The sequence below is a fragment of the Nocardioides sp. WG-D5 genome (assembly GCF_054031175.1).
In genome coordinates this window covers 1,218,093-1,272,529 of record NZ_CM132928.1, presented here as the reverse complement: position 1 = coordinate 1,272,529, position 54,437 = coordinate 1,218,093, and the positions used below count along the sequence as shown (strand labels likewise).

The window sequence follows — 54,437 nt, the reverse complement described above, 5'->3', positions numbered from 1 at the left end:
GGCCTGATCACCATCGAGGACATCCTCGAGGAGATCGTCGGCGAGATCACCGACGAGTACGACGTCGAGGACCGCGAGCCCCTCCACCTCGGCGACGGCTCCTGGCGGGTGCCCTCCCGCTTCCTGGTCAGCGACCTCGAGGAGCTGATCGGGTTCCCCGTCGAGGAGGACGACGTCGACTCCGTACGCGGCCTGATGGCCAAGCACCTCGGCCTGGTGCCGATCCCCGGCTCCGAGGTCGAGGCGCACGGACTCTGCTTCGTGGCCGAGGAGGCTGCGGGCCGGCGCAACCGGATCGGTACCGTACGCATCAGCGCCGTCGTCCCGGACGAGCCCGAGGCCGACGACGAGGACGAGCACAGCGAGAAGACGGACCGGACGAAGCCGGAGCGGTCCAAGGCGGACCGATCCAGGTCGGACCGGGTGAAGACGGACAGGACGAAAGAGGCCCATGCCTGAGCAGAGTGAGCTGTCGGCGGAGGACCGCAAGCTGGTGACCCTGGCCCGCGCGACGCGCGCCCGCACCGGTGCGGCCGAAGGAGCAGCCGTACGCGACCTCGACGGCCGCACCTACGCGGCCGCCACCGTGGACCTGCCATCGCTCCAGGTCTCCGCGGTCGGCGTCTGCGTGGCGATGGCGGTGGCCTCCGGCTCCAAGGGCCTCGAGGCCGTCGTCGTGCTCGGCGAGGCCGATGCGCCCGCGGCGAACGACCTGGCGGCCGTGAAGGAGTTCGCCGGTGAGGACGTCCCGGTCCTCCTCGGCGACCCGCGCGGCACGCTGGTCACCTCTGCGCGGTCATAGGCCCGAGCCGGTGCGGCGCGCGGTGAGGGCCGCGTGCAGCAGCGGCAGGTCCTCGGCGCGGGTCGCGTCCAGGCCGGTCAGCTCGGTCACCCGGCGGATCCGGTTGTCGACCGTGTTGGGATGGACGTGCAGCGTCGAGGCGGTCCGGCGGCGGTTGAGCCCGCTCGCGAGGAAGACCTGCAGGGTCTCGCCGAGATCGTCGTGGCCGTCGAGCGGGTCGAGCAACGTCGCGAGCAGGTCCCGGCCGGCGCCGGCCCGTGACAGCTGGTGCTCGAGCACCACGTCGACCAGCCGGTAGAGCCCGGGCGGCCTGCCCAGCCGCAGCGCGACCTCGAGGACCTCGCGGGAGAGCCGTGCCGCCTCCGGGACCTCGGACGGTGTCGCGACGGCGACACCGACGTGGATGTCGGCCCCGGCGGCCCGGCGTACGTCGCCCAGGATCCGTTCCAGGCGCACGATGTCCGCCGACGAGCTCTCCCCGGGGGCCGTCGCGATCGGGATCAGCGCCTGGCCGCCGTCGGTGGCCGGGATCCAGAGCACCGTCTCGCGGTAGTGCCTGCTCAGCTCCTCGTGGATGCGCCGCAGCTTCCAGCGCGCGGCCACGAGCGGGTCGATGCCCGGGTCCGACTCGTCGGGGTGGGCGCCGGCCGCCAGCGTGGCGACCAGGTAGGAGGCGGGCAGCGTCATCCCGGCACGGCCGGCCGCCTCGTGGATGTCGCCACCCTCCACCAGGGTGTTGACCAGGAGCGTTCGCGAGGCCGCCTGCTCGGCCAGCGCGGTCCTGGTGTGCTGGGCGTACCCGGCCGCCACCGCGACCGCGATGTGCTCGAGGAAGCCCATCGCGATGCGCAGGACGGCGTGCACCGTCTCCACGTCCTCGGGTCGCGCACCGGCGAGCGCCGTGTCCGCGCAGACCCGCACTCCGCGGTGGTAGGCGGCGACCACCATCTCGAACGGCACGCCCTCCTCGGCACGGCGTGCGGCCGACTCGGCCAGGTCCGCCAGCGCCGCGTCGTCCGGCCGTCCGTCGGTGTCGAGCGCCGTCACGAAGAGCCGGAGGGCGCGGACGACGACCCGGCGTACGTCTCCCTGGAGCAGCTCCGTCGGCAGGCGGGCGTAGACGGGCAGCTCCGCCCGGAGGACGCCGAGCACCTCGTCGGTGAGCTCCGGGATCCGGGTCGAGAGGATCTGGGTGACCTCGTGGCCGCCGATGAGCCAGCTGCTGGAACCTGTCACAAGGCCATCGTGGCAGATGCCGGGCGTCCCCACCCTGCGCTGTGATTCGTCACAGCCGACGCCGGGAAACTCTGGCTCCGCTCCCATCTCCGAGCACCGGCGTGGTGCCCCAGCATCGTGGGGACGGCTCTTCGGCCGCGACGACGATCTGGGAGGAAGAGATGAGACGGTACGTACGACGTGGTGCGGCCCTGCTGGGAGCGGGAGCGGCGGCGGTCGCCCTGGTCATCGGGCCGGGTGGAGCGGGGCCGGCCTCGGCGGCCGGCTCGGTGAAGATGGTCGCCCTCGGTGACTCCTCGGCAGCGGGTCCGCTCGTGGGCACCCAGAACAGCCTGGACTGCCTGCGCTCGACCACGAACTGGCCGGCCGTCGCCGCGCGGGCGATCGGTGCGCAGCTGACCGACGTGACCTGCTCGGGCGCGACCACCGCCGACCTGACCGGGCGCCGGTTCGGCTACATCGCCCCGCAGCTCGACGCGGTCACCGCCGACACCGACATCGTCACGTTGGCGATCGGCGCCAACGACATCAACATGGGCGGCACCGTGATCGGCTGCACCCAGCCGTTGCCCGAGCCCCTCGGAGTCTCGTGCAAGTCGTGGATGACGGCGGGCGGTGACACCACCGACGCCCAGCTCGCGGCCGTTCAGCCGAAGATCGTCGACGCAGTCAACCGGATCCACACGCGGGCGCCCGGTGCCACGGTCCACCTGGTCGGCTACCTGCGCTACTGGGACGCGACCGGCTGCTACCCGACCGACCCGATCTGGACCGTCGACGCCCAGTGGCTGCAGTCCGTCTTCGACCGGACCAACGCGATGATCAGGCGGGCCGCGACGGAGAGCGGAGCGACCTACATCGACATCGCCACGCCGAGCACGGGCCACGGCGTCTGCGCCCCCTACGCGAGCAAGTGGGTCGAGGGTCTCATCCCGACCAGCGCCGCCGCTCCGTACCACCCCAACCAGAGCGGCATGGACGCCGCCGGAGCCGTCGTCGCCTCGGCGATCGCCCCGTAGGTCCTAGCGAGCGGCTCGGTGCCCGCCCGCTCCGCCGGTCTCGGCGAGGAGCGGGAGGGTGCCGAGCTCGATCGTGACGTGGATCCCGTCCTCGTCGCGGTAGGCGGTCAGGCCGTTCATGGTGGCCATGTCGACGCCCTTCTCGCGCATGTGCACCACGATCTGGTCGATCGCCAGCGCGAGCCGTGCCTGGGACACGGACTTGTTGCGCCACTTGACCTGGTTCTCGGTGAAGTAGGGGGTTGCCTTCTCGGCGAGCGTTGCCACAGCGTCACGGTGGGCAGCACTGGACATGGGACCCTCCAGGGTGCGCGATATGGGGGGAGTCGACGGGAGCAGTCGGGGCTTGCGACTGTAAGCGAACTAACCAAAAAATCGAAACCGGAGATCGATCGCGAGCGTAAAGTGGATCGAGTGACGGGTGAGACTGGTTGGCAACGACACAACGAAGCCGTCGAGCGGCTGACGACCTCCTACGCGAAGATCCCCGACGGGGCTCCCGTCAGGCTCGCCAAGCGCACCACCAACCTCTTCCGGGCCCGGGCCGCGACCAGCGCCCCGGGTCTCGACGTCTCCGGACTGGGTGGTGTGATCGAGGTCGACGCCGAGGCGGGCACGGCCGACGTACAGGGCATGTGCACCTACGAGGACCTCGTCGACGCGACCCTGGCGCACGGGATGATCCCCTACGTGGTCCCGCAGCTGCGCACGATCACGCTGGGCGGCGCGGTGACGGGCATGGGCATCGAGGCCACGAGCTTCCGCAACGGGATGCCCCACGAGTCGGTGCTGGAGATGGACATCCTCACCGGCTCGGGCGAGATCGTCACGGCCCGGCCGAGCCCGGGAAACGAGCACAGCGACCTCTTCGACACCTTCCCCAACTCCTACGGCTCCCTCGGCTACGCCACCCGGCTCAAGATCAAGCTGGAGAAGGTGCCGGGGTACGTCGCCCTGAGGCACCTACGCTTCGACGACCTCGGCCTGCTGACGAAGACGATCGCGCAGATCACCGAGACCAGGACGTACGAGGGAGAGCGGGTCGACGGGCTCGACGGTGTCGCCTTCGAGCCGGGGGAGTACTACCTGACCCTCGCGACCTGGACCGAGCGGGCGACGCAGACCCCGAGCGACTACGGCGGCCAGCAGATCTACTACCGGTCGATCCAGCAGCGAGACACCGACCTCCTGACCACCTATGACTACCTGTGGCGCTGGGACACCGACTGGTTCTGGTGCTCGGGGGCCTTCGGCGCGCAGAACAAGTACCTGCGCCGGGTGTGGCCCCGCCGGCTGCGCCGCTCGGACGTCTACATGAAGCTGGTCGGCCTGGACCGGAAGTTCGGCATCGCCGACAAGCTCGACGCGCGCGCCGGGCGGCTGCTGCGGGAGCGGGTGATCCAGGACATCGAGGTGCCGGTCGAGAACCTGCCCGCCTTCCTGGAGTGGTTCGACGCCGAGATCGGGATGCGGCCGGTGTGGCTGTGCCCGTTGGTCTCCACGGGGACGAGCACGGGCGGGAAATGGCCGACCTACCCGCTCGAGGCGGGCCGGACGTACGTCAACGTCGGTTTCTGGGGCACGGTCCATGTCGGCCCCAGCGCCGTCAACGCCCCCAAGAACCGCGCGATCGAGACGCAGGTGCACGAGCTCGGCGGGCATAAATCGCTCTACTCCGAGGCGTTCTACGACAAGGATGTCTTCGACGCTCTCTACGACGGGGACAACCTCGCGGCCGTGAAGGCGAGGTACGACCCCGGCAACCGGTTGACCGATCTGTACAGCAAGGCGGTGAAGAGACTGTGAACCATATTGCAGAGACCATCAACGAACTCTTCGACGGTGGGCTGCCGATCAAGCTCACCGCGTACGACGGCAGCGTGGCCGGCGACAGGGACTCCGAGTTCGGCATGGAGATCCTCAACCCGCGCGGGCTCGCGTTCCTGCTGACCGCGCCGGGCGACCTCGGTCTGGCCCGCGCCTACGTCAGCGGCGACATGGCTCTCCACGGCATCCATCCGGGCGACCCCTACCCGCTCCTGGACCTGATCCTGGACAAGACCGACTTCAAGCGGCCGAGTGCTCGCGAGACGATCGAGCTCGTCCGCGCCCTCGGGGTCACGAACTTCGTCCCGCCGAAGCCACCGCCGCAGGAGCACCTGCCGGCGTGGCGGCAGCGGGCCGAGAACGTACGCCACCTCTCCGGTCGCGCGCTCAGCGCGCTGCCGTGGACGCGGCACTCGCCCGAGCGCGACGCCGACGCGATCCACCACCACTACGACGTCTCCAACACCTTCTACGAGTACGTCCTGGGTCCGTCGATGACCTACACCTGTGCTCTCTACCCGACCGACGACGCCACCCTCGAGGAGGCGCAGGCGGCCAAGTACGACCTGATCTGCCGCAAGCTCGGCCTCGAGCCCGGGATGCGGCTGCTCGACATCGGCTGCGGCTGGGGCGGGATGGTGCGCCACGCGGCCAAGCACTTCGGGGTGAAGGCGCTCGGCGTGACCCTGTCGCGCGAGCAGGCCAACTGGGCCCAGCAGGCGATCAAGGCCGATCGTCTCGACGACGTCGCCGAGGTGCGCTTCTCCGACTACCGCGACGTGGTCGAGGGGGACTTCGACGCGGTCAGCTCCATCGGGCTCACCGAGCACATCGGCGTGGCCAACTACCCGTCGTACTTCGGGGCCATCAAGGGCAAGCTGCGTGACGGGGGCCGGCTGCTCAACCACTGCATCACGCGACCCGACAACGCCTCGCGGGCGACCGGGGCCTTCATCGACCGCTACATCTTCCCCGACGGCGAGCTCATCGGCTCGGGGACGATCGTCTCCGCGATCGAGAACACCGGCCTCGAGGTGCAGCACCACGAGAACATCCGGGTCCACTACGCCAAGACGCTCACCGCGTGGAACGACAACCTCCGCGACAACTGGGACGCCTGCGTCGACGAGGTCGGCCTCGGCACCGCGAAGGTCTGGGGGATCTACATGGCCGGTTCCCGGATCGGCTTCGAGCGCAACAACATCCAGCTCCACCACGTGCTCGCCACCAAGACCGTCGACGGGGTCTCGGGCTACCCGCTGCGGCACACCTTCTGAGGAAGACACGCGTGGGTGAAGGTGGCGTGCCACCTTCACCCACGCGGTGATCTCCTCACCCGCCGGCGGGTCCGCCGCCGATGCCGATCTCGTTGCCGTCGGGGTCGCGGAAGACGGTCTTGCGCACCCCGTTCTCGTACGTCTCCTCCGACTCCGGCCGCAGCCCCCGGTCCGCGATCGCGGCAAGCCGGGCGTCGAGGTCGTCGACGAACAGGGTGACGAACCCGTGGCCGGCGATCTCCGGCTTCTGCTCGACGTAGACGTAGCGGTGCTCGGCCGCCTCGAAGACGGCCTCGACCTCGTTCGGGTGGAACGCGACCTCGCCGAGCAGCTTCTCGTACCAGGGCACGGCGGCGGCGAGGCTCGTCACCGGGAGGCCCGCGAAGAGGTCGACCATGTCAGAACCTCCACCGGGTCGCGCCGTACGGCTCGACGCACTGGACCGCGTGCGCCGAGGTGGCCTCGAGCCGGTGCACGTGCCACGGCGCGGGGCCGGCGCTCTGTGCGTTGAAGGGCGCGGTCAGCGCGTCCCCGGACTCGTCGACCTCGGCCGGCCAGCCCTCGTGGTCGTGGTAGCGCCTCGCCACGCGGGCGAGCTCCTCGCCCAGCACCCGGGTGGCACGGCCCTCGACCACCAGGTCGAACTCGCGCACCGAGAGCGAGATGGCGCAGCGGGGATCGCGCGCCAGGTTGCGGCCGCGGCGCGTCCGCGGGCCGGTGACGAGGTGGAAGGAACCGTCGAACCAGATCGCGCCGACCGCGTTCACGTGCGGGCCGCCGTCGGCGTTGATCGTGCTGGCCCAGGTCGTGTAGCGCCCGGGCTCGCCCTCCTGCGACCCGGGGCCCTGGTCGAACCCGGCCTCCAGCCGCGTCGTCACCTCCGCCCAGGACATCGGCGGGGCGTCGTACATCTCGGCGAGGTTGTAGGTCTCCATGAGCTGTCTCCTTCGACTGGACAGGACTATTCACCTGTTCCACGAACGAGTCACGCCCACATCGACAACGGGCCGATCGGGGCGATGATGCGGGCGGGGGAGCCCGGCGCGGATAACCTTGAGCTGATGAGTGTCAAGGCCCAGCAGTACGCCGCGGAGGTGCTGCGGCGCGAGCAGATCACGCCCCACCTCGTACGCCTGGTGCTCGGCGGTCCCGGGCTGGCCGGGTTCGAGTCGACCGGGATCCCGGACGAGTGGGTCGGGCTGATCGTGCCGGGACAGTTCCAGTCGCGCTACTACACCGTGCGGTCCTGGCGGGACGGCGAGCTGACCCTCGACGTCGTCGTCCACGACGTCGGCCTGGTGACCGAGTGGGCCACCCGTCTCGACCCGGTGGGACAGACGGTCACGATCACCGAGCCCAAGGGCTCCTACGCCGTGCCCGACGGGGCCGAGTGGCTGCTGCTGGTCGGCGACCTGACCGCGATGCCGGCGATGGCGCGGATCGCCGAGACCACCGACCTGCCGACGCGGATCTGGGCCGAGGTGCCCGACGACCTGCCCGGTTACCTCCCCGACTCGGCCGAGGTCACCTGGTCGGCGCCGCCCTCGGAGACCTCCTCCGACCTGGCCGCGGCCGTGGAGAAGATCGAGTGGCCCGCCGGCGACGGCTACTTCTGGATGGCCGGTGAGTCGAGCCAGATGCGGGCGATCCGCAAGCATCTGATGCGCGAGCGAAAGCTCGACTCCCACGCCTACGACGTGATGGGCTACTGGCGCGGAGGCGGCCAGAAGCGGCAACCACGCGCGGTCGATCCCGGACCGGTGTGGCGCGAGGGCAAGGCCCAGGGGCTCACCGACGAGCAGATCTGGCAGCGATACGACGAGCAACAGGAGCAACAGTGACCGAGCCGAGCCCGGCGCCGCCAGCACCAGAATTTCGGAGCGGCTTCGTGTCGTTCGTCGGACGTCCCAACGCGGGCAAGTCGACCCTGACCAACGCGCTGGTGGGCACGAAGGTGGCGATCACCTCCGACAAGCCGCAGACGACGCGCACCGTGGTCAAGGGCATCGTCCACCGCCCCGACGGCCAGCTGATCCTGGTCGACACCCCCGGCATCCACCGGCCGCGTACGCTGCTCGGCGAGCGGCTCAACGACCTGGTCGAGGCCACCTGGACCGAGGTCGACGTGGTCGCGATCTGCTTCCCGTGCAACGAGAAGATCGGCCCCGGTGACCGCCGGATCGCGGAGAACGCCAACAAGCTCAAGAAGGGCATCAAGCGGGTCGCGGTCGCCACCAAGACCGACCTCGCCACCCCCGAGCAGATCGGCGAGCACCTGATGTCGATCCAGGCGCTGGGGCAGGACCTGGGGATCGAGTGGGCCGAGATCGTCCCCGTCTCCAGCGTCGGCGGCGACCAGGTCGACCTCCTCGCCGAGCTGCTCATCAAGCTCCTCCCCGAGGGCCCGCCGCTCTACCCCGACGGCGAGCTCACCGACTCTCCCGAGGAGATCATCGTCGCCGAGCTCATCCGCGAGGCAGCCCTCGAGGGCGTACGCGACGAGCTCCCGCACTCCATCGCGGTCGTCGTCGAGGAGATGCGCCTGCGTGAGGACCGCCCGGAGAACAAGCCGCTGATGGACATCCACGCCTTCCTCTACGTCGAGCGCGACTCCCAGAAGGGCATCGTGATCGGCCACAAGGGCTCCCGGCTCAAGGACGTCGGCCAGCGCGCCCGCCTGCAGATCAAGGAGCTGCTCGGGATGCCGGTCTACCTCGACCTGCACGTCAAGATCGCCAAGGACTGGCAGCGGGACCCGCGGCAGCTGCGCAAGCTCGGCTTCTGAAGTGCTGCCGAGCAGGTCAGGATGAGCCGACTCGGCGTCGCCGGGCTGTCGCTTCGCGCTGGCTAGCGCGCCGGTTTCCGGGCGCACTTCGGCTTGCGTCGGGCTTGCGCCGACGCGGCGCAAAGGCACCTCCCCCGCTTCGCTCCTCCGATGCATTTGCGCCGAGTCGGCGCTTATCCGGCCTTCGGCCCGGGGCTCCGCCCCGGGACCTCAGGCCGGGGCCCAGCAGATCCCGTAGGTCTGCCCGCCCTGCCACTGCTCGGCGCTGGGGAACTCCCAGGACCACTCGTACTTGAGCGGGTCGTCGGCGACCTCGGCGGCAGCGGCCTTGCAGTCCTCGGCGCCGGCGCTGTTGACCTTCGACTCGCCGGGGTACTTGCCGGAGCCGAGGTCGATGACGGACAGCGCCCGCCAGGAGTGCTTGAGGGAGCACGGGACGCGCTTGAAGGAGTCGGACTTCGGCGAGGCCGTGCCGCACATCCGGAACGGCTCGGCGGTGTCGGAGTCACCCAGGACGCCCTTCATGTTGCCCTTGAGGGTCATCAGGGCCTTCGGGCCGGCGATGCCGATGACGTCGCAGCGGAACCAGTTGGCCCCCGCCTCGGACTCCTTGATCGTCGGCGTGAACCAGACCGGGCGCAGCATCGAGAGGCGCAGGTCGTCGGCGTCGCCACCGAGATACTTGGTGACCTTGTTGGGGCACGCCTCCGCGACCTGGGCCGCGACCTGCTCGGAGTCGACCGCGACCAGGTGGCCGTCGACGACGTTCCTCAGCCGGCCCACGGCGTAGGTCTGGGTGGTGTGCTTGCCCTTGCAGGAGACCGCGGTGCCACCGGCGGTCGGAGCCAGCGCCTCCTCGTAGGTGAGGTTGTAGCAGGCGCCCTCCTTGGGGGACGGCGCAGCCGAGGCCGAGGGGGACGGCGGGGCCGACGATGCCGATGGCGCGGCCTCCGGCTCGCCTCCGCCACATCCGGCCAGAGCCATGGCTCCGACGACGACGAGAGCCCCCCAAAGCTTGTGTCGCATGCTCACTCCTCGGTCACCGCCCAGCAGACCGCCCAGCGGTTGCCGGCGTTCCACTCCTTCTCTCCGAACCATGTGTACCCGTAGTCGAAGCTTTCCGGGTAACCCAACCAGGCCTGGACCGAGCCCTTGCAGTACTGCGCGGCCTTCTTCTTGGACCCCGCCACGCCGAGGAACTTGGTCTTGTCCTCGCCCAGCTTGATGGTCGTGACCGCACGCATCTGGTGAGGCTCGGAGCAGGGCACCTTCGCGGAGGTGACCGTCTTGCCCTGCGCGCACACCATCCAGCGGTCCTCGATGTCCTCGATGTTCTTGACCTTGAGGAGGTTGCGGGTGGTGGTCGGCAGGTCGACGTACTCGGCGCCCTGCTGGCCGCCGCCGACCACGTCGCAGCGGATCCAGCGCGCGCCCTCGTCCCAGGCCTTCTCCGAGGGGCCGAAGTAGACGTGGGAGAGCATCGAGCGCATCAGTACGCTCTGGTTGGTGCCGACGTACTTCTCCAGCAGCTTGCGGCACTGGCTGAAAGCCCACTCGTTGACCTTCTCGTCGCCGTACTCGGCGTCCTTGAACTCGTCCGGGAGCGGTCCGGCGCCGAAGGTCTCGGCGTTGTGCGGCTCGTCGCAGGCGACGTACTTGTCGAAGTTGTAGGCCTCGGCGACGTCCTCGTGGGAAAGGTTGCGGCACTTGCCGACCTCGGGCAGCGCGGTCGAGTCCACCTGCTTCGGATCCTCGCCCTTGGCGGCCGCCCGATCGCCGCCGCACCCGCTGAGCGCGAGGGCGGCGAGCACCACGATCACGAAGGACAAGGAGGTCGTACGTCCAGGGGTATGGCCGATCACGGGGATCGACTCTACTGGCGAATCCTGAGCGGGCCGAAAGGACAGATCAGTCCAGGACCGCAGCCAGCGTCGCGCCCAGCTCGTACGCCGCCTCGACATGCGCGTCCTCGACGTCTCCCAGGACGTCGAGGACGTCGAAGGCCTGGGCCCAGCCCAGCGCGCCGACGATGGACTGTACCGAGCGGATCGCGCCGGTGGTGTCGTAGCGGCCGTGGACGTAGAGGCCGTAGGGCCGTTTGGAGGTCGCACCGGCAGACTCGCCGGCTGCCCCGGAGGGGTCGAGGGCACCCCCGACGGCCAGGAAGGTCGAGTCGAAGAAGTGCTTGAGGGCGCCCGACATGTAGCCGAAGTTGGCGCTCGTGCCGAGCACGTAGCCGTCGGCGGCGAGGACGTCGTCGGCCGTGGCCTCCAGCGCGGGACGGACGAGGACCTCGACGCCCTCGATCTCGGGGTCGTTGGCGCCGGAGACGACCGCATCGGTCAGCCGCTGCAGCGACCGGGTGGGGGAGTGGTGGACGACGAGCAGGCGCGGCATCAACCGGCTGCCAGACGGCGGCCGGTGACCTCCTTGGGGTGCAGCCGCACCCACAACGGACGAGGTCCGGCCGGCCAGGTGTGGAGATCCTTGACGGCGTCGGGGATCTGCTCCTCGCGATAGAGGATCTCCGCGCGGCCCTTGAACTGCACCGACCAGCCCACGTGGGTGTCCGGGTCGAGCTCGTCGACCAGCAGCGCCACGGCACTCTCGTCGATCTGCTCGGCCATCGAGGAGTGGGCCGAGGTGCGGATCCAGACCGACTGCTCGTGCACGAGGTGGTTCACCGGCAGCACCACCGGTCCGCGCGGCCCGGTCCAGCCGATCCGGGAGATCGGGGTGTCCGCCGCGAGCCGCCACGACTCCTCGACGGTGAGCTCTTCCAGTTGGGCCACGCCCGTTCCTCCCATTCGCCAAGATGCCGGTTCAGCCGTTCGGTGTCAGTCTGCCAGTTCTGTTCTGTTATTGTTACCGAGTCATGATGCGCAGCCTCCTCCTTAGCTGCCGCAGCGGGGTCTGAGAAGCCGGACTCCCTCGCTGCGGAGGTTCGACGTGCGCCGGCACTCGCTCCCACCTGATGAGGAATCCGCATGACCAACCTGAGCAACTCCCGCAATCAGCAGAAGCCGTCGGGGATGCCGTTCGAGCGCTACCGAGCGTTCGTGCCCGTCGACGTACCCGACCGCACCTGGCCCGCCAAGAAGATCACCAAGGCTCCGCGGTGGCTCTCCACCGACCTGCGTGACGGCAACCAGGCCCTGATCGACCCGATGACGCCGGCCCGCAAGCTGCGGATGTTCGAGCTGCTCGTCGCGATGGGCTACAAGGAGATCGAGGTCGGCTTCCCGAGCGCGAGCCAGACCGACTTCGACTTCGTGCGCAAGCTGATCGAGGAGGACCGGATCCCCGATGACGTACAGATCTCGGTCCTGACCCAGGCGCGCGAGGACCTCATCTCGCGCACCGCCGAGTCGATCGCCGGCGCCCCGCGCGCCACCATCCACCTCTACAACGCCACCGCCGAGCTGTTCCGCCGGGTCGTGTTCAACGTGACCCCGGCCGAGTGCATCGGGATCGCGGTGCGCGGCACCGAGATGGTGATGAAGTACGCCGAGGAGCACGTCCCCGAGCTGATCGGCACCGAGGACTTCGGCTACCAGTACAGCCCCGAGATCTTCACCCAGACCGACACCGACTACGCGCTGGAGGTCTGTGAGCGGGTGAGCGACGTGTGGCAGCCGGAGGCCGGCCGCGAGATCATCCTCAACCTGCCCGCCACCGTGGAGATGTCCACGCCGAACACCTACGCCGACCAGATCGAGTACTTCGGCCGTGGCCTGACCCGCCGCGAGCACTCCGCCATCAGCCTCCACCCGCACAACGACCGCGGCACCGCGGTCGCGGCCACCGAGCTCGGCCTGATGGCCGGCGCCGACCGCGTCGAGGGCTGCCTGTTCGGTCACGGCGAGCGCACCGGCAACGTCGACCTGGTCACCCTGGGCATGAACCTCTTCTCCCAGGGCATCGACCCGCAGATCGACTTCCGGGTCGGCGGCGGCATCGACGAGATCCGCCGCACCGTCGAGTACGTCACCAACATCAACGTCCACCCGCGCCACCCCTACGCCGGCGACCTGGTCTACACCGCCTTCTCCGGCTCCCACCAGGACGCCATCAAGAAGGGCCTGGAGGACCTCGACCGGATCGCCGCCGAGTCCGGCAAGGACGTCAGCGAGATCCCGTGGGAGGCGCCCTACCTGCCCATCGACCCCAAGGACGTCGGCCGCACCTACGAGGCGGTCATCCGGGTCAACAGCCAGTCCGGCAAGGGCGGCGTCGCCTACCTGCTCAAGACCGAGCACTCCCTGGACCTGCCGCGTCGGGCGCAGATCGAGTTCTCGCGCGTGGTCCAGCAGCACACCGACTCCGAGGGCGGCGAGGTCAGCCCGGAGGAGATCTGGTCGATCTTCTCCGCGGAGTACCTCGAGCGCGAGGAGCCGTACGCCCTGGAGAGCTGGTCCTCGGTGACCGACGCCGAGGGTGGCGACGAGCAGGTCGTCGACCTCCGCGTCCGTGGCGAGGCGCGCACCTACAAGGGCGTCGGCAACGGTCCGGTGGCCGCGTTCGTCGACGCGCTCAAGGAGGCCGGCGCCGAGATCCGGGTCCTCGACTACGCCGAGCACGCGCTCTCGTCGGGCGGTGACGCCAAGGCCGCTGCGTACGTCGAGTGCGAGATCGCCGGCGAGATCGTGTGGGGCATCGGCATCCACGAGAACATCGTCACCGCCTCCCTGCGGGCCGTCGTCTGCGCGGCCAACCGGGCCCAGGCGGTCACGATCCCGCAGCGCTGACGCCGGGCGCCGCTGCGGGGTCACCCGCGGCGGCGCCGCCGCGCAGGCCGATCACCAGGCCCAGCGCGACGACGGCCGTGCCCAGCCAGACCATCGGGCCGGGCACGACCCCGTTGAGAGGTACGCCGAGGCCGGCCGCCGCGACCGGCACGACGCCGGTCAGCAGGCCGGCGCGGCCGGAGCCGAGGCGCCCGACCGCGGTGAACCAGAGCAGGAACGCGAGCGTGGTGACGACCACGGCCAGATGGAGCGCCGCGAGCAGATCGACGGTGTCGAGCGTGATGACGGCGGCCGGGCCCTCCGTCACGACCCCGATGACGGCCATGCCGGCGGCCGCCATCCACACCGAGTGGAACGAGACGCCGAAGGCGCCCAGGCGCCGCAGCACGGGCACCGCCAGGAGCGTGAAGCCCGCCTCGCAGACGAGGACGAGGAGCGCGTAGCCGATGCCCGCCGCATCGGTCCGTCCGAAGCCCTGGACCAGGATCGCTCCCGTCGTCACGACCGTGGCCCCGAGGATCACCGTGCGTGCCGGGAACGTGCGGGTCGCGATCGCCGGGACGACCGCGAGGAGCATCGGGACCGCTGCCACGGCCACCCCGATCACCGCCGGTTCGGCGTGGGCGACGCCGCGGACGACCCCGACGTTGAAGAGCACCAGTCCGACGGCCGCCACCCCGGCGAGCCAGAGCCATTCGGCGCCGCGCGGGCGCGGCACCTGCCAGCCGGTGACGCGGGCGACCGTGAGCAGGAGCAGGGCGGCGAGGGCGTAGCGGACGGACTGGAGCGTGAAGAGCGGGGCATCGGTGATCGCGGCCGAGACCGCGACGCTGCTGCCCACGCAGACCATCCCGGCGGCGGCGAACGCGATGCCGAGCAGGGTGCCGCCATGCGGCGACGCGCCGCCGCGGTCAGTGGTCGTGGTGTCGGGGCGGGGGAGCGCATCGGTGGTCATGACTACGAGGTTCGCGCCGACTTGGTCTGGCAGACAGATCCAAGATCGACATGGCAAAGTAGACCAAGTGACCGGAGCCGACTTCCTCCAGCTCGACCCGGCCGGGGTGCCGCCCGGTGGCCTGGCGGCGTGGCTCACCGGCGCCCTGCGCGACGCGGTCGCCGACGGCCGGCTCGCGGTCGGCGCGCGGGTGCCGGCCTCGCGCACCCTCGCCACCCAGCTCGGCGTCTCGCGCGGGGTGGTCGTCGAGGCGTACCAGCGGCTCACGGACGAGGGACTGCTCTCGGCCCGCAGCGGCGGCGGCACGCGGGTGAGTGCGGTCCCCGGAGCCGTACGCCGCCTCGGTGCCGCCACCCGCCTCCCGACGCCCGAGCTGGACCTCTCCCCAGGAGTTCCGGACCTGTCCGCCTTCCCGCGGGCGGCGTGGGCGAAGGCGTCTCGGGAGGTGCTCGCCGAGGTCGGCAGCGCCGAGCTCGGCTACGGCGATCCCCGCGGCGTACCGGCGCTCCGGGAGGCGCTCGCGGTCTGGCTGGGGCGTACGCGTGGCATCACGGTCTCGCCCGACGAGATCCTGGTGGTCAACGGCGTCGCCCAGGGCCTCGTGCTCCTGGCGCGCTGGCTGGAGGAGCGCGGCCGGACCACGATCGGCTTCGAGGAGCCGGGGTCCTACGGCGGCCGGGTGCACCTGCAACGGTGGGGGATGACGACGGTGCCGGTCCCGGTCGACGGCGACGGCCTGGACGTGGCGGCGCTCGACGCCGGCGGGGTCGACGCCGTCGTGGTCACGCCCGCGCACCAGTTCCCGACCGGGGTCGTGCTCTCGCCGCAGCGGCGACGGGAGCTGGTCGAGTGGGTCCGAGCGGTGCCGGACCGGCTGGTGATCGAGGACGACTACGACGCCGAGCACCGCTACGACCGGCCGCCGGTCTCCGCGGTGAAGGTGCTCGCCCCCGACCGGGTCGTCCACCTCGGCAGCGTGTCCAAGACCCTGGCGCCGGCGATGCGGATCGGCTGGCTGATCGCCCCACCGGGCATGCACGAGGAGCTGGTCGAGACCCGTTACTGGCTCGACCTGGCCAGCCCGGCGCTGCCCCAGATCACCTTGGCGCGGATGCTGACCTCGGGTGCCTTCGAGCGGCACCTGCGGCTGGTCCGGCAGCGACACAAGGCCCGGCGCGACGCCCTGCTCGAGGCGCTCGCCGAGCATCTGCCGGCCGTTCGGGTCCGAGGCGTCGCAGCCGGGCTGCACGTACTGGCGACACTGCCCGAGGGCATCGACGACGCCGCCGTGGCCGAGGCTGCGCTCGAGGCGGGTATCGCCGTCCACCCGCTGTCCCGGCACCGTCAGGGCGAGGGTCCGCCGGGCCTGGTGATCGGCTACGCGGCGACGACCCCGGACCGCCTCCGAGAGGCCGTCAGGCGGCTGGCGCCGCTGATCACCCGGGAGCCGACGTAGCGGACGGGTCTACTTCCCGAACCGCTCCTGGTCGAGCTTGACCGCGGCGTGCTGGTCCGAGCCGATGTTCTCCCGCAGCTCCTTGGCGGACTCCCGGATCGCGTCGGAGATGATCTCGTGGACCCGCGGGTCGGCCAGGCCCTCGTCGACCAGGCGCAGCACCGTGTCGGCGACGAGCCGGACGACGTCGTCGTGGAAGGGGAGGTAGCGCAGCTTCCCGGTCGTCTGGTCCTGGCGGATCAGGTCGATGATGAGCGTGTCGATCTCGGCCCGGTTCTCCTCGATCGCGCTGGAGATGTGCCGGGTGTAGTTGCCGGTCTGGATCACCGCGATCACCTCGTCGAGCACCGCGACCGTGATCGGCTTGCGGATCGCGTTGACGATCGCGCCGGAGAACCTCCCCACCACGTACGCCGAGACCCGGTCGCCGAAGGCACGGTCGGCCGCGCGCATCAGCCTGAGCAGGATGAGCACGATCCGCAGCAGCCGGAAGCCACGGAAGGCCGGGCTGGCGGCGAGCCCGAGCGGGATCATGCCGAGCAGCTCGTACCAGTAGAGCAGCGGGAACTTCCAGCCGAGCCCCGAGCGGAGCCAGCGGACGACGAACTCGACGGCGAAGATGCCGCAGACGACGTAGTCGGCGACGACGACCCGGTCGTACCAGACCTGGGAGACGTCCCAGAACGACACCCACACCACGGCCGCCACCGAGACGACGGCGAGCGCCAGCATCAGCCAGTCGACGACGGTGACCGGCGGTCCGGCGGCGGTGCCGGGCTCGCGGTCGTCGTGCGCGGGCTGGGGCGGCGCGGTCGCGATGCCTGGTGAGCTCATGACCGGCACGATAGGAGACGAGCCCACCGATCACGATCACCCACACGCGTCGTTGCCATTGTGTGGCTGCGACGTGAGGTCGGCGGCGCGGTCACTGGGTGCAGGCGACCTTGCCGTCCGGGACCGTGCGGAACGACATCACCCTGCCCAGGAACGGGGTGTAGGAGAAGCGGGGTTCATAGCCGGTGAACTCGCCATCGACCTTCTCGATGCGACGGGTCTGCCCGTAGCAGCGGCACACCACGGAGATGTCGTCCTTCGCGCTCAGAGCCCGCTCGAACTCGAACCGGGTCAACGAGTGCCCCACGGCGGCGACCTCGGCGAGCTCGGGGTCATCGGTCTCGATGATCTCGACCAGGTCGCCCTGATAGTCGCCGATCTGGAGGGTCGGGCTGATGAACCAGTGGTTCGTCCGGCCGTCCTCGGTCCAGAGGTTGCTGAACATCGTGAACGACGTCTGCGTCTTGAACCCGAGATAGGGGAGGGTGCCGTTCACCAGGACGAGCAGAGTCACGACCCACAGCACGCGCGACCCGGTGAACAGCGGGTCGGAGACGGCTATGGCGCGCGGCCCCTCGCGGCGTACCACCACGAGCATCGACCGGAAGTAGACGACGACGAGAACCACGAGGCCGAGGAACCACAGACCCACCCGGGCATAGGTGAAGGCGTCGTCGGACCCGACGGCCCTGGACGCGAGCGTCACGGCGACCACCAGCAGACCGACCGCCGCCGCGCCGGTCGCGACGGTTGCGACCAGGTGGTGCCGCAGCCGGCGAAGGCTGCTGCCGATCAGGTCGCCGCCCGCGGTGGCGACCTCGGGGCTGAGGAACAGGACGTACATCGCGATCGCGATGTAGCTGAACGCCTGGATCGCCGCGATCGGGACCATCGCGAGGGAGAGGTGGAACAGCAGCCCGGTCGGAATCGCGAGGAACCGCGTCCTGCGGAAGGCGAGCAGCAGCCCCAGGCCGATCTCGGTGACCAGGGCGGCGGCCGCCGCCGGAGTGGCGAGTCCTGCCACGACCGCGCTGCTCTGCTCGGCATGGAGGGCGGTGCCGAGCAGGGTGGCTGCGCAACCCACCATCGGGTCGAAGAAGTCGGTGTTGGCCTTCGCGATCCCCGACCACACGTACACGACGACCAAGGCACCGCGGGCCGGGCCCGCGAAGGCCTCGTACGCCGCCGACCGGATGTCGGCTCGACCGCGTCTGCGCCGCAGCCACGCGATGGCCAGCGCGCCGAGCAGGATCAGGTTGATGCAGTCCTCGAGCAGATGATGATTGACCTGGTAGGGCAGGTGTGCCCAGGAATAGGCCAGGTTGAGCACGAGCATCGTCGCGAGCGCCGGGGTGCGGTGGGGAAGGACGATCGTCGCGAGCGTTGCCACCAGGAGCAGGCCGAACAGGGCGTCGTGGGGGAAGTACTCATAGGTGAGGAGCTGGATCAGACCCTGTCCCGCCCAGAGCATGGTGAACAGGCTGAGCCGGTCGAAGCTCAGCCCTTGGGTCCGTACGTCGGCCACGGCGAACGTGGACCGGCTGAGCCTGGTCATGGCGGCATTATGATCGGGATTTTCGTCGGCGTGTCGTCATCGCCTCGTTTGACGTCTGCTCCAGGCCGGTGCGGCAGAATGGGACCGTGCCCCTCTACCGCGACGAGGCCATCGTGCTTCGCACCCACAAGCTCGGTGAGGCCGACCGGATCATCACCATGCTCACCCGCCATCACGGGCGCGTGCGCGCCGTGGCGAAGGGCGTGCGGCGCACCACCTCGCGGTGGGGTTCGCGGCTGGAGCCGTTCACCCACGTCGACCTGCAGTTCGCCGAGGGGCGCAACCTCGACACGATCACCCAGGCCGAGACGCTGACCCTGTTCCACGCGGGCATCGGGCTCGACTACGACCGCTACACCGCCGGCACCGCGATGCTCGAGACCGCCGACCGGCTGGTGCACGAGGAGGGCGAGCCGGCGCCGCAGCAGTACCTGCTGCTCGTCGGCGGGCTGCGGGTGCTCGCCCAGGGCGACCGGCTTCCCCGGCACGTGCTCGACTCCTACCTGCTCCGATCCCTGGCCGTGGCCGGCTACGCGCCGAGCTTCGAGGCCTGCGCGCGCTGCGGGCTGGAGGGTCCGCACCGGTGGTTCAACGTCTCCATGGGTGGCGCGCTGTGCACGACCTGCCGGGTGCCCGGCTCGGCGACGCCCTCGCCGGAGACGCTGACCCACCTCGGTGCGCTGCTCTCAGGTGACTGGGATACCGTCGGCCGCGCCGAGGACCGGACCAGCAGGCAGGCGAGCGGGTTGGTCGCTGCGTACCTCTCCTGGCATCTGGACCGCAACCTGCGCTCGCTCGAATACGTCGAGAGCTGAGGACACGATGGGCCACTCGCACGGCCACTCGCACGGCGGGCACGACGCCGAGGTGGAGGTCGAGGCGCTGCCGCGGATGGTGCTGACGGTCTCGCTGGTGCTCGTCGCCGTCCTCACCGTCGTCGGCGTCGCGGTCTGGTGGCCCGACAGCGCGGCCGTCGACAAGCTCCAGGGGTCCCAGGAGTTCATCGCCGACGGCGTCGTCTTCGAGACGGCCGAGGTGACCTCGGTCGCCGAGCCGTGCACCGCCGAGGGCACGCCCGAGGGCTGCAACAAGGCCTCCGTGAAGCTCACCAGCGGACCCGACTCCGGCACCGAGCTGGCGGTCGAGATCTCGACCCCGATGGCCCGCTCCGGGCTGGAGGCCGGTGACGAGGTGGAGCTCTCGCGCACCGAGAAGGAGGGGGAGGCGACGTACGCCTTCTTCGACGTCAAGCGCGGACCGCCGCTGCTCCTGCTGGTCGGTCTCTTCGTGGTCTGCGTCGTCGCCGTCGCGCGGCTGCGCGGGCTGATGGCCGTCCTGGGCCTCGGCTTCGCGGGGGCGGTGGTGTGGCTGTTCCTGCTGCCCGCGCTCCTCTCCGGCGAGCCCGCGGCCTGGGTCGCGCTGGTCTCCTCGGTGCTGATCCTCTACGTCGTGCTCTACACCACCCACGGGCTCTCGGTGCGTACGTCGGTGGCGCTCGCCGGCACGCTCGCCGGCGTCGCGGTGACGGCGCTGATCGGCACCCTCGCGATCGGCGGGAGCCGGCTCAGCGGGCTGGGTTCGGAGAGCGGTCAGACGCTCTCCTCGCTCGACGCCGCGCTCGACCTGCAGAGCCTCCTGGTCGCCGCGGTGATCATCGCCGGCCTCGGTGCGCTCAACGACGTCACCATCACCCAGGCGTCCGCGGTGTGGGAGCTGCGTGCCGCCGGACCGTCCACCTCGCGCTGGGACATCTTCCGCGGCGCGATGCGGATCGGTCGTGACCACGTCGCCTCGACGATCTACACGATCGTGTTCGCCTACGTCGGCACCGCGCTGACCCTGCTGCTGGTGATCCAGCTCTACGACCGGACGTTCTTCTCGCTGCTGACCACCGAGCAGATGGCCGGCGAGATCGTCTCCACGATGGCCGCGGGCATCGGCGTGGTGCTCGCCATGCCGATCACCACGATCATCGGCGCGCTGACCGTCCCCGGCCCGGCCGGGAACCCTGCGGAGATGGAGTACGACGCGCCCCGGCGCCCGATGGTCCCGCCCAGGCCGCCGCAGCAGCCCAGGCCACCTCAGCAGCCCAGGCCGCAGCCGCCCGCCGGCTATCCGCCGACTAGGGTGGGGCCTCGTGAGCAAGCCGGTCCGTACCCCAACACCCCACCCGTCCGGGGCTACCCCGCCCCCGGTCCCCAAGGACCTCGTCCCGGAGCACGTGGCGATCATCATGGACGGCAACGGCCGATGGGCCAAGGAGCGTGGCCTCCCCCGGACCAGGGGCCACGAAGAGGGTGAGTCCTCGCTCTTCGACGTCGTCGAAGGTGCCATCGAGATCGGTGTGAAGGCCATCTCCGCCTACGCGTTCTCGACCGAGAACTGGTCGCGCTCGCCCGACGAGGTGAAGTTCCTGATGGGCTTCAACCGCGACGTCATCCGCCGCCGCCGCGACGAGATGAACGAGCTCGGCGTCCGGGTTCGCTGGGCCGGCCGCGCCCCGCGGCTGTGGAAGTCGGTCATCAACGAGCTCAAGGTCGCCGAGGAGATGACGCGCCACAACACGGTGTGCACCCTGACGATGTGCGTCAACTACGGCGGCCGCGCCGAGCTCACCGACGCGATGCGCCGGATGGGGGAGGACGTCGCCGCCGGCCGCCTGCGTGCGGACAAGATCACCGAGAAGACGATCGAGAAGTACCTCTACGTCCCCGAGCTCGCCAACGCCGACCTGATCTGGCGCACGTCCGGCGAGCAGCGGCTGTCCAACTACATGCTCTGGCAGGCCGCCTACTCCGAGTTCGTCTTCACCGACGTGCTCTGGCCCGACGTCGACCGCCGCCACCTGTGGCATGCCATCGAGACGTACGCCTCCCGGGACCGCCGCTACGGCGGTGCCCTCCCGAACCCCGTCTAGCCGAGACGGTAGAAGAGGGGGTCGAGTCGGTAGTTGTGGGTGACGAAAGTGTCGAATCGTTCGCCACAACTACCGACTCGGCCACCAGAACTACAGACTCGCGGGATCAGCGGCAGTCGGTGCAGGTGCCGAAGATCTCCAGGGTGTGGGAGACGTCGGTGAAGCCGTTCTCCTCGGCCATGGTCTTGGTCCAGCGCTCGACGGCGGGGCCCTCGACCTCGACGGTGCGGCCGCAGCCGCGGCAGACCAGGTGATGGTGGTGAGTGTCGGAGCAGCGGCGGTAGATGGTCTCGCCGTCCTCGGAGCGCATCGCGTCGACGGCGCCGGCCTCGGCCAGCGCGGTCAGGGTGCGGTAGACGGTGGCGAGGCCGACGGCGCCGTCGAGACGGGAGTGGATCTCCTGGGCGGAGTGGAAGCCGTCGTACGTCCGTAGCGCCTCTGCCACCGCGAGCCGCTGCTTCGTGGGCCGCAGCGCGCTCTGGGAATCGGCCGCCAACGGGTCAGTGCTCGTCATAGTGCTCTCCCTCCGCGCCGACGTGCGCCGCGTGCCGGTGCCCGTCATGGATGTAGTCGACGTGGTCGCCGTGCTCGACCGCCACGTGGCCGCACTTCTCGCCGTGATGGTGCGGGTGGGACTCGTCGACCGGCTTCTCCTCGGGCGAGGTGTCGGGGAACGGGGCCACGAGCGCCCGGTGGCGGCGCAGCCAGGCGCCGACGGGCCAGACCAGGAAGAACCCGGCTAGGGCGACCAGCACGATGCTGGGACCGGGCTGGACGTTGGCGCCGGTGCGCGAGAGCGCGGCCGCCAGCACCAGGCCGCCGACCGAGGCGGCCAGCCCGGCACCCATCGCGCCGAGCAGCGTCATCCGGAACGACCGGGTCAGCTGCTGCACGATCGCGACCGGCACGACCATGAGCGCGGAGACGAGGAGCAGGCCGACGGTGCGCATCGCGATCACCACGCTCAGCGCGGCCAGCACGGCGACCAGGATCGAGTAGAACCGCACCGGCAGCCCGGCGACCTTGGCGTAGTCGGCGTCCTGGGAGACCGCGAACAGCTGCGGCGAGAGGCCGACGCAGATCACGATCAGCACGACGGCGAGCGCCATCGTCACGAGCAGGTCGTCGACCGAGATCGTCAGGATCGAGCCGAAGAGGAACTCCTGGAGCCGGGAGGCGCCGGTGCCGGCCAGCCCGGTGACGAAGACGCCGCCGGCGAGCCCGCCGTAGAAGAGCATCGCCAGGGCGACGTCACCCTCGGCGTGGCCGCGCTCGCGTACGACCTCGATGACCACGGCCCCAGCGACGGCGACGACCACCGCGGTCCAGGTCGGTGACGTCTGGGTCCACAGGCCGATCGCGACACCGGTGACGGCGACGTGACCGATGCCGTCGCCCATCAGCGCGAGACGTCGCTGCACGATGTAGGTGCCGACCGCGGGAGCCGCGATCCCGACGAGGAACGCCGCGATCAGCGCCCGCTGCATGAACGGGACCGAGAAGAGCTCGAGAAGAGTCATGGCCTAGAGCTCCTTCAGCGGGGTCGGGACGGCGGCGTTGGGCGTGGTAGCCGAGCCAGCTGAACCGAGCCCAGTGTCGCAGTGGACGTGGCCGGCGTCGAAGCCCTGAGCGTGCACGTCGGCGTCGGAGAGGGGAGGGCCGTCGTAGGCCTTGCGCCCGTCGCGCATGACGACGGCGCGGTCGACCAGCGGCGCCAGCGGCCCGAGCTCGTGGGCGACCAGCACGATCGTGGCGCCGTCGGCCTTGAGGCGGCTGAGCGCCTCGGCCAGGGCGTGCTGGTTGGGCAGGTCGACCCCGGCGGTGGGCTCGTCGAGCAGGAGCAGCTCGGGGCGACCGGCGAGCGCCCGCGCGATCAGCACCCGCTGGTGCTGACCTCCGGAGAGCTGGGCGACCCCGCGATGGGCGTACGCATCCATCCCGACCACCTCGAGGGCGGCCCGGATCGCGGCCCGGTCGGCGCTGCGCAGCGGCCGCAGCAGCTTGCGATGGGTGAGTCGGCCGGAGGCGACGACCTCCCACACCGAGGCCGGTACGCCGCCGGTGGCCGTGCTCCGCTGCGGCACGTAGCCGACCCGTGACCAGTCGTGGAAGCCGGCCAGGGCGCGGCCGAAGAGCTCCAGGCGACCGGCCGAGAGCGGGTTGAGGCCGACCAGGGTGCGTACGAGCGTGGACTTGCCGGAGCCGTTGGCCCCCATCAGCGCGACGAACTCACCGCGCTTGACGGTCAGGTCCACCTCGCGCAGGACGGGGCGTCCGGACAGCGCGACATCCCCGCGCAGGAGCTGCACGGGGACATCGGCGGGGACGGTGCTGTTTCCTGAGCCGTTCCCGGACTTGGTCACTGACAACCGTTGGCCGCCTTCAGGGCGTCGAGGTTCTGGCGCATGAGGGAAAGGTAGTCCTCTCCCTCGGTGTCTGCCGAGAGGCCCTCGATCGGGTCGAGCACGGCGGTCTTCAGACCGAGGTCGTCGGCGAGGGTGTCGGCGAGCGCGGTGCTGACCAGGCGCTCGGAGAAGATCGTGGTCACGCCGTGCTCCTTGGCGTGCTCGCCGATCTCGGCGAGCTGGGCCGGGTTGGGCTCGGCGTCGGGGGTCAGGCCGGCGATCGACTCGAACTCCAGACCGTACTTGTCCAGGTAGCCGAAGGCGTCGTGGGAGACGACGACGTCCTTGATCCTGCACTGCGCCAGGCCCGTCTTGAACTCCTCGTCGACCGCGGTCAGGTCCTCGGTCAGGTCCTTCGTGTTGGCCGCGTAGGTCTCGGCGTTGTCGGGGTCGGCCTTCGCCAGTGCGGCGCTGACGGCCTCGGCGTAGTCGGCCATGAGCGCCGGGTCGTGCCAGAAGTGGGGGTCGAGCTCGCCGTGGTCGTGGGCGTCCTCGCTCTTCTCGGCGTGAGCGTCCTCGCTCTCCTCCGTGTGGGCTTCCTCCTCCTCGTGGCCGTGCTCGTCCTCGCCGCCCTCCGCGGGGCGGAGCTCGACGGTCTTCTCGACGTCGACCACGGTGCCCTTGACGTCCTGCTCGATCGCGTCGTCGACGGCGGGCTGGAAGCCGTGCTCGGTGAGGATCACGTCGGCACTCTGCAGCGCGGCGGTCTGGTTGATGCTCAGCTCGAGGTCGTGGGGCTCGACGCCCGGCTTGGTGAGGCCGGTGACGTCGACGAGGTCACCCCCGACCCGCTCCGCGACGAACTGCAGCGGGTAGAACGCGGCCGCGACCTCGACCTTCCCCGAGTCGGAGCCGGCGGAACCGGAGTCGTCGGAGAGGGCGGCACAGCCGGAGGTGAGCAGGAGCGCGCCGGCAGCAAGGAGCCCGGCGGAGCGGATAGTGGGGGCCATGAGAACCATTCTCAGGTCAGTTGAGAATGGTTGTCAATTCCTTCCGGGATGCCGAAGAGCAGGGGTACGCCGGTCACCCGGGGGAGGTCGATGCGGTTGCACCGCTCGGCCAGACCCGGATCGCCGGGCCAGGAGCCGATGATCAGCCCGTCGGGCTCGTGGCCGCGCGCGCGGAGCGCGGCCACGGTCAGCTCGGTGTGGTTGAGGGTGCCCAGCCCGGCCGCGGTGACAACCACGAACGACGTCGCTGTGCCGCCGACGAGGAGCGCGTCGGCCAGGTCCAGGAGCGTGCCGCCGTCGGTGTCCAGGCGCACCAACAGACCACCGGCGCCCTCGACGAGGACGAGATCGTTGTCCCTGGTCAGCGCCGAGATCGTCGGAGCGTACGCAGCGACCGGCGGGATCTCCACCCCGGCCCGCCGGGCCGCGGTGTCGGGCGCGAGCGGCTCCCCGAGCCGGGTCAGCTCGTGGACCTCGATCCCGGTCAGCCGTTGGATCTCGGCCGCGTCGCAGTCACCGTCGTCGGTGCCGGTCTGGACCGGCTTGACGACCGTGACCTTCTCGCCGTTCGTGCGCGCCCGGGAGGCCAGCGTCGCGGTCGCGACGGTCTTGCCGACGCCGGTGTTGGTGCCGGTGACGATCACCACCCGTCCCCTCGGTGCGTTCATCGCGTCTCACCCACGACCGTGTCGATGGCCTTGACCGCCCGGTCCCAGTCCTCGTCGGTGACACCCGCCCCGGCGGTGACCCGGAGTCGGGAGACCCCGTCGGGGACCGACGGCGGACGGAAGCAGCCGACACGTACGCCCTCGGTGAGCAGATCCGCCTGCGCGGCCACCGCCGCCTCGGGCGACGGCATCGGCACCGACAGCACCGCGCCGGCAGGGGACGCGACCCCCAGGGTCCGCGCCAACCCGGTGACACGGGCGCGGATGGTTCCGGCCAGATCCGGGCGCGACCGCGCCACCCGCGCCGCGGCCAGCGCCGCGGCCGCGGAGGCGGGAGCCAGACCGGTGTCGAAGATGAACGGCCGGGCGGTGTTGACCAGGTGGTCGAGGACCGCCCGCGGGCCCAGCACCGCCCCGCCCTGGCTGCCCAGGCTCTTGGAGAGCGTCGCGGTGACCAGCACCTCGGGGCGCCCGGCGAGGCCGTGGCTGTGGACGAGGCCGGGCCCGTGCACGCCGACGCCGTGGGCCTCGTCGACGACCAGCAGGGCGTCGTACGCCGCGCACACCTCGGCGAGCTGGACCAACGGAGCCTCGTCGCCGAGCACCGAGTAGACCGACTCGGCGAGCACGAGGGTGCGGACGCCCGGCCGGGCGGCCAGCGCCGCGTGCACCGCGGCCACGTTGTTGTGCGGCACGACCGTGAGCTGGGCCCGGGAGAGCCGGACGGCATCGATCAGGGAGGCGTGGATGTGGGCGTCGGAGATGACGTGGGCGGTCCGGTCGGCCAGGGCGCCGACCACCGAGAGGTTCGCGTGGTAGCCGGTCGAGAACGTCAGCGCTCCCGGCTGGCCCAGCCAGTCGGCGAGCTCGTCCTCCAGCTCGCCGTGCAGTGTCAGGGTGCCCGTGACCAGCCGGGACGCACCCGCGCCACCTCCCCAGAGCATCGCCGCGTCGGCCGCGGCGCGGCGTACCTCGGGGTGGCGGGAGAGTCCCAGGTAGTCGTTGCCGGCCAGGTCGACACTGTGCGCATTCGAGGTGGCGTCCTGAGGGCCGCGCGGCCGCAGCCGCCGGGTCAGCCCGGCCTCCTCCCGTGCGGTGGCCGCGGTGTCCAGCCAGGTCTGCCAGCTCATCTCAGGCCACCTCCGCGGCGGCCGCGACGGCTCGGCAGATGCGCGCGAGGTCGTCCTCGCCGGTGACGTAGGGCGGCATCGTGTAGATGAGGTCGCGGAACGGCCGGATCCAGACGCCCTCGCGCAGTGCGGCGTCGGTCGCCTTCGCGACGTCGACGGGGTGGTCGAGCTGGACCACGCCGATGGCGCCGAGGACGCGTACGTCGCTGACGCCCGGCAGCCCGGCGAGAGGGGAGAGGCCCGCCGAGAGTGCGCCGGAGACCCGCGCCACGTCCTGCTGCCAGCCCCGAGCCGCCAGCAGGTCGAGCGAGGCCAGCGCCACCGCGCAAGCGAGCGGGTTGCCCATGAAGGTCGGCCCGTGCATCAGCACGCCCGACTCGCTCCGGGAGATCGCGTGCGCGACCTCGGAGGTGGTGAGCACGGCCGCCAGGGTCATGTAACCCCCGGTGAGCGCCTTGCCGAGGCAGAGGATGTCGGGCGTGACCTGCGAGGACACGAACAGATCCCCGGTGCGGCCGAACCCGGTGGCGATCTCGTCGAAGATCAGCACCAGCCCGTGCTCGTCAGCGATCTCACGGAGCACGACGAGGCAGCGGTCGTCGTAGACCCACATCCCGCCGGCGCCCTGGAGGCGTGGCTCGAGGATGATCCCGGCCAGCTCGTCGGCGTGATCGGCTGCCAGGCGGCGTACGCCCTCAGCCCATGCCTCCACGTCGCCACCAGGCGCCGGCGGCCGCTCGGCGAAGACCTGCGGAGCGAGCATCTCGGTGAACATCGAGTGCATCCCGCCGACCGGGTCGCAGGTGCTCATGCAGCCGAAGGTGTCGCCGTGGTAGCCGCCGCGCACGGTCAGCAGCCGGGTACGCTCCGGCCGCCCGCGGCCGCGCTGGGACTGCAGCGCCATCTTGATCGCGACCTCGACGCTCACCGACCCGGAGTCGGCGAGGAAGACGTGCTGCAGCGGCTCGGGGGTGATGGAGACGAGCCGCCGGGCGAGGTCGATCGCGGGGGCGTGGGTCAGGCCGCCGAACATGACGTGCGCCATCCGGCCGGCCTGCTCCGCGAGCGCGGCGTCGAGCTCGGGCACCCGGTAACCGTGGATCGCCGACCACCACGACGACATCGCGTCGACGACCTCGCGGTGCTCGCCGTCGTGGTCGGAGAGGTGGAGGCGTACGCCCTCGGCGCCGGTGACGAGCCGCACCGGCGCCGGGTCGGTCATCGAGGTGTAGGGGTGCCAGAGGTGCTCGCGGTCGAAGGCGAGCAGCTCGGTGCCCCGATCAAGCGTTGGCAGCGACATCGGTCCCCGCTCCACGACGGCGAATCACCGGGCGCTCCTGCTCGTCGTGACCACCACAGGCGGTGCCGCAGCCGTCGCCGCAGCTGCTGCCGCAACCACCGGTGACCCGGGCGGCCGCCTTGGCGCGGTGCTCCTCGATCAGCTCGGCGAACCCGCTCTCGTCCATGCCGAGGATGATGAAGCCGTTGTCGCGCAGCATCTCCAGGTCGGCCAGCGCGTCCTGCCCCTCGGAGGTCAGGTAGTCGCCCAGGAAGATCGAGTTGGCGACGTGCAGCGCGGTGGCCTGCAGCGAGCGCAGGTGCATCTCGCGCCCGCCCGCGATCCGGATCTCCTTGTCCGGGCAGACGAACCGCGCCATCGCCAGGATCTTCACGCAGCGGGTGGGGGAGAGCTCCCAGGTGTTCTCGTAGGGCGTCCCGTCGAAGGGCATCAGGAAGTTCACCGGGATCGAGTCGGCGTCGAGCTCCTTGAGCGCGAAGAGCGCCTCGACGAGCTGCTCGTCGGTCTCGCCCAGGCCCGCGATCAGGCCGGAGCACGGCGAGAGGCCGGCGTCCTTGGCCTTGCCGATGGTGTCGACGCGGTCCTCGTAGGTGTGGGTCTGGACGATGTTGTCGTGGTTGGACTCGGCGGTGTTGATGTTGTGGTTGTACGCATCCACCCCCGCCGCCTTGAGCCGCTCTGCCTGACCGCCCTTGAGCAGCCCGAGGCAGGCGCACACCTCGACGCCCTCGTGAGCGTCCTTCAGCGCCGAGGTCATCTCCACGACCTTGTCGATGTCGCGGTCCGAGGGCCCGCGGCCCGAGGAGACCATGCAGACCCTGGTCGCGCCGCCGCGCAGCCCGGCGCCGGCCTGCTCGAGGGTCTCGTCCTTCGACAGCCAGGAGTACTTCAGCACCGGCGCCTGCGACCCGAGCGCCTGGCTGCAGTAGTTGCAGTTCTCCGGGCACAGTCCCGACTTGAGGTTGACCAGGTAGTTCACCTTCACGGTGTTGCCGAAGTGCTCGCGGCGCAGCCGCCCCGCCGCGGCGACGACGCCCATCAGCTCCGTGTCGGAGGTACGCAGCACCGCCAGCGCGTCGTCGGCGGTCGCGGCCCCGCCGGACAGGATCCGGTCGGCTAGCTGGTCGAAGGCTGTCGTCATGCGGGGCGTCTCCTCGGGATGGTTACCTGAACGTCGTTCAGCTGAACGGCGTTCAGGTTAGGCGAGGAGGGCCGGCACCGCAACGGTGACGTCCCACCGGCCGGGGCTAGGATCGGCGCGTGCACATCCAGACGATCCCCGGACTGGTCCTGATCGAGCACGAGATCGAGGTGCCGCTCGACCATCGCCGCGGTGGTTCCGAGACGCTGACCCTCTTCGCCCGCGAGGTGCGCCGCCCCGGCGATCGCGACGACCGCGACGCGCTGCTCTTCCTCCAGGGCGGCCCCGGCGGGGAGAGCCCACGCCCGATCGACGTGCCGATGGCGCCGGGCTGGCTGGAGCGCGCGCTCCAGGACTACCGGCTGATCCTCCTCGACCAGCGTGGGACCGGGCGGTCGACGCCGATCACCACGATGACCGGGATGAGCCCGCAGGAGCAGGCCGACCATCTCGCGCACTTCCGCGCCGACTCGATCGTCGAGGACGCCGAGCTCCTCCGGGAGCACCTCGGCATCTCGCGGTGGTCCCTGCTCGGCCAGTCCTTCGGTGGCTTCTGCTCGCTGCGCTACCTCTCGACCCACCCCGAGTCGCTGCGCGAGGTGCTGTTCACCGGGGGAGTGCCGCCGGTCGGCATGCCCGTCGACGAGATCTACGCCGCGACCTTCGCCCGCACGATCGAGCTCACCGAGCGTCACTACGCGCGCTTCCCCGGCGACCGCGACCGGATGCGCGCTTTGGTCGAGCGCTGCGACGCAGGCGAGATCCGGCTCCCGCACGGCGGCCGGCTCTCGGCCAGGCAGGCGCGCTGCCTCGGCAGCCGGCTCGGCATGACGGGCGGCTCCGAACAGATCCACTACCTCCTCGAGCGCGACCCGGCGGGCCTGGGCTTCGGGCACGAGGTCGCCTCCCTGCTGCCGTTCAGCGGGCACTCGCCGCTCTACGTACTCGTCCACGAGGCCTGCTACGCCGATGGCCAGGCCACGCGCTGGGCCTCCGCGCGGGTCCAGCCCGCGGCGTACGAGGAGGACCCGACGCTGTTCACCGCCGAGCACCTCTTCCCGTGGCACCTCACCGAGGACCCGCTCCTGGCGCCCTTCGCCGAGGCGGCGGACCTGCTCGCCGAGCGGGAGTGGCCGAGCCTCTACGACCCGGCCGCGCTCGCCGCCGGCGACGTCCCGTGCGCCGCGGCCGTCTACTACGACGACCCCTATGTCCTGCGTGAGCACTCGCTGGCCACCGCCGAGCTGGTCCCCACCCTGCGCCCGTGGATCACCAACGCCCATCTCCACAACGGCGTCCAGGTCGCCCCCGACGAGGTCCTGGACCGCCTCATCGGCATGGTCCGCGGACGGATCTGACCGCCATGACCATCCCCGTGCCGGTCGTCCGCACCGCATCCTTCGCGCTCACCATGGCGCTCGTCGCGCTCGCCTACCCGCTGCTCGCCGCGTTGGCCTACGTCGGCTTCCTGATCGCCGCCGTGGTCGGTGGCCTCGGGCTCGGCGGCCCGCTCGCCGGGCCCGTGCTCATCGTGCTCGGCGCGGTCGCCGGCATGGTCTGCGTGGCGATCGGAGCGCCCGCCGCCATCGCCGCCCGGGTCGTGGGTGGCGTCAGAGGCATGCTCGCCGGCGCCGCCGTCCTGGTCGTCCTCGCGGGAGGCACCACCTGGCTCGCGTGGTTGGTCTTCGACCTGGCAGGCCGCCCCTGGGCCGCCGCCGCCACCCTGCTCGCCGCCTCCGTCCCGGCCGCCTTGGTGCTCGCGCTCTCCGACACCGTCGCCGGCCGGGTCACCCGCCTGCCCGCGCGCACCCGGGAATCTGCCGGTCACGTCTGAGCCGGACCTGTCAGACTCTCGTCCGTGGGAATCGAGGTGAGGGCGTACGAACCCGGTTGGCCGATCCGGTTCGAGGAGGTCGCCGAGACCCTGAGGAAGGCCCTGACCGACGGACCGGAGGCGAGGGTCGAGCACGTCGGCTCGACGTCGGTCCCGGGTCTCGCGGCGAAGCCCATCCTCGACATCGACGTGATCGTCGCGCCGGAGGACGTCCCCGCAGCGGTCAAGGCGCTCGTACGCATCGGCTACCGGCACCGCGGTGACCTCGGCGTCGTCGGCCGCGAGGCCTTCTTCGCGCCAGACGACGACCCGGTGCGCCACGTCTACGTCTGCGCCGCGGGCACGCTCAACGTACGCAACCACCTCGCCGTCCGTGAGGTCCTGCGCCGCCGAGACGATCTCCGCGACGAGTACGCAGCGGTGAAGCTCGCCCTGGCCGCCGACCCGGACATGGACATCGACACCTACCTCGCCCGCAAGTCCGACGTCCTCCAGAAGATCCTGGCCGTCTCCGACCTGACCGACGCCGAACGCCGCCAGATCCTCTCCCTCAACGACCCGAGCCGCTGACGACCGTGTGCCCTCACAGGCGAAGGGCGTGGGCGGCCATCCGGTAGGCGACGGCGGACGCCTCGGGGTCGTGCAGCGAGGTGTCGGCGATGGCCAGCTCGGCGTGCGCGCGGATGCTGGTGGCGGGGTCGTCGGCGAGCAGGTCGGCGCACAGGCCGTCGACCACGGCATGGGCGTCGTGAGCGTCGAGCTCGTCCAGGACGTTGCCGAGGTCGAGGAGCATGGCCGCCTCGGCGAAGATCTCCCGGAGGGTCTCCAGGTCGACCTCGACGCCGCCGGGGCGTGCAGCGGCCCGCTCGGCCAGGCCGAGGACGGGCAGGAGGCGGGGATCGAGGTCGCTCATCGGTCGATGTCGTCGAGGTTGAGGCCCATCGGCGACTGGCCGGGGATCTCGCCGGAGGCGACGACGGCCTTGGTCAGCGGGCGCAGCAGACCGATGAGCTCTTCGACCTCGGCCCCCTCCAACGACGCGTACGCAGCGGCAGCGAGCTCATCGGTCGTCGACTCGATCCGGGCCTTGGTCTCCCGCCCGGCATCGGTGAGGGAGCGGCCGTCGTCGGTGACGAGACCACGGGAGCGCAGCCCGGAGACGAGGGAGGCCCACTCCGTCTCGTGGATGTTGCGGGAGGTGGCGTAGACCGAGGGGGAGAGGCCGGTGGCGAGGGCGTGGAAGACGTGCGACTCGCGCCCGCCGATCCCGGCGGTGAGCAGGGTGGCGACGTGGCCGTCACCGCGGTGCTCCCGTAGCAGCGTGGCCGCGTCCCAGAGCAGGGTCAGCGGGTCCTCGGCGACGGGGAGCGAGCGCAGCGCGGCGTACAGCGGCCGGCCTTCCAGCGGGGCGGAGAGCGCGGCCCGCGAGGCGAGCGAGGCGGCCCGTGCGACCTCGTCGGAGTCGGCGAGCGGGCCGAGCTGACGGCGGAGCGCGGTGACGGCGCCGGCGCGCCGGGCCTCGTGCGCGGCCTCGGGCGGCGCGAACCCCCAGGCGTCGGGAAGGGCGCGGGAGACGTGCGAGAACGCGAAGTTGTAGAACACCGCATGGACCACCTCGGCCGGGACAGGCCCGAGCGGGGCCGACCGCGCGGCGAAGTAGCCCATCCAGTAGCCGCGGTAGCCGGCCTCCTTGAGCAGGGCGATCGGTTCGGGCGAGAAGTAGCCCACCGCATGGATCGGCTCGAGCAGCTTCCACAGGCGACGCGCGTTCGGCTCCATGGCTGACGACGGTATCGGCACCGGCTCGAGACTCCGAGCGATTTGCCCGAGCGATCTGCCCGGCGAATTGGCCCCCCGGGCGGCGTACATAACAAGATGACGCCACGGATACGATTTATCCATCCCCCTCAACACCGGGGCCCGGCAGCCGGCCGGGCTCACCTCGAGCAGAGAGCATTCATCGTGGCAAAGCCGCCAGCATCCACCCTTGACCTCGTCGTCTCCCTCGCCAAGCGGCGCGGATTCGTCTTCCCCAGCGGCGAGATCTACGGCGGCACCCGGAGTGCCTGGGACTACGGCCCCCTCGGTGTCGAGCTCAAGGAGAACATCAAGCGCCAGTGGTGGAAGGCGATGGTCCAGCAGCGCGACGACGTCGTCGGCCTCGACTCCAGCATCATCCTGCCGCGCCAGACCTGGGTCGCCTCGGGCCACGTCGAGACCTTCAACGACCCGCTGGTCGAGTGCCAGTCGTGCCACAAGCGCTACCGCTTCGACCACCTCCAGGAGGAGTACGCGGAGAAGAAGGGCATCGCGGACCCCGACTCGGTCGACATCAACGAGGTCGTCGCCTGCCCCAACTGCGGCACCCGCGGCGCCTGGACCGAGCCGCGCGAGTTCTCCGGCATGCTCAAGACCCACCTCGGTGTCCTCGAGGACGAGAGCGGCCTCCACTACCTGCGTCCCGAGACCGCGCAGGGCATCTTCGTCAACTTCGCCAACGTGGTCACCTCGACCCGTCAGAAGCCCCCGTTCGGCATCGCCCAGACCGGCAAGAGCTTCCGCAACGAGATCACGCCGGGCAACTTCATCTTCCGCACCCGCGAGTTCGAGCAGATGGAGATGGAGTTCTTCGTCAAGCCGGGTGAGGACGAGGAGTGGCACCAGTACTGGATCGACGAGCGCACCCGGTGGTACACCGACCTCGGCATCAACCCCGACAACCTGCGCCACTACGAGCACGCCCAGGAGAAGCTGAGCCACTACTCCAAGCGCACCGTCGACATCGAGTACCGGTTCAACTTCCCGGGCAGCGAGTGGGGTGAGCTCGAGGGCATCGCCAACCGCACCGACTTCGACCTCGGCACCCACATGAAGCACTCCGGCCAGGACCTGCAGTACTTCGACCAGGCCAACAACGAGCGCTACCTGCCCTACGTCATCGAGCCCGCGGCCGGTCTGACCCGTGCGCTGATGACCTTCCTCGTCGACGGCTACGCCGAGGAGGAGGCCCCCAACGCCAAGGGCGGCGTCGACAAGCGGGTCGTGCTCCGCCTCGACCACCGGATCGCGCCGGTCAAGATCGCCGTGCTCCCGCTGTCCCGCAACGAGGCGCTGAGCCCGAAGGCGAAGGCCCTCTCGGCCGAGCTGCGCCAGAACTGGGCCGTCGACTTCGACGACTCCCAGTCGATCGGCAAGCGCTACCGCCGCCAGGACGAGATCGGTACGCCCTACTGCGTCACCGTCGACTTCGACACCCTCGAGGACAACGCGGTCACCATCCGCGAGCGCGACACCATGAAGCAGGAGCGGATCCCGCTCGAGGGTGTGAGCCGCTACTTCGCCGAGCGGCTGATCGGCGCCTGAGCGATACCGTTACCGCGTCGTAGACGTTGCATGGGGCATCCTGCCGCACGATTTCCCAGATGAGTGGGGCAGGATGTCCCCATGCAACGAGCGGGGTCCGTACTCGCCGCATCCGTCACCGGTGCGGTCATGGCCATGTCAGTGATGGGGTGCAGCGGCACCGCGCCGAGGTCGAACGCACCCCGGGCATCCGAGAGCGCTTCCGCCTCCGCGTCGACCTCACCGTCCGCCTCGGCCGAGCCGTCCCCCGGTGCGGTCACCGAGCCGGGTTCCGACCGCAAGCTCGGTGAGACCGCGACGGTCGAGTGGTCGCCCAAGGAGGGCGTCGACGGCAAGCTCTCGATCACCATCGCCAAGCTCGAGTCGACCTCCTACAAGCAGACCTTCTCCGGCTGGAAGCTCGACGAGGCCACCCTGGAGCGCGCGCCCTACTTCGTACGCGCCACCATCAAGAACGAGGGCGACACCGACCTCGGCGGCTACGACGCGCCGCTGTGGGGCCTCGACGACGAGGGAAATCTGGTCGAGGCGGCCGCGTTCAAGGAGCCGTTCAAGCCCTGCGACGTGAAGACCTTCCCCAAGCCGTTCGCCCCCGGGGCCAGCGTCAACGTCTGCCTGGTCATGCTCGTCCCGCACCAGGGCAAGCTCGTCGGCGTGAGCTACCGCCCCTACGAGGAGTTCGACCCGATCACGTGGGAGGGCGACCTGACGCCGTACGTCGCGCCCAAGGCCTCCGCGAAGCCGAGCTCGTCCGCGTCGCCCTCCTCCTGATTTCCGTACGTCGTGCCCTGACCGGACAATGGACCCATGTCCCTTCCCGGCCCCCTCCACCTCGGCAGCCTGACCGTCGACACCTCTGTGGTGCTCGCGCCGATGGCCGGTGTCACCAACGCCGCCTTCCGGCGCCTGTGCGCCGAGCAGGGCGCGGGCCTCTACGTCTGCGAGATGATCACCTCCCGCGGCCTGGTCGAGGGCGACCAGCACACCAAGGACATGCTCGTCTTCGACGAGGCCGAGACCGTACGCAGCGTGCAGCTCTACGGCACCGACCCGGTCTACGTCGGCAAGGCGACCGAGATCCTCTGCGCCGACTACGGGGTGGCCCACGTCGACCTCAACTTCGGCTGCCCGGTGCCCAAGGTGACCCGCAAGGGCGGCGGGGGAGCGCTGCCCTACAAGCGCGGTCTGCTCGGCGAGATCCTGGAGCACGCCGTGCGGGCGGCGGAACCCTATGACGTACCGGTGACGATGAAGACCCGCAAGGGCATCGACGACGACCACCTGACCTACATGGACGCCGGCCGGATCGCCCAGGAGAGCGGCGCAGCGGCGATCGCGCTGCACGGGCGTACGGTCGCCCAGGCCTACTCCGGCACCGCCGACTGGGACGCCATCGCGGAGCTGAAGGCGTCCGTCGACATCCCGGTGCTCGGCAACGGCGACATCTGGGAGGCGGCGGACGCGATCCGGATGGTCGAGGAGACCGGCGTGGACGGTGTCGTCATCGGCCGCGGCTGCCTCGGCCGCCCCTGGCTCTTCCGCGATCTGGTGGCCGCCTTCGCCGGCGAGACCGTCAACGTGCTGCCGAATCTGGGCGAAGTGACCGACATCATGCGGCGCCATGCCGAGCTGCTCTGCGAGCACATGGGCGAGGAGCGCGGCTGCAAGGAGATCCGCAAGCACATCGCGTGGTACCTCAAGGGCTTCGGTGCCGGTGGCGAGCTGCGCCGGACCCTCGGCCTGGTGAACAGCCTCGCCGACCTCGACGAGATGCTCGACAAGCTCGACCGGAACGAGCCTTTTCCCTCGTCACAGCTGGGTGCGCCGCGTGGGCGACAGGGTGCGCCGCGCGACAAGGTGGTCCTTCCCGAGGGGTGGCTGGACGACGCCGACGGGCGTGGCTGCGGGTTCGCGGAGAACGTCTCGGAGACCTCCGGAGGCTGAGGCCCCAGAGCCCGTTCCGAGGGGTCCGGAGAGGCCTTTCGGGGCTTCGGAATCAGTCGCCCGACAGGTACAAAGCAACGCAAAAACTCGGCAACGGAATTGGAATACCCCCTGTCGTGTGTGCTGTACTCATTGCCGTGCCCGACCTTCCCCGACGGGTTTCATCCGATGAAACCTTGGGAAATGCTCGGGCACTGACCATGTAGTCGAGCAAAGGAATTGCGTGTGGCCGGCAGCCACAGAGGCGACACTCGGGCCGTCCGTAAGACCAAATCAATAGTTGCCAGCGCAGGGGTCGCGGTGCTCGCGACCGGAGTGGCAGTCGGTGCCGGAGCCGCCTTCGCGGAGCCCACGTCGCTGATCGCCGAGAACGCAGGCGCTTCCCTCTCCTCGACCAAGGCCAACGTGCCGAGCACCCGTGACGACGCGCGCGTCGCCGGGGACCGCCGGGAGACCGTCGTCAGCCGTAACGGGGGCGACCGCGAGTCGGTCTCCTCGGTCGAGACGCTGACCAAGGGGCCCGAGCAGGTCGAGACCGGCACCGCCAAGGCGGTCAAGCGCTGGACCACGGAGACCCTCAACCTCTGGTCCGCCTACGGCAAGCACGCCACCCAGGCCGGCGAGATCGAGGCCGGCGAGCTCGTCTACGCCACCGGGCGCACCGAGTCCGGCCGCGACGAGATCCTCGTCGACGGCGAGGTCGCCTGGGTGACCACCGGCAACCTCAGCGACGAGAAGCCCGAGACCACCGGTGTCGCGGCCGGCATCAGCACCGCCGCCTGCGGCGACCCCTCGGTCGAGAGCGGCCTGGTCTCCGACGCGGTCACCGTCTATCGCGCGGTCTGCAACGCCTTCCCGGAGGTCGCCTCGTTGACCGTCGGTGGCTGGGACGCCCACGGCGAGCACTCCTCGGGCAAGGCGCTGGACTTCATGGTCGACAAGGGGCTCGGCGACGCGATCGCCGCCTACCTGCAGCAGTACGCAGCCGAGCTCAACCTCTACGACATCATCTGGTACCAGCGGATCTGGACGCCGGTGCGTGCCTCGGAGGGCTGGCGCTACATGGAGGACCGCGGGTCCGCCACCGCCAACCACTACGACCACGTCCACGTCTCCACCAACTAGTTTGCGATTGCTTCGCAACTCGCGCAGCGCTGGATGCGAGGTTGTCGGCCCGGCTACAACAGCCCGGGCCGACCTGCGTTCTCGGTCGTGCGGCCGGTTAACAACATCGCAAAAGTCTCCGGACGAACGTGGGATACCCCCACAGGTGTGTGCTTGACTCGGTGCCCCCCACGTAGTCGAGCGAAGGATTGCGCAGTGGCCACCAGCCACAGAGGCGATTATCGAGCTGTCCGTAGAACCAAGAAAGCCGTCGCGACCGCAGGGATCGTGACGTTCGCGACCAGCGGCGCGGTGGCCGCCGGGACGGCCGCGGCGAACCCCGGCATCGTGATCTCCGAGGTGGAGGAGAGGTCCGGGCTCCGGCTTCCCCAGCCGGCCGAGCGGCGTATCGAGGCCAGGGCCGAGGCGAAGGCGAAGCTCCCGGCGCTGCCGACGACCCGCGAGGACACCCGGATGTCCAGCGACCGCCGCGAGCTCACCGGCCGGGAGACGACGGTCAGCCGCAGCGGCGAGCGTGGTGCCGGCAGCGCGACCGACGCGCTGAGCGAGGTCGCGACGATCGAGTCGCTCATCGAACGGCCGACGTCGGTCAGCGGTGGTGCCCAGAAGGCCGTGCTGCGCTACGTCCAGGAGGACGTCACGGTCTACGCGTCGTACGGGAAGCGCGCCAAGGAGCTCGGCGAGCTGAAGCTCGGCCGGGCGGTCTACTACACCGGACGCGACGAGGGTGGCCGCCAGGAGATCGTCCTGGAGGGCAACCCGGTGTGGATCCCCGCGGGCAACCTGGGCAGGACCAAGCCCGAGCCGCCGCCCGAGCCCACCCCCACGCCGACCCCGACGCCCTCCCCGTCGCCCTCGGAGGACGCCCCGGCCGGGCTCGATTTCTCGGCGTGCGGCGACGCCACGGTGGAGAACGGTCTCGTCCCCGACGCCGTCGACCTCTACCGGGCGGTCTGCAACGCGTTCCCCGCCGTCGCCTCGGGCACGACGTACGGCTACGACCCGCACGGCGAGCACGTCGACGGCAAGGCGCTCGACTTCATGACCGATGACAAGGAGCTCGGCGACGCGATCGCCGCCTTCGTCCAGGACCACGCCGCCGAGCTGAACATCTACGACATCATCTGGTACCAGCGCATCTGGACGCCGGTCCGTGCCGACGAGGGCTGGCGCCCGATGGAGGACCGCGGCGACCCCACCGCCAACCACTACGACCACGTGCACGTGGCGGTCAACTGAAAGCCGAGTCGGCGCATCTGTCTCATCGAGAACCGCCGAGTCGGCGCATCTGTCCCAAGGTGCTGGGACAGTTGCGCCGACTCGGCGTCGTGCTGTGGGACAGATGCGCCGACTCGGTGGAGGGTCTGGCGGCTCAGACCAGTGCGCTCAGCGGGGTCGGCTTGCGACCACCGATCTTTTCGACGACGTCGGTGACGGTGGCGAGCTTGCCGAGGCGGGTGGCGGTGCCGAACGAGGTGAACAGCGGGGCGATGAAGTCCGGGACCCCGGCGGAGACGAGACCGGCGGTGTAGGCCTCGTCGTCGACCTGGACGACCTCGACCGGCGTGCCGGCCTTCTCGGTGGCGAGCGCGGCCAGGTCGGTCGCGGTGTAGGCCTGCGGGCCGGTCACGTCGTACGCCTTGCCCTCGTGTCCCTCGCTCGTCAGCACGCCGACGGCGACCGCGGCGCAGTCCTCGCGGGTGACGTAGGCCGCGCCGCCGTCGCCGAAGTTGGTGACCAGCTGTCCGGCCGCAGCGGCCTGGGCGACGGAGTCGACCTGCATGTCGGCGTAGAGGTTGTTGCGCAGCATCGTCCAGGCCAGGCCGCTCTCGCGCAGCGCGTCCTCGGTGGCGGCGTGGTCGGCGACGACACCGGCAGGGTTGTCCGGGGTCGGCTCGGAGATGGAGGTGTAAGCGATGTGGCGTACGCCCGCCTTGGCGGCGGCGTCGATGGCGTTGCGGTGGCCCTCGACGCGGGCGCCGACGGCGTCGGTCGAGATCAGCAGGACGCGCTCGACGCCGGCGAAGGCGTCGACCAGCTCGTCGGGCTTGTCGAAGTCGGCGGCACGTACGTCGGCACCGCGCGCGGCGTAGTCGGCGAGCTTGGCTGGGTCACGGGTGAGGAGCACGACCTCGGCGGGGTCGACGGTGTCGAGGAGCTGGTCGGCGACGAGGCGGCCGAGGTGGCCGGAGGCGCCGGTGATGGCGATGGTCATGGAGACGTCCTATCTGTAGTCACGGTGATGACGGTTCTTCAAATGTAGTCATAACGATGGCAATAAGGCAAGATGGGGGTATGGCCACTCCGACGAACACGCGTTTCGCGGTGGCTGTCCATGTCCTGACCTACCTCGCCTCGTGCGCAGCCGCCGGGCGTACGACGCCGGTCAGCTCCGACGAGCTGGCCGCGAGCACCGCGGTCAACCCGGTCCACGTGCGCAAGGTCCTCGGGCCTCTCCGGGCCGCCGGACTGGTCCGGTCGCGTCCCGGTGCCCACGGGGGATGGGAGCTCGCCGCGGATCCCGGCGTCGTCAATCTCGCCCAGGTGTGGCAGCTGCTCCAGGGCGACGATCCGGTCCTCGGCATCCACGGCCCGAACCCCGTCTGCCCGGTCGGCGCCAGCATCCAAGGAGTGTTGGTCGACCTCGACCGCCGCGTCGCCAAGGCCGTGCTGGCCGAGCTCGAGGGCATCACGCTCAACGACGTCCTCGGCGACTCCGGCTTCGACCCGGCGGACGTCGCCGGGCTCCTGCCGTGAGTCAGCGATAGCCTCTCGGACTGTGGAGCTATACGGGGCCGCCGACCGCGAGCGCATCGTCGCCGAGCCGCCCAAGCGGGTGTCGGCGCCGGAGCGTACGCAGTTCGAGCGCGATCGCGCTCGCGTGGTGCACGCCGCCTCGACCCGGCGGCTCGCGGCGAAGACGCAGGTCGTGGGGCCGCAGGCCGACGACTTCGTACGCAACCGGCTGACCCACTCGCTCGAGGTCGCCCAGGTCGCGCGCGACCTGTCCCGTGCCCTGAACGGGCCCGACTCCCCGCAGCCCGACATCGCCGAGACCGCGGCCCTGGCGCACGATCTCGGCCACCCGCCGTTCGGCCACAACGGCGAGAACGTGCTCGCCGACAAGGCCAAGGGCATCGGTGGCTTCGAGGGCAACGCGCAGACGCTGCGGATCCTGACCCGCCTGGAGGCGAAGACCTTCGACGCCGACGGGCGCTCGGTGGGGCTCAACCTCACCCGGGCGACCCTGGATGCGTGCACCAAGTATCCGTGGGGATTCGGTGAGCGGAAGGGCGCGAAGTTCGGCGTCTACGAGGACGACCTGCCGGTCTTCACCTGGCTGCGCGCCGCGGACGCCGGGCAGCGGCAGTGCGTCGAGGCGCAGATCATGGACCTCTCCGACGACGTCGCCTACTCCGTCCACGACGTCGAGGACGGCATCGTCGCGGGGAAGATCGACCTGGCCCGGCTCGACCTCGACGGCGTGGCCGAGACGGTCGCCGACTGGTACGTCCCCGGCTTCGACCGGGCCCTCGCGGTCTCGACCATCGCCGATCTCCGCGCCGCCGGCTGCTGGATCGCCGAGGGCGCGGCGTACGACGGCTCGCGCCGGTCCCAGGCGATGCTGAAGAACCTGACCTCCGACGTCATCGGCCGGTTCTGCGGCGCGGTGAAGGAGGCGACGTACGCCGCCGGCGGCGGCCCCTACGCCCGTTACGGCGCCGACCTGGTGGTGCCGGAGCGGACCCGCCTCGAGATCGCGCTGCTGAAGGGGATCGCGGCGCACTACGTGATGCGCACCGACGAACGGGCCGCGAAGATGGACCGTCAGCGCGATGTCCTCGGAGAGCTGGTCGAGCACCTCGTCGCCACGGGACCCGCCGACCTCGACCGGCAGTTCGCCGACGACTGGCGCGCCGCGTCCGACGACGCCGCCCGGCTCCGGGTCGTGATCGACCAGGTCGCCTCGCTCACCGACATCACCGCACTGGCCTGGCACGAGCGGCTCTGCCGGCGCCTCTGACGACCCTTGCCCGCACGACATTTAAGCGTTACCTTAAATGTCGTGACCGATGTCTGGTACGCCGTCTCCGACTCCACCCGCCGCCAGGTCCTGGCGCGGGTGGCCGCCGGGCCGTGCTCGGTGGGGGAGATCGCCGACGCGCTGCCGGTGAGCATGGCCGCGGTGTCCCAGCACCTCAAGGTCCTGCGCGAGGCCGGCCTGGTGTCGATGACACCGGCCGGCCGTCGCCGGATCTACCAGGCCCGGCTCGAGGGTCTGGCCGAGCTGCGCGCCGAGCTGGACACGTACTGGACCCAGGCGTTGCATTCGTTCAAGCAGGTGGCTGAGGACAGCTACCGGGCAGGGAAGGAGCAGCAATGAGCATCACCCGCGAACCCACCTCCGTGGACCTGGAGATCACCGTCGACGTCCCGGTCGAGCACGCCTTCAAGGTGTTCACCGAGGACTTCGACCGGATCAAGCCGCGTGATCACAACATGCTTCCTGTCGAGATCGCCGAGACGGTGCTGGAGCCGCGGGTCGGCGGTCGCGTCTACGACCGCGGCGTCGACGGCAGCACCTGCCAGTGGGCCCGCGTCCTCGTCGTCGAGCCGCCCCACCGGCTGGTCATCTCCTGGGACATCACCCCCGACTTCAACCTCGAGCCCGACCCGGCCCGGTGCAGCGAGGTCGAGTTCAGCTTCACCTCGGTGGGACCCGAGCAGACCCGCGTACGTCTCGAGCACCGGCACCTCGACCGGCACGGCGCCGGATGGCAGGGCTGGCGGGACCGGGCCGCGGGCGACAGTGCCTGGGGGATCTACCTGGAGCGGTTCCGGGCCCTCGCGGAGGCGTGATGGGCCTCGACCGCACCGCGCTGGCGACCGCCGAGCGTCGCGACCTCGCCGACTTCCTCGAGACGCTGACGCCGGAGCAGTGGGATCAGCCCTCGCTGTGCAGCGGATGGGCCGTACGCGACGTCGTCGCGCACCTGATCAGCTACGAGGAGGTCGGGCTGGCGGGCTTCATCGGCCGGTTCGCGCGCCAGGGGTTCCGCTTCGGCACGATGAACCAGCGTCGGCTGGAGGAGTTCGGGAGCAGGACCCCCGACGAGCTGGTCGCCTACGTGCGCGCGCACGCCAAGCCGTCGGGGCCGACGGCGGTGGCGGATGCCCGGATCGGGCTCACCGACGGCCTCATCCACCACCAGGACATCCGTCGCGCGCTCGGCAGGCCGCGCCGGGTGCCGGCCGAGCGGCTGGTTCCGGTCCTCGGCTTCGCGATGATCGCCCCGCCGCTGCCGGCGAAGCGGAACGGTCAGGGCCTTCGGCTCGTGGCCACCGATCTCGACTGGTCCCACGGAAGCGGTGCGGAGGTCACCGGCCCGGGCGAGGCGCTGCTGATGGCGGTCTGCGGGCGTGCCGACGCGCTCGCCGAGCTCACCGGGCCGGGACTGGGGACGCTGGCGGGCAGGGTGCAGGCCACACCCTGAGCGCAGGACGGGATGGATGAGTAGTCTCCCCGTGTGAGCGATCCCCTCGTCTGGCTGCCCTTCGACCCCACCGAGCTGGGCGAGGTGCCCCGGGGTCTCCGCTTCGAACTCTTCGACCACACCCGCTTCGCCGGCTCCCACGTGGAGGTGCCGGAATCGGTCGGTGAGGTGGCCTTCTACCTGCCGCCCTACATGCTCGGCTCGCGGATCTTCGACGTGGTCAGCCAGATGAAGTCGCTCCAGGTCGTGCAGCTGCTCACCGCCGGGGTCGACGCGGCCCGCGGCCACATCCCCGAGGGAGTGACGCTGTGCAACGGCCGGGGCATCCACGACACCTCGACCGCCGAGCTCGCCGTCACGCTGATCCTCTCCTCGCTGCGGGGCATCCCTGGTCACGTACGTCATCAGGACGAGCACGCCTGGCGGCCGGGCTGGTTCCCGTCGCTGGCCGACAAGCGGGTCCTGATCGTCGGCTACGGGGCGATCGGCCGGGCCATCGAGGCGCGGCTGCTTCCGTTCGAGACCGAGGTGGTCGGGGTCGCGCGGACCGCCCGGGACGGTGTCCACGGCTTCGACGAGCTCGACGCGCTCGTGCCCGAGGCCGACGTGATCGTGCTGGTCACACCGCTGACCGACGAGACCCGTGGTCTGGTCGACAGCGAGTTCCTGGGACGGATGAAGGACGGCGCGCTGCTGGTCAACGTCGCGCGCGGTGGTGTGGTCGCGACCGACGACCTCGTCGCCGAGCTCGCCACCGAGCGGATCCACGCGGCCATCGACGTCGCCGAGACCGAGCCGCTCCCGGCCGACAGCCCGCTGTGGAGCTCGCCCAACCTGCTCATCACGCCCCACGTCGGTGGCGCCTCGAGCGCGATGTGGCCGCGCGCCTACCGGGTCGTCCGCGAGCAGCTCGAGCGGTTCGCTGCGGGGGAGCCGTTGGCGAACGTGATGTCGGGGGACTACTGATGCTGCGGGTTGCGGTCGTCCAGGAGACGGCGGTGACCGGTGATGTGGCCGCGAATGTCGCGACGGCCGCGAGCCGGGTCCAGGAGGCGGCCGCGCAGGGCGCTCGCCTGGTCGCGCTGCCGGAGACGTTCACGACCTCGTGGGACCTGGAGGCCTTCGACGGCCCGCTGCCCACGCTCGACGACACCGCCTGGCTCGCCCCGGTGCAGGCGGCGGTGGACGAGACCGGCGCGGTGCTCGTGCTCAACTCGCCCCTCGCTCGAGGTGGGCGACGGACAATCACCACCCTGGTCCTCGCGCCGGGGGAGGAGCCGGTCGCGGCGTACGACAAACAGCACCTCTACCCACCCGAGCGCGAGCGTTTCGAGCCCGGCGAGCACGGCACGACGATCGAGGTCGACGGCATCCGGGTGGCGCTGTCGGTCTGCTACGACGCCAACTTCCCCGAGCACGCCGCGGCGGCCGCCGCCGACGGCGCGATCCTCTACCTCAACACCGGCGCCTACTTCCCCGGCGGCGGGCACCGGCGCGACCTGCACTACGCCGCCCGGGCGCTCGACAACTCGATGTACGTCGCCTTCGCCGGCCTCGTCGGCGGACCGCTCGATCTCATCGGCGGGTCGGCGGTCTACGACCCGCTCGGCCGGCCCGTCGAGCGGCTCGACGACAGCACCCCGGGCATGGTCGTCGCCACCATCGACCCGGCCGAGGTGGCGCGTGTCCGCGACGAGCAGCGGATGTGGGCCGACCACCGAGCCGACCTCGGCCGACGGCGTACGCTCTCCATCGCCGCCGCCCCGTAGGATTCACCTCGTGGCGGGCCGCATCAAGGAGACGAGCATCCAGGAGGTGCGCGAGAAGGCGCGCTTGGACGACATCGTCTCCCAGTACGTCACGCTGCGCCGCGCCGGGCCCGGCACCTACAAGGGCCTGTGCCCGTTCCACGACGAGAAGTCGCCGTCCTTCAACGTGAACCCCTCGCGCGGCTTCTACAAGTGCTTCGGCTGCGGCGAGGGCGGCGACGTCATCGACTTCGTCATGAAGCTCGACGGGCTGAGCTTCTTCGAGGCCGTCGAGCGGCTCGGTGACAAGGTCGGCGTGCAGGTCCAGCGCGAGGAGGGCGACGAGGCGCCGGTGCGTCGGGGGCCTGGTCGCGGCAAGCTGGTCGAGGCTCACAAGGTGGCCGCCGAGTTCTACGCCGAGCAGCTGCTGACCCCGGACGCGGTGGTCGCGCGGCAATTCCTCGCCGAGAAGGGGTTCGACCGCGACGCCGCGTTGCTCTTCGGCGTCGGGTTCTCGCCGCGCGGGGGAGAGGACCTCTACCGACACCTGCGCGCGCGTGGGTTCTCCGACGAGGAGGTCGTCACCGCCGGGCTGGTGGCGCAGGGACGGTCCCACTACGACCGGTTCCGTGGCCGGCTGATGTGGCCGATCCGGGAGTCGGGCGGCGACGTCATCGGCTTCGGGGCGCGGCGGCTCTTCGACGACGACCGCATCGAGGCGAAATACCTCAACACCTCCGAGACGCCGATCTACAAGAAGTCCCACGTCCTCTACGGCATCGACCTGGCCCGCAAGGAGATGGCCCGCACCCGCGAGGCGGTGATCGTCGAGGGCTACACCGACGTGATGGCCTGCCACCTCGCCGGGATCACCACCGCGGTCGCGACCTGCGGCACCGCGTTCGGCGACGACCACGCCAAGGTGCTGCGCCGGTTCATCTCGGACGACCAGCAGCTGCGGGGCGCGGTCGTGTTCACCTTCGACGGTGACGCCGCCGGCCAGGCCGCGGCGCTGAAGGCGTTCAAGGGCGACGGCAACTTCACCTCGCAGACCTACGTCGCCGTCGAGCCCGACGGCCTCGACCCCAACGACCTGCGGATCAAGAAGGGCGACGAGGCGGTCCGCGAGCTGCTCGCCAACCGCGTCCCGCTCTACGAGTTCGTGCTGCGCAACGTCGCCTCGAAGTACGACCTGGACCGCGCCGACGGCCGCGTCGACGCTCTCCGCGAGGCGGCCCCGCTGGTCGCCTCCGTGCGCGACGAGTCCAAGAAGATGGGCTTCACCCGCGACCTGGCGCGCTTCCTCGGCGTGGATCCGGACGAGGCCGCCAGAGAGGTACGCCGCGCCGCCGGTCGCCCGGCGCCCCAGGCCGCCCCGCCGCGGCGCGAGGCCGTCTCCGCCTCGCCCGAGGCTCCGGCCGCGCCGCGCCGCCCACCGATGCCGCACCCGCGTGAGCCGCGCTTCACCGTCGAGCGCGAGACCCTGAAGCTCTTCGTGCAGCACCCGGTCGCCCTGGGCCGCACCACCAGCGAGATCACCCCCGAGGCCTTCACCCACCCGCTCTACCGGGCGCTGTGGGAGATCATTGCCGGCCTCGGTGGACCCGGTGCCGGCACCGGCGACGCCGGCTGGGCCCAGAAGCTCAGCGCCGCCGCCTCGGACCCGCTCGTCAACCGCATCCTCGCCGAGCTCGCCGTGGAGCCGATCCCGTCCGCGAAGGAGCCGGATGCTGCGTACGTCCTGCAATATGTCGTACGCCTCCTCGAGCTCCTCGACCAGCGCCGCATCGCCGACGTGAAGAGCCGTCTGCAGCGCTCCGACGCGGCCGCCGACCCCGAGGCCTACAACCGTCTTTTCGCCCAGCTCGCCGCCCTCGAGCAGCACCGCCGAGGCCTGCGCAACCTGGTCGCCGAATGAGGGCCTGCCGATTTCCGATCGCCGCTTCCGGGTTGCTAAGGTTTCACCCGCGCCGCAAGGTGCGATTCCCCTGTAGCTCAATTGGCAGAGCATTCGGCTGTTAACCGGAGGGTTGTTGGTTCGAGTCCAACCGGGGGAGCAAGAAACTCCGCTTGACCTGGTCAAACAGGGCAAGCGGAGTTCGTCGTTTTACCCGGGTTGAGCGTGGTCGCACCCCGGGTCGTCACCGCGGTTTTGCGAGTCACTTGATCGGTATTTACGGCGTACCCCTTGACTTTGCGTAGATCGCTCAGCAACCATTGAGTCAATGGGTACTGAGCAACATTCCGAACTGGAACGTCGAGCGAAGGTGCACGCCGCGCTCGGTGATCCGGTGCGACTTCGGATCGTTGACAGGCTCCAGACGAGTGATGCCTCCCCCACAGAGCTCGCCGGGATGTTGTCTGTCCCGTCGAACTTGTTTGCTCATCATGTGCAGACGTTGATGAGCGCAGGCGTCGTGTCCCGTCATCGTTCCGAGGGCGACGGGAGGCGTACGTATCTGCATCTCGAGCAGGACACGCTCGAGAGCCTGGGCACCGCGTCCCCCGTGGCGGTGCCCAGGCGTGTCCTGTTCGTGTGTACGGGTAACTCGGCGCGGTCTCATCTGGCGGCGGCGTTGTGGCGTCAGGTGAGCCCGATCCCGGCTGCTTCGGCGGGTACTCATCCTGCTGATCGGATCAATCCGGGCACGGTCGATACCGCTGCCCGCCACCATCTGGACCTGCCGATCGTCGATCCGGTTCGGATGGACGACGTGCTCGATCCGGGTGATCTGGTGGTCACGGTCTGCGACCGGGCTCATGAGACTCCGAAGGTGCCCGGTGAGCTGCACTGGTCGATCCCGGACCCGGTCGACAAGGGCCCCGAGGCCTTCGACGCCGCGTACGAAGAGCTCCGGCACCGGATCAACGCGCTCGCGTCCCGCCTGCACCCCGAGAAGCCAACCTCCACGCCCTGAGGAGTAGCCATGGACACCGGCTCCACCCATGACCACCAGCTGGCACCGAGCAGCGCCACCGCTCGCCCTGACGGGGAGCTCGGCGGCCACTACAGCCCAGCCCTCTTCGAGCAGACCCTGAAGGACTCGCTCGACGACGCGGGGAAGAACGCCCTCCCTGCCGCCGACGCCGCCCTGCTGACCGAGCAGTTCGCCGGCATCGTCTACTTCTCCGACATGGCCGCCGACCGCCCGCGGCGCCCGCAGTCGCCGTATCGCAACGCCGCGGCGGGCGCGCCCGGCGGGGAGCACTCCTGCTCCACGCGAGGTCGTCGCGTCCCGACCCGGCCCTGGCGACTGCCCGCAGGCGAACGGAGCCCCAAGAGCTGACGCGGCGTCTCCGTCTCAGCCCTGGCTGATCAACGCCTGCGCGACCGTGCGTACGCGGTCGATCGGCACGGCGAAGCCGATGCCGATGTTGCCGCTCGGCCCGCCCAGGGTGGCGATGGAGGTGTTGATCCCCACCACGCGGCCGTCGAGGTCGACGAGCGGGCCTCCGGAGTTGCCGGGGTTGATGGCGGCATCGGTCTGGATCATCTCGGGAGAGGAACCAGAGGAGCGGTGCGGCGAGCTCACGATGCCGGAGGTGACGGTGCCGTTGAGGCCGAGCGGTGACCCGACGGCGATCACCGGCTGCCCGATCCGGAGGTTGCCGCTCTGGCCGATGGTGGCGGGGCGTACGGCGTTCGGGTCGGTGGCGATGACGGCGATGTCGTTGCGTTCGTCGCTGCCGATGACGCGGCCGGCGGTCGAGCTGCCGTCGGCCAGGACCAGGCTCACCGAGTCGGAGCCTTCGACGACGTGGGCGTTGGTGACGACGTGGCCGACGCCGTCGATGGCGACTCCTGAGCCGGTGCCTCGGCCGGCGCGTACCTGGACGACGCTGGGGAGGATGCGCTGGGCGGCGGCCTCGGTGGCGTTGGTCGGCGCCGCTCCCTGAGGTCCTGGAGCGGGCACGGGGAGGGCGTCCCTCACCGGGTCGGGGCTGGTGATCCCGATCGCCACGCCACCGCCGGCGGCCGCGCCGGCCAGCACCGCCGCGGCGAGGGTGAGCGTGAGCGTACGTCGCGGCCGCCGGACCAGCGCCGGGGGCGGCTGTGAGGGCGGGGCGCCGGTGGGCGGCCGCGGTTCGGCGGGCTGGCCTGGGGGCATGCCTGCGGTTCCTGGTTGGGCGACCAGCCGCACCCTGCCGTAGCGGTCACGCACCACGCGTCGTGCCGGAGGGGGTGCCGACAGGGGGGTCGGGCTCGGCACGGACGGTGGTGTCGGCGCGGGTGCGACTGGTCGGATCGGGGATGCGGGCCGGAGTGGACGGGCCGCTCGGGCGGGTGGCGCCGAGGTGGTCCACTGCTGGGGGCCGGTGGGGCGGCCGAGCCCGCGTTCGGGAGATGCGGTGTCGTTCATCGGAGTCCTCCGGGAGATGCCTAGATGAGCCGGGCGAACCAGCGCAGCGAGAGGGCGGCGGCCGCGAAGGCGAGGGTCATCGCGCCGAGCACGACCCAGACCGTGACCTCGCGGTATTCGATGTGGTGGCCGACGAGGGTGCCGATGTCGTCGTAGACCTCGCGCAGCTCGTCGGCGCTGGACGCGCGGTAGAACTGGCCGCCGGTGGTGTCGGCGAGGTCGCGCAGGGTGTCCTCGCGGACCTCGACCGACTGTCCGCCGGGCAGGGTCGCGCTGGATCCCTCGGTGCCGTAGGCGATCGTCGAGGTGGGCAGCCCGGCCTCCCTCGCGGCTTCGGCGGCGGCGACGGGGCTGCGGCCGGCGGAGTTGCCGCCGTCGGAGAGCAGGACCAGGTGGGCCGGCGACCGCTCCTCCTCGGACTCGTCGGACTCCTCCGACCCCTCCGACTCCCCGGGCTCCTGGGAGGGACCGGACGCGGCGGCCTCCTCAAGGATCTGCTGCAGGTCGTCGATCGAGGAGTAGACCGCCTCGCCGATGGCGGTGCCGCCGTCGGGCGGTCCGAGACCGTCGATGCTGCGTACGACCAGGGCATGGTCGGTGGTCGGGCTGGTGACGACGCGGGCGTTGCTGGAGAAGCTGACGAGGCCGACGTTGTAGCGGGCCGGGAGCTGATCGATGAAGCTGATGGCCGCGGCCTTGGCGGCCTCCAGGCGGTTGGGTGGCATGTCCTCGGCCGTCATCGAGGCGGAGGTGTCGATGGCCACCAGGATCGTGGCTCGTTCGTACGGCACCTGCGCCCGGACCTGGGGTTGGGTGGTCGCGACGGCGAGAAGGGCGAGCGCTCCGACCACCAGCCCGGCGGCCAGGTGGCGGCGCCAGCGCGGACGGTGCGGGACGAGGCGCTCGAGCATGGGCGCGGTGGCGAACCGGACCGCGTACCTGATCCGGCGGCGCTGCATGACCAGGTAGCCGACGGCGAGCAGGGCGATGGGTATCAGTGCGAGCAGGAACAGGGGCTGGGTGAGTCTCATCGGGGGCTCCTTCCGGTCAGTGGGTGGCCGAGGCCGTCCGGGGCCGGGCCGGCCGGGGGTGCCGGGCCCGGCGGCGCAGGAGCCGGACGAGTGCTCGCGCCCAGTCGTCGTCGGTGGACATCCGCAGATGGTCGGCGCCGGCGGCGCGTACGGCCTGGCTGTTGTTCTCCCGCAGCGTTCGCATCGCCTCGGCATAGGCGGCTCGCAGCCGCGGATCGGACGTGTCGGCCTCGTGCTGGCGGTTGCTCTCGGGATCCACGAGCGTGATCTGACCGACGGCGGGCAGCTCGAGCTCGCGAGGGTCCACGACCTCGACCAGGATCACGTCGTGACGCGCGGTGAGCCGTCGCAGCGCCGGCTCCCAGCCGAAGGGCCGCTCCCAGCGGCCGTCCGCGGGCAGGAGATCGGTCACGATCACCCGCAGGCCGGAGTTCCGAGCACGCCGGCCGAGCTCGACCAGCGCATCCTCGAAGGTGGCGCCGCCGGCAGCCGCCGGGGCCGTACGCGGCGAGGACGGCTCGGCGGTGAGCAGCCGGCGGGCGACCCGGCGCCCGGTGGTCGGCGGCCGCCAACGTACGCCGCCGGCGTCGAGGATCCCGAGCCCGACCCGGTTGCCCGGACCGTCGGCGGCGATGCCGATCGCGGCGACGGTCGCCTCGGCGACCTCGACCTTCTCGGCGAGCGCGGTCCCGAAGGCCATGCTGGGCGTGCGGTCGACCAGCACCCAGGTGTCGAGCTCGTGCTCGGCCCGGGTGAGCCAGACGTGCGGCTCGCCCAGACGCGCGGTCGCGTTCCAGTCGATGCGGCGTACGTCATGGCCCGGTGTGTAGGGCACGAGCTCCTCGGTATCGCTGCCCGGACCGAGCCGGAGGCCGTCGATCTCGCCCTGGAGCATCCCGCCCACCCGGCGCTGAACGGTCAGGTCCAGCCTGCGGAAGGCGCTGTAGGGCGACCTCACGAGGCCAGCTCCTCGTTCGGCATCGGCTCGGCCGTGTCGGGGTCGTCGTCGCTCGGCGTCGCTCGCGGCTGCGGGACCGCGGCGAGGACGGCGTCGACGACGGCGCGCGGGTCGACCCCGTCGGCCTCCGCGTCGAAGGTGAGCACCAGCCGGTGGGCGAGGATGTCGCCGGCCAGGTCGGCGATGTCGGCGGGCAGCACGTAGTCGCGTCCACGCAGCAGCGCCAGGGCGCGGCCCGCGGTGACGAGACCGAGGCTGCCGCGGGCGCTGACTCCATAGGCGAGGAGCCCGTCGAGGTTGTGGAGGCCGTAGGCGTGCGGCGTCCGCGTCGCCATGACGAGCTTGACGGCGTACTGCGCGACCTCGTGATGGACGAACACCTCCTCGGCGCGGGACTGGAGCTCCCGCAGCGTGGCGATGTCGAGGATCTGCTCGACGCGGGGCGGCCGGGTGCCCATGCGCTGGACGATCGTCATCTCCTCCAGCTCGTCGACGTGGCCGACGTCGACCTTCAGCAGGAACCGGTCGCGCTGGGCCTCGGGGAGCCGGTAGACGCCGTCGTTCTCGATCGGGTTCTGGGTGGCGAGGACGAGGAACGGGTCGGGTAGGCGATGGCTGGTGCCGCCGATGCTGACCTGCCGCTCGGCCATCGCCTCCAGCAGCGCGGACTGCACCTTGGCCGGGGCCCGGTTGATCTCGTCGGCGAGGACGAGGTTGGCGAAGACCGGGCCCAGCTCGGTGTCGAACTGCTCGGCCGACGGGCGCCACACGCGGGTGCCGACGATGTCGGAGGGCATCAGGTCGGGCGTGAACTGGAGACGGGTGAACGAGCCGCCCACGACGCCGGCGAGGGTGCGTACGGCCAGTGTCTTCGCGACGCCCGGCACCCCTTCGAGCAGCACGTGGCCGCGGGTCAGCAGGCCCACAAGCATCCGCTCGATCATCAGATCCTGGCCCACGACGACGCGCTTGACCTCGAAGAGGACGCGCTCGAGGACCGCGTTCGCCCCGAGGTCGGACCGGATCGGCTGGGTCGGCTGGGTCGGCCGGGACGGCTGGGTTGGCTGGTGCTCTGTTTCCCACATGCGGGGCCTCCCTGGTTGATGGATGTCTCTGCCGGACACCGATCTCATCGAAGGAGGCCGAAAACCAGCGGAAACGGCACCGAAAGCCAGCCGAAAGCGCAGGACCGAACCGATACCCAGCGGTCACGTCGAACGCGTTGCGCAGGCATGGTCACGCGCTACCGTTCTTGAGCGTGAGGGTCTTGATCGTCGAGGACCAGGCGGGCCTGGTCAGCGCGCTGAAGGTCGCGCTGCAGCGGGAGGGCTACGCCGTCGACGGCGCGGGCTCGGTCGCCGACGCGCTCGACAAGCTCGGCCTGAACGCCTACGACCTGGTGGTCCTGGACGTCAACCTGCCCGACGGCAGCGGCTTCGAGGTCGCCTCGGCGCTGCGTACCGGGGGAGTGGAGATCGCCGGCGAGGAGGTCCCGCGGATCCTGATGCTCACCGCCCGCAACCGCCTCGACGACCGGGTGCGCGGCCTGGACGTGGGCGCCGACGACTACCTGACCAAGCCCTTCGAGCTGGCCGAGCTGACCGCCCGGCTGCGGGCGCTGCTGCGCCGGCCGAGCAGCGACGGCACCTCCGTGCTGACCCACGGGCCGATCCGGCTCGACACCGCCCGGCAGCTGGCCCGGCGGGGCGACCGGGAGCTCGGCCTGACCCTCAAGGAGTTCTCCGTCCTGCGCTATCTGATGACCCGGCCGGCCTTCATCGTCTCGGCCGAGGAGCTTCTCGAGCACGTCTGGGACGAGAACGCCGACCCGTTCACCCAGACGGTCCGGGTCACGGTCGGTACCCTGCGCCGCAAGCTGACCGTCGGCGACGAGCCTGCGGCCCTCGAGACCGTCGTCGGCCGCGGCTACCGGCTCCGGGACCTGCCCGAGCTCGACCAGGGCGCGACCGCATGAGCGGGGGCGTACGTCGCCTGGCCGTGCGGCTTCCTCGGTGGCTGCGCACCGTCAGGGTGCGGCTCGCGCTGACGTACTCCTCGCTCCTGTTCGGCGTCACCGCGTTGCTGCTCGCCGGTGTCTATCTCGCGCTCTCGAGCAGCATCAGCGCCGCCCCGCTCGACCCGGTGACGGTCAAGAAGTTCGAGACCCAGGACGGCCACATCGTCTACAAGCCGGGGCAGGAGTTTCAGGCCGCGGACTTCGCCGATGTCCAGGAGGCGGTCAACTACGCCTCCCTCCAGACGTTGCGCAACTACTCGATCATCGCGCTGGTCGTGATGTTCGTCCTCAGCCTCGCCATCGGCTGGTGGGTGGCCGGGCGCGCGCTGAGGCCGGTCGGCGCGATCACGCGCACCGCCCAGGAGATCAACGCCTCCGACCTCACCCGGCGGATCGGCGCGACCGGACCGCACGACGAGCTGCGTACGCTCGCGGACACGATCGACGGGATGCTCGCCCGCCTGGACCGGGCGTTCTCCGACCAGCGCCGCTTCGTCGAGGACGTCTCCCACGAGCTGCGCAACCCGGTCTCCTTGATCCACACCAATGTCGAGGCGGTCCTGGCCAACGACCGGTCGACGACTGCCGAGCGCCACGAGGCGAGCGTGGTCGTGCTCCAGGCCACGCGCCGCATGCGCCGCCTCCTCGAGGACCTGCTCGCCATCGCCCGCAGCCGCTCGGAGGCCTTCGTCGACCGCCAGGTCGACCTGGCCGAAGCGGTCACCGCGGCGGTCCGGGAGTACCGCCTCCCCGCCGAGGCTCGCCACCTCACGATCGTGGAGCGCAGCCACCGCGGACCGGTCGTCGTCGGTGACCCCGATGCGCTGCAACGGGCCGTCGCCAACCTGCTGTCGAACGCGGTCAGGCTCGCGCCGGCGGGCTCGACCATCACCGTGGGCATGGGCGGACGGCAGGGTTGGGCGTGGGCCGCGGTCGCCGACGAAGGACCGGGGATCGCCGCTGCCGACCAGGACCGGATCTTCGACCGGTTCTACCGCGGCAACGGGTCGTCCGGCCGGGAGCAGGGCACGGACGGGTCCGGTCTCGGTCTCGCCATCGCCCGCCAGATCGCTGAGAGCCACGAGGGCCGGCTCGTGCTGGTCAGCCGTGGCCCGGCCGGAAGCACCTTCGTGCTCTGGCTGCCCGACCACGCCATGAATCGTTCCGCCAACCGCACCGACGCACCCCCGGAGGGAGACCCGCTGCTCGGGTGACCCGCCGACCTACCGTTTGAGGAGTGAGCATGAGAACAGCGAGGACGTGGCGCGGGGTCAGAACCTTCGCCCCCGTGGTTCTGCTCGGCACCGTCGTCGGGCTCGCCCTGCAGGGGTGCATGAGCGTGGAGGTTCGTGTCGACCCGGCCCAGACCGCGCCCGCGGAGCCCGCGGCCTACTACGGGGTGGTCGAGCACACGTCGGAGGACTGCTGGCGCGCCGATGCGCCCGCTGCCTAGCCTCCCTCGCCGCTGGCGACGAGCATCTCGAGGTCGGTGACGCCCTGGATCGCCTCGAGGGCAGGGGTGTGGCGGTCGTCGGTGACGAGGGTGTCGATCCGGC

59 protein-coding genes, 1 tRNA gene and 1 pseudogene (2 of these 61 cut by a window edge) are annotated in these 54,437 nt (G+C 70.8%); 34 read left to right on the top strand and 27 right to left on the bottom strand.

Features of this window, described 5'->3' with window-relative positions; genetic code table 11:
• Together ACWZJV_RS06250 and ACWZJV_RS06245 are read left to right on the top strand one after the other, a co-directional pair.
• Positions 1-459 carry the final stretch of a hemolysin family protein gene (locus ACWZJV_RS06250; RefSeq protein WP_196873329.1) on the top strand. Its footprint begins 936 nt before the window's first position, so the window shows 459 of its 1,395 coding nt (coding positions 937-1,395); the start codon falls outside the window, past its left edge; its stop codon occupies positions 457-459.
• Complete coding sequence (locus tag ACWZJV_RS06245) at positions 452-802, top strand: cytidine deaminase (RefSeq protein WP_457180622.1); 351 nt, start codon at positions 452-454, stop codon at positions 800-802. The genes ACWZJV_RS06250 and ACWZJV_RS06245 overlap by 8 nt, the downstream gene beginning before the upstream one ends.
• Here the strand turns inward: ACWZJV_RS06245 and ACWZJV_RS06240 are convergent.
• Positions 797-2,038 carry a PucR family transcriptional regulator gene (locus tag ACWZJV_RS06240; protein ID WP_457180621.1) on the bottom strand — a complete coding sequence of 414 codons (1,242 nt, stop codon included), beginning with the start codon at positions 2,036-2,038 and terminating at the stop codon, positions 797-799. The genes ACWZJV_RS06245 and ACWZJV_RS06240 overlap by 6 nt on opposite strands.
• Before the next feature lie 161 nt (positions 2,039-2,199).
• On the opposite strand from ACWZJV_RS06240, the gene ACWZJV_RS06235 reads away from it, so the two are divergent.
• The gene (locus tag ACWZJV_RS06235; RefSeq protein WP_457180620.1) at positions 2,200-3,057 is read left to right on the top strand and encodes an SGNH/GDSL hydrolase family protein; all 858 of its coding nucleotides are present in this window, start codon (positions 2,200-2,202) and stop codon (positions 3,055-3,057) included.
• 3 nt (positions 3,058-3,060) lie between these two features.
• Here the strand turns inward: ACWZJV_RS06235 and ACWZJV_RS06230 are convergent, their stop codons facing one another.
• Positions 3,061-3,324, bottom strand: coding sequence for a hypothetical protein (locus ACWZJV_RS06230; RefSeq protein WP_457180619.1), 264 nt, complete (start codon positions 3,322-3,324; stop codon positions 3,061-3,063).
• A 147-nt stretch (positions 3,325-3,471) separates the two neighbouring features.
• On the opposite strand from ACWZJV_RS06230, the gene ACWZJV_RS06225 reads away from it, so the two are divergent.
• Together ACWZJV_RS06225 and ACWZJV_RS06220 are read left to right on the top strand one after the other, a co-directional pair.
• Positions 3,472-4,863 carry an FAD-binding oxidoreductase gene (locus ACWZJV_RS06225; RefSeq protein ID WP_457180618.1) on the top strand — a complete coding sequence of 464 codons (1,392 nt, stop codon included), beginning with the start codon at positions 3,472-3,474 and terminating at the stop codon, positions 4,861-4,863.
• Positions 4,860-6,161 carry a class I SAM-dependent methyltransferase gene (locus ACWZJV_RS06220; protein ID WP_457180617.1) on the top strand — a complete coding sequence of 434 codons (1,302 nt, stop codon included), beginning with the start codon at positions 4,860-4,862 and terminating at the stop codon, positions 6,159-6,161. Before ACWZJV_RS06225 ends, ACWZJV_RS06220 begins: the two co-directional genes overlap by 4 nt.
• Before the next feature lie 55 nt (positions 6,162-6,216).
• Here the strand turns inward: ACWZJV_RS06220 and ACWZJV_RS06215 are convergent, their stop codons facing one another.
• Positions 6,217-6,558 carry a VOC family protein gene (locus ACWZJV_RS06215; protein WP_457180616.1) on the bottom strand — a complete coding sequence of 114 codons (342 nt, stop codon included), beginning with the start codon at positions 6,556-6,558 and terminating at the stop codon, positions 6,217-6,219.
• A 1-nt stretch (position 6,559) separates the two neighbouring features.
• Entirely contained in the window at positions 6,560-7,096 is a 537-nt protein-coding gene (locus ACWZJV_RS06210) for a pyridoxamine 5'-phosphate oxidase family protein (protein ID WP_196873336.1), read from the bottom strand.
• Between the two features lie 126 nt (positions 7,097-7,222).
• Here ACWZJV_RS06210 and ACWZJV_RS06205 point away from each other — a divergent pair, with 126 nt between their 5' ends.
• Positions 7,223-8,002 (top strand): siderophore-interacting protein, encoded by a 780-nt coding sequence (locus ACWZJV_RS06205; RefSeq protein WP_457180615.1) that lies wholly within the window; start codon positions 7,223-7,225, stop codon positions 8,000-8,002.
• Entirely contained in the window at positions 7,999-8,946 is a 948-nt protein-coding gene (gene era / locus ACWZJV_RS06200) for a GTPase Era (RefSeq protein ID WP_008363774.1), read from the top strand. The genes ACWZJV_RS06205 and era overlap by 4 nt, the downstream gene beginning before the upstream one ends.
• Before the next feature lie 210 nt (positions 8,947-9,156).
• Here the strand turns inward: era and ACWZJV_RS06195 are convergent, their stop codons facing one another.
• Genes ACWZJV_RS06195 through ACWZJV_RS06180 form a run of 4 tightly spaced genes read right to left on the bottom strand, consistent with a single transcriptional unit; the run spans position 9,157 to position 11,738 of the window.
• Positions 9,157-9,972, bottom strand: a complete 816-nt coding sequence (locus ACWZJV_RS06195; RefSeq protein ID WP_008363775.1) for a septum formation family protein — start codon at positions 9,970-9,972, stop codon at positions 9,157-9,159.
• Positions 9,973-9,974: 2 nt separating this feature from the next.
• Positions 9,975-10,808, bottom strand: coding sequence for a septum formation family protein (locus tag ACWZJV_RS06190; protein WP_008363776.1), 834 nt, complete (start codon positions 10,806-10,808; stop codon positions 9,975-9,977).
• 46 nt (positions 10,809-10,854) lie between these two features.
• On the bottom strand, positions 10,855-11,343 hold the full coding sequence (locus tag ACWZJV_RS06185; protein WP_457180614.1) for a flavodoxin family protein: 489 nt from the start codon (positions 11,341-11,343) through the stop codon (positions 10,855-10,857).
• Positions 11,343-11,738 carry a pyridoxamine 5'-phosphate oxidase family protein gene (locus tag ACWZJV_RS06180; protein ID WP_307785547.1) on the bottom strand — a complete coding sequence of 132 codons (396 nt, stop codon included), beginning with the start codon at positions 11,736-11,738 and terminating at the stop codon, positions 11,343-11,345. Before ACWZJV_RS06180 ends, ACWZJV_RS06185 begins: the two co-directional genes overlap by 1 nt.
• A gap of 195 nt (positions 11,739-11,933) precedes the next feature.
• On the opposite strand from ACWZJV_RS06180, the gene leuA reads away from it, so the two are divergent.
• Positions 11,934-13,694, top strand: a complete 1,761-nt coding sequence (leuA, locus tag ACWZJV_RS06175) for a 2-isopropylmalate synthase (protein ID WP_457180613.1) — start codon at positions 11,934-11,936, stop codon at positions 13,692-13,694.
• Here leuA and ACWZJV_RS06170 read toward each other — a convergent pair.
• A complete protein-coding gene (locus tag ACWZJV_RS06170; protein WP_457180612.1) occupies positions 13,675-14,649 on the bottom strand; it encodes a DMT family transporter in 975 nt (324 codons plus the stop codon). The two genes, leuA and ACWZJV_RS06170, sit on opposite strands and share 20 nt — an antisense overlap.
• Positions 14,650-14,716: 67 nt before the next feature.
• Between ACWZJV_RS06170 and pdxR the strand changes: the two genes are divergently transcribed.
• Positions 14,717-16,105, top strand: a complete 1,389-nt coding sequence (gene pdxR / locus ACWZJV_RS06165; protein WP_457180611.1) for a MocR-like pyridoxine biosynthesis transcription factor PdxR — start codon at positions 14,717-14,719, stop codon at positions 16,103-16,105.
• A gap of 9 nt (positions 16,106-16,114) precedes the next feature.
• Here the strand turns inward: pdxR and ACWZJV_RS06160 are convergent, their stop codons facing one another.
• Both ACWZJV_RS06160 and ACWZJV_RS06155 read right to left on the bottom strand, forming a co-directional pair.
• Positions 16,115-16,939 carry an ion transporter gene (locus ACWZJV_RS06160; protein WP_457180610.1) on the bottom strand — a complete coding sequence of 275 codons (825 nt, stop codon included), beginning with the start codon at positions 16,937-16,939 and terminating at the stop codon, positions 16,115-16,117.
• A 91-nt stretch (positions 16,940-17,030) separates the two neighbouring features.
• Positions 17,031-18,494 carry an HTTM domain-containing protein gene (locus ACWZJV_RS06155; protein ID WP_457180609.1) on the bottom strand — a complete coding sequence of 488 codons (1,464 nt, stop codon included), beginning with the start codon at positions 18,492-18,494 and terminating at the stop codon, positions 17,031-17,033.
• Between the two features lie 86 nt (positions 18,495-18,580).
• Between ACWZJV_RS06155 and recO the strand changes: the two genes are divergently transcribed.
• The 3 genes and pseudogenes from recO to ACWZJV_RS06140 all read left to right on the top strand — a co-directional run bounded on the left by recO (position 18,581) and on the right by ACWZJV_RS06140 (position 21,411).
• Positions 18,581-19,309, top strand: a complete 729-nt coding sequence (gene recO, locus ACWZJV_RS06150) for a DNA repair protein RecO (protein ID WP_008363785.1) — start codon at positions 18,581-18,583, stop codon at positions 19,307-19,309.
• Positions 19,310-19,316: 7 nt separating this feature from the next.
• Positions 19,317-20,462: pseudogene (locus tag ACWZJV_RS06145) on the top strand (YibE/F family protein); the annotation flags it as partial.
• A gap of 169 nt (positions 20,463-20,631) precedes the next feature.
• A complete protein-coding gene (locus ACWZJV_RS06140; protein ID WP_457180608.1) occupies positions 20,632-21,411 on the top strand; it encodes an isoprenyl transferase in 780 nt (259 codons plus the stop codon).
• Between the two features lie 106 nt (positions 21,412-21,517).
• On the opposite strand, the gene ACWZJV_RS06135 is transcribed toward ACWZJV_RS06140, so the two are convergent.
• The 8 genes from ACWZJV_RS06135 to bioB are packed head-to-tail and all read right to left on the bottom strand — an operon-like array spanning position 21,518 to position 29,005.
• Positions 21,518-21,925, bottom strand: coding sequence for a Fur family transcriptional regulator (locus ACWZJV_RS06135; RefSeq protein ID WP_008363789.1), 408 nt, complete (start codon positions 21,923-21,925; stop codon positions 21,518-21,520).
• Positions 21,912-22,931 carry a metal ABC transporter permease gene (locus tag ACWZJV_RS06130; RefSeq protein ID WP_457180607.1) on the bottom strand — a complete coding sequence of 340 codons (1,020 nt, stop codon included), beginning with the start codon at positions 22,929-22,931 and terminating at the stop codon, positions 21,912-21,914. Before ACWZJV_RS06130 ends, ACWZJV_RS06135 begins: the two co-directional genes overlap by 14 nt.
• Before the next feature lie 3 nt (positions 22,932-22,934).
• Positions 22,935-23,774 carry a metal ABC transporter ATP-binding protein gene (locus ACWZJV_RS06125; protein WP_457180606.1) on the bottom strand — a complete coding sequence of 280 codons (840 nt, stop codon included), beginning with the start codon at positions 23,772-23,774 and terminating at the stop codon, positions 22,935-22,937.
• Positions 23,771-24,766: a metal ABC transporter substrate-binding protein gene (locus ACWZJV_RS06120; protein WP_457180605.1), complete on the bottom strand. Its 996-nt coding sequence runs from the start codon at positions 24,764-24,766 to the stop codon at positions 23,771-23,773. Before ACWZJV_RS06120 ends, ACWZJV_RS06125 begins: the two co-directional genes overlap by 4 nt.
• A gap of 11 nt (positions 24,767-24,777) precedes the next feature.
• Positions 24,778-25,434, bottom strand: a complete 657-nt coding sequence (gene bioD / locus ACWZJV_RS06115; protein WP_457180604.1) for a dethiobiotin synthase — start codon at positions 25,432-25,434, stop codon at positions 24,778-24,780.
• Positions 25,431-26,564 carry an 8-amino-7-oxononanoate synthase gene (locus tag ACWZJV_RS06110; RefSeq protein ID WP_457180603.1) on the bottom strand — a complete coding sequence of 378 codons (1,134 nt, stop codon included), beginning with the start codon at positions 26,562-26,564 and terminating at the stop codon, positions 25,431-25,433. The genes bioD and ACWZJV_RS06110 overlap by 4 nt, the downstream gene beginning before the upstream one ends.
• 1 nt (position 26,565) lies before the next feature.
• The gene (bioA, locus tag ACWZJV_RS06105) at positions 26,566-27,864 is read right to left on the bottom strand and encodes an adenosylmethionine--8-amino-7-oxononanoate transaminase (protein WP_457180602.1); all 1,299 of its coding nucleotides are present in this window, start codon (positions 27,862-27,864) and stop codon (positions 26,566-26,568) included.
• Entirely contained in the window at positions 27,845-29,005 is a 1,161-nt protein-coding gene (bioB, locus tag ACWZJV_RS06100; protein WP_457180601.1) for a biotin synthase BioB, read from the bottom strand. Before bioB ends, bioA begins: the two co-directional genes overlap by 20 nt.
• 119 nt (positions 29,006-29,124) lie before the next feature.
• On the opposite strand from bioB, the gene ACWZJV_RS06095 reads away from it, so the two are divergent.
• Genes ACWZJV_RS06095 through ACWZJV_RS06085 form a run of 3 tightly spaced genes read left to right on the top strand, consistent with a single transcriptional unit; the run spans position 29,125 to position 31,409 of the window.
• Positions 29,125-30,363 (top strand): alpha/beta fold hydrolase, encoded by a 1,239-nt coding sequence (locus ACWZJV_RS06095; protein ID WP_457180600.1) that lies wholly within the window; start codon positions 29,125-29,127, stop codon positions 30,361-30,363.
• 5 nt (positions 30,364-30,368) lie between these two features.
• Positions 30,369-30,839: a hypothetical protein gene (locus tag ACWZJV_RS06090; protein WP_457180599.1), complete on the top strand. Its 471-nt coding sequence runs from the start codon at positions 30,369-30,371 to the stop codon at positions 30,837-30,839.
• A 24-nt stretch (positions 30,840-30,863) separates the two neighbouring features.
• Positions 30,864-31,409, top strand: a complete 546-nt coding sequence (locus ACWZJV_RS06085) for a GrpB family protein (protein WP_457180598.1) — start codon at positions 30,864-30,866, stop codon at positions 31,407-31,409.
• A 13-nt stretch (positions 31,410-31,422) separates the two neighbouring features.
• Here the strand turns inward: ACWZJV_RS06085 and ACWZJV_RS06080 are convergent, their stop codons facing one another.
• Complete coding sequence (locus ACWZJV_RS06080; RefSeq protein ID WP_457180597.1) at positions 31,423-31,752, bottom strand: hypothetical protein; 330 nt, start codon at positions 31,750-31,752, stop codon at positions 31,423-31,425.
• Positions 31,749-32,618, bottom strand: a complete 870-nt coding sequence (locus tag ACWZJV_RS06075; RefSeq protein WP_457180596.1) for an SCO6745 family protein — start codon at positions 32,616-32,618, stop codon at positions 31,749-31,751. The genes ACWZJV_RS06080 and ACWZJV_RS06075 overlap by 4 nt, the downstream gene beginning before the upstream one ends.
• Positions 32,619-32,801: 183 nt before the next feature.
• On the opposite strand from ACWZJV_RS06075, the gene ACWZJV_RS06070 reads away from it, so the two are divergent.
• The 5 genes from ACWZJV_RS06070 (at position 32,802) to ACWZJV_RS06050 (ending at position 38,510) form a co-directional block, all read left to right on the top strand.
• Entirely contained in the window at positions 32,802-34,202 is a 1,401-nt protein-coding gene (locus ACWZJV_RS06070) for a glycine--tRNA ligase (RefSeq protein WP_008363819.1), read from the top strand.
• Between the two features lie 81 nt (positions 34,203-34,283).
• The gene (locus tag ACWZJV_RS06065; protein ID WP_457180595.1) at positions 34,284-34,973 is read left to right on the top strand and encodes a hypothetical protein; all 690 of its coding nucleotides are present in this window, start codon (positions 34,284-34,286) and stop codon (positions 34,971-34,973) included.
• A gap of 36 nt (positions 34,974-35,009) precedes the next feature.
• Positions 35,010-36,146, top strand: coding sequence for a tRNA dihydrouridine synthase DusB (gene dusB / locus ACWZJV_RS06060; RefSeq protein ID WP_457180594.1), 1,137 nt, complete (start codon positions 35,010-35,012; stop codon positions 36,144-36,146).
• Positions 36,147-36,446: 300 nt separating this feature from the next.
• Positions 36,447-37,271 carry a mucin-2 protein gene (locus ACWZJV_RS06055; RefSeq protein WP_457180593.1) on the top strand — a complete coding sequence of 275 codons (825 nt, stop codon included), beginning with the start codon at positions 36,447-36,449 and terminating at the stop codon, positions 37,269-37,271.
• A 267-nt stretch (positions 37,272-37,538) separates the two neighbouring features.
• Complete coding sequence (locus tag ACWZJV_RS06050; RefSeq protein WP_457180592.1) at positions 37,539-38,510, top strand: mucin-2 protein; 972 nt, start codon at positions 37,539-37,541, stop codon at positions 38,508-38,510.
• Between the two features lie 133 nt (positions 38,511-38,643).
• On the opposite strand, the gene ACWZJV_RS06045 is transcribed toward ACWZJV_RS06050, so the two are convergent.
• The gene (locus ACWZJV_RS06045; protein WP_457180591.1) at positions 38,644-39,486 is read right to left on the bottom strand and encodes an SDR family oxidoreductase; all 843 of its coding nucleotides are present in this window, start codon (positions 39,484-39,486) and stop codon (positions 38,644-38,646) included.
• A gap of 80 nt (positions 39,487-39,566) precedes the next feature.
• On the opposite strand from ACWZJV_RS06045, the gene ACWZJV_RS06040 reads away from it, so the two are divergent.
• The 11 genes from ACWZJV_RS06040 to ACWZJV_RS05990 all read left to right on the top strand — a co-directional run bounded on the left by ACWZJV_RS06040 (position 39,567) and on the right by ACWZJV_RS05990 (position 47,801).
• On the top strand, positions 39,567-40,028 hold the full coding sequence (locus tag ACWZJV_RS06040) for an Rrf2 family transcriptional regulator (RefSeq protein ID WP_457180590.1): 462 nt from the start codon (positions 39,567-39,569) through the stop codon (positions 40,026-40,028).
• 22 nt (positions 40,029-40,050) lie between these two features.
• On the top strand, positions 40,051-41,295 hold the full coding sequence (locus tag ACWZJV_RS06035; RefSeq protein WP_457180589.1) for a deoxyguanosinetriphosphate triphosphohydrolase: 1,245 nt from the start codon (positions 40,051-40,053) through the stop codon (positions 41,293-41,295).
• Between the two features lie 42 nt (positions 41,296-41,337).
• Positions 41,338-41,655, top strand: coding sequence for an ArsR/SmtB family transcription factor (locus tag ACWZJV_RS06030; RefSeq protein WP_008363835.1), 318 nt, complete (start codon positions 41,338-41,340; stop codon positions 41,653-41,655).
• Complete coding sequence (locus ACWZJV_RS06025; protein WP_008363838.1) at positions 41,652-42,131, top strand: SRPBCC family protein; 480 nt, start codon at positions 41,652-41,654, stop codon at positions 42,129-42,131. The genes ACWZJV_RS06030 and ACWZJV_RS06025 overlap by 4 nt, the downstream gene beginning before the upstream one ends.
• Positions 42,131-42,766, top strand: coding sequence for a maleylpyruvate isomerase family mycothiol-dependent enzyme (locus ACWZJV_RS06020; protein ID WP_457180588.1), 636 nt, complete (start codon positions 42,131-42,133; stop codon positions 42,764-42,766). Before ACWZJV_RS06025 ends, ACWZJV_RS06020 begins: the two co-directional genes overlap by 1 nt.
• A 33-nt stretch (positions 42,767-42,799) precedes the next feature.
• Positions 42,800-43,732 (top strand): 2-hydroxyacid dehydrogenase, encoded by a 933-nt coding sequence (locus ACWZJV_RS06015; RefSeq protein ID WP_457180587.1) that lies wholly within the window; start codon positions 42,800-42,802, stop codon positions 43,730-43,732.
• A complete protein-coding gene (locus ACWZJV_RS06010; RefSeq protein ID WP_457180586.1) occupies positions 43,732-44,535 on the top strand; it encodes a carbon-nitrogen hydrolase family protein in 804 nt (267 codons plus the stop codon). Before ACWZJV_RS06015 ends, ACWZJV_RS06010 begins: the two co-directional genes overlap by 1 nt.
• A gap of 10 nt (positions 44,536-44,545) precedes the next feature.
• Complete coding sequence (gene dnaG / locus ACWZJV_RS06005; protein ID WP_457180585.1) at positions 44,546-46,432, top strand: DNA primase; 1,887 nt, start codon at positions 44,546-44,548, stop codon at positions 46,430-46,432.
• A gap of 66 nt (positions 46,433-46,498) precedes the next feature.
• Positions 46,499-46,571 (top strand) — tRNA-Asn (locus ACWZJV_RS06000).
• Between the two features lie 168 nt (positions 46,572-46,739).
• Complete coding sequence (locus ACWZJV_RS05995) at positions 46,740-47,432, top strand: arsenate reductase/protein-tyrosine-phosphatase family protein (protein ID WP_457180584.1); 693 nt, start codon at positions 46,740-46,742, stop codon at positions 47,430-47,432.
• A gap of 9 nt (positions 47,433-47,441) precedes the next feature.
• Positions 47,442-47,801 carry a hypothetical protein gene (locus tag ACWZJV_RS05990; protein ID WP_008363851.1) on the top strand — a complete coding sequence of 120 codons (360 nt, stop codon included), beginning with the start codon at positions 47,442-47,444 and terminating at the stop codon, positions 47,799-47,801.
• Between the two features lie 15 nt (positions 47,802-47,816).
• On the opposite strand, the gene ACWZJV_RS05985 is transcribed toward ACWZJV_RS05990, so the two are convergent.
• From ACWZJV_RS05985 to ACWZJV_RS05970, 4 genes are all read right to left on the bottom strand, one after another.
• Positions 47,817-48,623 (bottom strand): S1C family serine protease, encoded by an 807-nt coding sequence (locus tag ACWZJV_RS05985; protein ID WP_050801044.1) that lies wholly within the window; start codon positions 48,621-48,623, stop codon positions 47,817-47,819.
• A gap of 272 nt (positions 48,624-48,895) precedes the next feature.
• Positions 48,896-49,906, bottom strand: coding sequence for a VWA domain-containing protein (locus tag ACWZJV_RS05980; protein ID WP_457180583.1), 1,011 nt, complete (start codon positions 49,904-49,906; stop codon positions 48,896-48,898).
• Positions 49,907-49,922: 16 nt separating this feature from the next.
• Positions 49,923-50,864 carry a DUF58 domain-containing protein gene (locus tag ACWZJV_RS05975; protein WP_457180582.1) on the bottom strand — a complete coding sequence of 314 codons (942 nt, stop codon included), beginning with the start codon at positions 50,862-50,864 and terminating at the stop codon, positions 49,923-49,925.
• A complete protein-coding gene (locus tag ACWZJV_RS05970; RefSeq protein WP_457180581.1) occupies positions 50,861-51,949 on the bottom strand; it encodes an AAA family ATPase in 1,089 nt (362 codons plus the stop codon). The genes ACWZJV_RS05975 and ACWZJV_RS05970 overlap by 4 nt, the downstream gene beginning before the upstream one ends.
• A 173-nt stretch (positions 51,950-52,122) precedes the next feature.
• Between ACWZJV_RS05970 and ACWZJV_RS05965 the strand changes: the two genes are divergently transcribed.
• The 3 genes from ACWZJV_RS05965 to ACWZJV_RS05955 are packed head-to-tail and all read left to right on the top strand — an operon-like array spanning position 52,123 to position 54,334.
• Complete coding sequence (locus ACWZJV_RS05965) at positions 52,123-52,839, top strand: response regulator transcription factor (protein WP_457180580.1); 717 nt, start codon at positions 52,123-52,125, stop codon at positions 52,837-52,839.
• Positions 52,836-54,095 (top strand): sensor histidine kinase, encoded by a 1,260-nt coding sequence (locus ACWZJV_RS05960; protein ID WP_457180579.1) that lies wholly within the window; start codon positions 52,836-52,838, stop codon positions 54,093-54,095. The genes ACWZJV_RS05965 and ACWZJV_RS05960 overlap by 4 nt, the downstream gene beginning before the upstream one ends.
• Positions 54,096-54,124: 29 nt before the next feature.
• Positions 54,125-54,334, top strand: a complete 210-nt coding sequence (locus ACWZJV_RS05955) for a hypothetical protein (RefSeq protein ID WP_457180578.1) — start codon at positions 54,125-54,127, stop codon at positions 54,332-54,334.
• Here ACWZJV_RS05955 and ACWZJV_RS05950 read toward each other — a convergent pair.
• Positions 54,331-54,437, bottom strand: partial view of a DeoR/GlpR family DNA-binding transcription regulator gene (locus ACWZJV_RS05950; protein ID WP_231380209.1) — the end only. 700 nt of this gene lie beyond the right edge of the window; 107 of the gene's 807 nt are visible here — the last part of the coding sequence; the start codon falls outside the window, past its right edge; the stop codon is at positions 54,331-54,333. The genes ACWZJV_RS05955 and ACWZJV_RS05950 overlap by 4 nt on opposite strands.

Excerpts from the sequence above, each read along its gene's own strand:
- ACWZJV_RS06245 (WP_457180622.1), top strand. The coding sequence starts at position 452 with ATGCCTGAGCAGAGTGAGCTGTCGGCGGAGGACCGCAAGCTGGTGACC.
- ACWZJV_RS06235 (WP_457180620.1), top strand. The coding sequence starts at position 2,200 with ATGAGACGGTACGTACGACGTGGTGCGGCCCTGCTGGGAGCGGGAGCG.
- ACWZJV_RS06215 (WP_457180616.1), bottom strand. The coding sequence starts at position 6,558 with ATGGTCGACCTCTTCGCGGGCCTCCCGGTGACGAGCCTCGCCGCCGCC.
- ACWZJV_RS06210 (WP_196873336.1), bottom strand. The coding sequence starts at position 7,096 with ATGGAGACCTACAACCTCGCCGAGATGTACGACGCCCCGCCGATGTCC.
- ACWZJV_RS06205 (WP_457180615.1), top strand. The coding sequence starts at position 7,223 with ATGAGTGTCAAGGCCCAGCAGTACGCCGCGGAGGTGCTGCGGCGCGAG.
- ACWZJV_RS06195 (WP_008363775.1), bottom strand. The coding sequence starts at position 9,972 with ATGCGACACAAGCTTTGGGGGGCTCTCGTCGTCGTCGGAGCCATGGCT.
- ACWZJV_RS06185 (WP_457180614.1), bottom strand. The coding sequence starts at position 11,343 with ATGCCGCGCCTGCTCGTCGTCCACCACTCCCCCACCCGGTCGCTGCAG.
- leuA (WP_457180613.1), top strand. The coding sequence starts at position 11,934 with ATGACCAACCTGAGCAACTCCCGCAATCAGCAGAAGCCGTCGGGGATG.
- ACWZJV_RS06170 (WP_457180612.1), bottom strand. The coding sequence starts at position 14,649 with ATGACCACCGATGCGCTCCCCCGCCCCGACACCACGACCACTGACCGC.
- ACWZJV_RS06160 (WP_457180610.1), bottom strand. The coding sequence starts at position 16,939 with ATGAGCTCACCAGGCATCGCGACCGCGCCGCCCCAGCCCGCGCACGAC.
- ACWZJV_RS06155 (WP_457180609.1), bottom strand. The coding sequence starts at position 18,494 with ATGACCAGGCTCAGCCGGTCCACGTTCGCCGTGGCCGACGTACGGACC.
- ACWZJV_RS06135 (WP_008363789.1), bottom strand. The coding sequence starts at position 21,925 with ATGACGAGCACTGACCCGTTGGCGGCCGATTCCCAGAGCGCGCTGCGG.
- ACWZJV_RS06130 (WP_457180607.1), bottom strand. The coding sequence starts at position 22,931 with ATGACTCTTCTCGAGCTCTTCTCGGTCCCGTTCATGCAGCGGGCGCTG.
- ACWZJV_RS06120 (WP_457180605.1), bottom strand. The coding sequence starts at position 24,766 with ATGGCCCCCACTATCCGCTCCGCCGGGCTCCTTGCTGCCGGCGCGCTC.
- bioD (WP_457180604.1), bottom strand. The coding sequence starts at position 25,434 with ATGAACGCACCGAGGGGACGGGTGGTGATCGTCACCGGCACCAACACC.
- ACWZJV_RS06110 (WP_457180603.1), bottom strand. The coding sequence starts at position 26,564 with ATGAGCTGGCAGACCTGGCTGGACACCGCGGCCACCGCACGGGAGGAG.
- bioA (WP_457180602.1), bottom strand. The coding sequence starts at position 27,864 with ATGTCGCTGCCAACGCTTGATCGGGGCACCGAGCTGCTCGCCTTCGAC.
- bioB (WP_457180601.1), bottom strand. The coding sequence starts at position 29,005 with ATGACGACAGCCTTCGACCAGCTAGCCGACCGGATCCTGTCCGGCGGG.
- ACWZJV_RS06090 (WP_457180599.1), top strand. The coding sequence starts at position 30,369 with ATGACCATCCCCGTGCCGGTCGTCCGCACCGCATCCTTCGCGCTCACC.
- ACWZJV_RS06080 (WP_457180597.1), bottom strand. The coding sequence starts at position 31,752 with ATGAGCGACCTCGATCCCCGCCTCCTGCCCGTCCTCGGCCTGGCCGAG.
- ACWZJV_RS06075 (WP_457180596.1), bottom strand. The coding sequence starts at position 32,618 with ATGGAGCCGAACGCGCGTCGCCTGTGGAAGCTGCTCGAGCCGATCCAT.
- ACWZJV_RS06065 (WP_457180595.1), top strand. The coding sequence starts at position 34,284 with ATGCAACGAGCGGGGTCCGTACTCGCCGCATCCGTCACCGGTGCGGTC.
- dusB (WP_457180594.1), top strand. The coding sequence starts at position 35,010 with ATGTCCCTTCCCGGCCCCCTCCACCTCGGCAGCCTGACCGTCGACACC.
- ACWZJV_RS06045 (WP_457180591.1), bottom strand. The coding sequence starts at position 39,486 with ATGACCATCGCCATCACCGGCGCCTCCGGCCACCTCGGCCGCCTCGTC.
- ACWZJV_RS06040 (WP_457180590.1), top strand. The coding sequence starts at position 39,567 with ATGGCCACTCCGACGAACACGCGTTTCGCGGTGGCTGTCCATGTCCTG.
- ACWZJV_RS06025 (WP_008363838.1), top strand. The coding sequence starts at position 41,652 with ATGAGCATCACCCGCGAACCCACCTCCGTGGACCTGGAGATCACCGTC.
- ACWZJV_RS06020 (WP_457180588.1), top strand. The coding sequence starts at position 42,131 with ATGGGCCTCGACCGCACCGCGCTGGCGACCGCCGAGCGTCGCGACCTC.
- ACWZJV_RS06010 (WP_457180586.1), top strand. The coding sequence starts at position 43,732 with ATGCTGCGGGTTGCGGTCGTCCAGGAGACGGCGGTGACCGGTGATGTG.
- ACWZJV_RS05995 (WP_457180584.1), top strand. The coding sequence starts at position 46,740 with ATGGGTACTGAGCAACATTCCGAACTGGAACGTCGAGCGAAGGTGCAC.
- ACWZJV_RS05990 (WP_008363851.1), top strand. The coding sequence starts at position 47,442 with ATGGACACCGGCTCCACCCATGACCACCAGCTGGCACCGAGCAGCGCC.
- ACWZJV_RS05985 (WP_050801044.1), bottom strand. The coding sequence starts at position 48,623 with ATGCCCCCAGGCCAGCCCGCCGAACCGCGGCCGCCCACCGGCGCCCCG.
- ACWZJV_RS05980 (WP_457180583.1), bottom strand. The coding sequence starts at position 49,906 with ATGAGACTCACCCAGCCCCTGTTCCTGCTCGCACTGATACCCATCGCC.
- ACWZJV_RS05970 (WP_457180581.1), bottom strand. The coding sequence starts at position 51,949 with ATGTGGGAAACAGAGCACCAGCCAACCCAGCCGTCCCGGCCGACCCAG.
- ACWZJV_RS05960 (WP_457180579.1), top strand. The coding sequence starts at position 52,836 with ATGAGCGGGGGCGTACGTCGCCTGGCCGTGCGGCTTCCTCGGTGGCTG.
- ACWZJV_RS05955 (WP_457180578.1), top strand. The coding sequence starts at position 54,125 with ATGAGAACAGCGAGGACGTGGCGCGGGGTCAGAACCTTCGCCCCCGTG.